51 protein-coding genes (2 of these 51 cut by a window edge) are annotated in these 57,671 nt (G+C 35.3%); 7 read left to right on the top strand and 44 right to left on the bottom strand.

Annotated elements, in window-relative coordinates; translation table 11 throughout:
* From BLQ66_RS02700 to BLQ66_RS02615, 18 genes are all read right to left on the bottom strand, one after another.
* Nucleotides 1–1,903 carry the 5' portion of an HD domain-containing phosphohydrolase gene (locus BLQ66_RS02700; RefSeq protein ID WP_074520804.1) on the bottom strand. The gene continues 107 nt to the left of window position 1, outside the view, so the window shows 1,903 of its 2,010 coding nt (coding positions 1–1,903); the start codon lies at nt 1,901–1,903; the stop codon falls past the left edge of the window.
* 73 nt (nt 1,904–1,976) lie between these two features.
* A complete protein-coding gene (locus tag BLQ66_RS02695; protein WP_074520803.1) occupies nt 1,977–2,939 on the bottom strand; it encodes a calcium/sodium antiporter in 963 nt (320 codons plus the stop codon).
* A 188-nt stretch (nt 2,940–3,127) separates the two neighbouring features.
* The gene (locus BLQ66_RS02690) at nt 3,128–4,864 is read right to left on the bottom strand and encodes a methyl-accepting chemotaxis protein (protein WP_074520802.1); all 1,737 of its coding nucleotides are present in this window, start codon (nt 4,862–4,864) and stop codon (nt 3,128–3,130) included.
* Nucleotides 4,865–5,098: 234 nt separating this feature from the next.
* Nucleotides 5,099–7,738, bottom strand: a complete 2,640-nt coding sequence (locus BLQ66_RS02685) for a heavy metal translocating P-type ATPase (protein ID WP_074520801.1) — start codon at nt 7,736–7,738, stop codon at nt 5,099–5,101.
* Nucleotides 7,739–7,818: 80 nt separating this feature from the next.
* Nucleotides 7,819–8,181: a metal-sensing transcriptional repressor gene (locus tag BLQ66_RS02680; protein ID WP_083330238.1), complete on the bottom strand. Its 363-nt coding sequence runs from the start codon at nt 8,179–8,181 to the stop codon at nt 7,819–7,821.
* 175 nt (nt 8,182–8,356) lie between these two features.
* Nucleotides 8,357–9,085, bottom strand: coding sequence for a hypothetical protein (locus BLQ66_RS02675; RefSeq protein WP_074520800.1), 729 nt, complete (start codon nt 9,083–9,085; stop codon nt 8,357–8,359).
* Between the two features lie 46 nt (nt 9,086–9,131).
* On the bottom strand, nt 9,132–9,995 hold the full coding sequence (locus tag BLQ66_RS02670; RefSeq protein ID WP_074520799.1) for a lysophospholipid acyltransferase family protein: 864 nt from the start codon (nt 9,993–9,995) through the stop codon (nt 9,132–9,134).
* Nucleotides 9,996–10,010: 15 nt separating this feature from the next.
* Nucleotides 10,011–10,970, bottom strand: a complete 960-nt coding sequence (locus tag BLQ66_RS02665; RefSeq protein WP_074520798.1) for a glycosyltransferase family 8 protein — start codon at nt 10,968–10,970, stop codon at nt 10,011–10,013.
* Between the two features lies 1 nt (nt 10,971).
* A complete protein-coding gene (locus BLQ66_RS02660; protein WP_074520797.1) occupies nt 10,972–11,844 on the bottom strand; it encodes a glycosyltransferase in 873 nt (290 codons plus the stop codon).
* Between the two features lie 16 nt (nt 11,845–11,860).
* Nucleotides 11,861–12,640: a lysophospholipid acyltransferase family protein gene (locus tag BLQ66_RS02655; protein ID WP_074520796.1), complete on the bottom strand. Its 780-nt coding sequence runs from the start codon at nt 12,638–12,640 to the stop codon at nt 11,861–11,863.
* A gap of 253 nt (nt 12,641–12,893) precedes the next feature.
* A complete protein-coding gene (locus BLQ66_RS02650; RefSeq protein WP_074520795.1) occupies nt 12,894–14,951 on the bottom strand; it encodes a methyl-accepting chemotaxis protein in 2,058 nt (685 codons plus the stop codon).
* 114 nt (nt 14,952–15,065) lie between these two features.
* On the bottom strand, nt 15,066–15,788 hold the full coding sequence (locus tag BLQ66_RS02645) for a tRNA threonylcarbamoyladenosine dehydratase (RefSeq protein ID WP_074520794.1): 723 nt from the start codon (nt 15,786–15,788) through the stop codon (nt 15,066–15,068).
* Nucleotides 15,788–16,624, bottom strand: a complete 837-nt coding sequence (locus BLQ66_RS02640) for a metal ABC transporter permease (RefSeq protein WP_074520793.1) — start codon at nt 16,622–16,624, stop codon at nt 15,788–15,790. Before BLQ66_RS02640 ends, BLQ66_RS02645 begins: the two co-directional genes overlap by 1 nt.
* Nucleotides 16,611–17,360, bottom strand: coding sequence for a metal ABC transporter ATP-binding protein (locus BLQ66_RS02635; RefSeq protein WP_074520792.1), 750 nt, complete (start codon nt 17,358–17,360; stop codon nt 16,611–16,613). Before BLQ66_RS02635 ends, BLQ66_RS02640 begins: the two co-directional genes overlap by 14 nt.
* Nucleotides 17,361–17,395: 35 nt before the next feature.
* Complete coding sequence (locus BLQ66_RS02630; protein ID WP_074520791.1) at nt 17,396–18,403, bottom strand: metal ABC transporter substrate-binding protein; 1,008 nt, start codon at nt 18,401–18,403, stop codon at nt 17,396–17,398.
* 15 nt (nt 18,404–18,418) lie between these two features.
* Nucleotides 18,419–18,916, bottom strand: coding sequence for a Fur family transcriptional regulator (locus BLQ66_RS02625; protein WP_074520790.1), 498 nt, complete (start codon nt 18,914–18,916; stop codon nt 18,419–18,421).
* Between the two features lie 283 nt (nt 18,917–19,199).
* A complete protein-coding gene (locus BLQ66_RS02620; protein WP_074520789.1) occupies nt 19,200–20,234 on the bottom strand; it encodes an aldose epimerase family protein in 1,035 nt (344 codons plus the stop codon).
* Nucleotides 20,235–20,336: 102 nt separating this feature from the next.
* Nucleotides 20,337–20,972, bottom strand: coding sequence for a bifunctional 4-hydroxy-2-oxoglutarate aldolase/2-dehydro-3-deoxy-phosphogluconate aldolase (locus tag BLQ66_RS02615; protein WP_074520788.1), 636 nt, complete (start codon nt 20,970–20,972; stop codon nt 20,337–20,339).
* 300 nt (nt 20,973–21,272) lie between these two features.
* Between BLQ66_RS02615 and BLQ66_RS02610 the strand changes: the two genes are divergently transcribed.
* Nucleotides 21,273–22,787, top strand: coding sequence for a sodium/proline symporter (locus BLQ66_RS02610; protein ID WP_074520787.1), 1,515 nt, complete (start codon nt 21,273–21,275; stop codon nt 22,785–22,787).
* Nucleotides 22,788–23,024: 237 nt separating this feature from the next.
* Here BLQ66_RS02610 and BLQ66_RS11965 read toward each other — a convergent pair whose 3' ends face one another.
* Both BLQ66_RS11965 and pdxR read right to left on the bottom strand, forming a co-directional pair.
* Nucleotides 23,025–23,186, bottom strand: a complete 162-nt coding sequence (locus tag BLQ66_RS11965) for a hypothetical protein (RefSeq protein WP_180364678.1) — start codon at nt 23,184–23,186, stop codon at nt 23,025–23,027.
* 64 nt (nt 23,187–23,250) lie between these two features.
* Nucleotides 23,251–24,378: a MocR-like pyridoxine biosynthesis transcription factor PdxR gene (pdxR, locus tag BLQ66_RS02605; protein ID WP_074520786.1), complete on the bottom strand. Its 1,128-nt coding sequence runs from the start codon at nt 24,376–24,378 to the stop codon at nt 23,251–23,253.
* Between the two features lie 93 nt (nt 24,379–24,471).
* On the opposite strand from pdxR, the gene BLQ66_RS02600 reads away from it, so the two are divergent.
* On the top strand, nt 24,472–25,032 hold the full coding sequence (locus BLQ66_RS02600) for an ECF transporter S component (RefSeq protein ID WP_074520785.1): 561 nt from the start codon (nt 24,472–24,474) through the stop codon (nt 25,030–25,032).
* Nucleotides 25,033–25,121: 89 nt separating this feature from the next.
* On the opposite strand, the gene thiE is transcribed toward BLQ66_RS02600, so the two are convergent.
* From thiE to BLQ66_RS02515, 17 genes are all read right to left on the bottom strand, one after another.
* On the bottom strand, nt 25,122–25,760 hold the full coding sequence (thiE, locus tag BLQ66_RS02595) for a thiamine phosphate synthase (protein ID WP_074520784.1): 639 nt from the start codon (nt 25,758–25,760) through the stop codon (nt 25,122–25,124).
* Nucleotides 25,747–26,568: a hydroxyethylthiazole kinase gene (gene thiM / locus BLQ66_RS02590; RefSeq protein ID WP_074520783.1), complete on the bottom strand. Its 822-nt coding sequence runs from the start codon at nt 26,566–26,568 to the stop codon at nt 25,747–25,749. Before thiM ends, thiE begins: the two co-directional genes overlap by 14 nt.
* Before the next feature lie 27 nt (nt 26,569–26,595).
* Nucleotides 26,596–26,958, bottom strand: a complete 363-nt coding sequence (locus BLQ66_RS02585; RefSeq protein ID WP_074520782.1) for a GNAT family N-acetyltransferase — start codon at nt 26,956–26,958, stop codon at nt 26,596–26,598.
* A gap of 56 nt (nt 26,959–27,014) precedes the next feature.
* Nucleotides 27,015–27,437 carry a DUF1648 domain-containing protein gene (locus tag BLQ66_RS02580; protein ID WP_074520781.1) on the bottom strand — a complete coding sequence of 141 codons (423 nt, stop codon included), beginning with the start codon at nt 27,435–27,437 and terminating at the stop codon, nt 27,015–27,017.
* A 4-nt stretch (nt 27,438–27,441) separates the two neighbouring features.
* Nucleotides 27,442–27,723, bottom strand: a complete 282-nt coding sequence (locus BLQ66_RS02575; RefSeq protein WP_074520780.1) for an autorepressor SdpR family transcription factor — start codon at nt 27,721–27,723, stop codon at nt 27,442–27,444.
* Nucleotides 27,724–27,886: 163 nt separating this feature from the next.
* Nucleotides 27,887–28,402: a hemerythrin domain-containing protein gene (locus BLQ66_RS02570; RefSeq protein WP_074520779.1), complete on the bottom strand. Its 516-nt coding sequence runs from the start codon at nt 28,400–28,402 to the stop codon at nt 27,887–27,889.
* Between the two features lie 122 nt (nt 28,403–28,524).
* A complete protein-coding gene (locus tag BLQ66_RS02565) occupies nt 28,525–29,844 on the bottom strand; it encodes a Na+/H+ antiporter NhaC family protein (RefSeq protein ID WP_074520778.1) in 1,320 nt (439 codons plus the stop codon).
* A gap of 180 nt (nt 29,845–30,024) precedes the next feature.
* The gene (locus tag BLQ66_RS02560) at nt 30,025–31,392 is read right to left on the bottom strand and encodes an HD-GYP domain-containing protein (RefSeq protein WP_074520777.1); all 1,368 of its coding nucleotides are present in this window, start codon (nt 31,390–31,392) and stop codon (nt 30,025–30,027) included.
* A gap of 109 nt (nt 31,393–31,501) precedes the next feature.
* Complete coding sequence (locus BLQ66_RS02555; RefSeq protein WP_074520776.1) at nt 31,502–32,272, bottom strand: heparan-alpha-glucosaminide N-acetyltransferase domain-containing protein; 771 nt, start codon at nt 32,270–32,272, stop codon at nt 31,502–31,504.
* 138 nt (nt 32,273–32,410) lie between these two features.
* Complete coding sequence (locus BLQ66_RS02550; protein ID WP_083330236.1) at nt 32,411–32,815, bottom strand: winged helix-turn-helix transcriptional regulator; 405 nt, start codon at nt 32,813–32,815, stop codon at nt 32,411–32,413.
* Between the two features lie 57 nt (nt 32,816–32,872).
* Nucleotides 32,873–33,364 (bottom strand): GNAT family N-acetyltransferase, encoded by a 492-nt coding sequence (locus BLQ66_RS02545; protein ID WP_207645129.1) that lies wholly within the window; start codon nt 33,362–33,364, stop codon nt 32,873–32,875.
* Nucleotides 33,364–34,872, bottom strand: a complete 1,509-nt coding sequence (locus BLQ66_RS02540; protein ID WP_074520775.1) for an amino acid adenylation domain-containing protein — start codon at nt 34,870–34,872, stop codon at nt 33,364–33,366. The genes BLQ66_RS02545 and BLQ66_RS02540 overlap by 1 nt, the downstream gene beginning before the upstream one ends.
* Nucleotides 34,873–35,105: 233 nt before the next feature.
* A complete protein-coding gene (gene rlmD / locus BLQ66_RS02535; RefSeq protein ID WP_074520774.1) occupies nt 35,106–36,548 on the bottom strand; it encodes a 23S rRNA (uracil(1939)-C(5))-methyltransferase RlmD in 1,443 nt (480 codons plus the stop codon).
* 188 nt (nt 36,549–36,736) lie between these two features.
* Entirely contained in the window at nt 36,737–37,006 is a 270-nt protein-coding gene (locus BLQ66_RS02530) for a DUF4366 domain-containing protein (protein WP_074520773.1), read from the bottom strand.
* A 74-nt stretch (nt 37,007–37,080) separates the two neighbouring features.
* A complete protein-coding gene (locus BLQ66_RS02525; protein ID WP_074520772.1) occupies nt 37,081–39,609 on the bottom strand; it encodes an ATP-dependent helicase in 2,529 nt (842 codons plus the stop codon).
* Nucleotides 39,610–39,781: 172 nt separating this feature from the next.
* Nucleotides 39,782–40,753 carry an SPFH domain-containing protein gene (locus BLQ66_RS02520; RefSeq protein ID WP_074520771.1) on the bottom strand — a complete coding sequence of 324 codons (972 nt, stop codon included), beginning with the start codon at nt 40,751–40,753 and terminating at the stop codon, nt 39,782–39,784.
* A 72-nt stretch (nt 40,754–40,825) separates the two neighbouring features.
* Nucleotides 40,826–41,509, bottom strand: coding sequence for a PspA/IM30 family protein (locus BLQ66_RS02515; protein ID WP_027430267.1), 684 nt, complete (start codon nt 41,507–41,509; stop codon nt 40,826–40,828).
* A gap of 328 nt (nt 41,510–41,837) precedes the next feature.
* Here BLQ66_RS02515 and BLQ66_RS02510 point away from each other — a divergent pair, with 328 nt between their 5' ends.
* Nucleotides 41,838–42,518, top strand: coding sequence for a DUF1836 domain-containing protein (locus BLQ66_RS02510; protein WP_027430266.1), 681 nt, complete (start codon nt 41,838–41,840; stop codon nt 42,516–42,518).
* Between the two features lie 60 nt (nt 42,519–42,578).
* On the opposite strand, the gene BLQ66_RS02505 is transcribed toward BLQ66_RS02510, so the two are convergent.
* The 3 genes from BLQ66_RS02505 to BLQ66_RS02495 form a co-directional block, all read right to left on the bottom strand.
* Nucleotides 42,579–42,881, bottom strand: coding sequence for a YerC/YecD family TrpR-related protein (locus tag BLQ66_RS02505; protein WP_027430265.1), 303 nt, complete (start codon nt 42,879–42,881; stop codon nt 42,579–42,581).
* 222 nt (nt 42,882–43,103) lie between these two features.
* A complete protein-coding gene (locus BLQ66_RS02500) occupies nt 43,104–44,198 on the bottom strand; it encodes a transglutaminase domain-containing protein (protein ID WP_074520770.1) in 1,095 nt (364 codons plus the stop codon).
* An 87-nt stretch (nt 44,199–44,285) separates the two neighbouring features.
* Nucleotides 44,286–47,018: an ABC transporter ATP-binding protein/permease gene (locus tag BLQ66_RS02495; RefSeq protein WP_074520769.1), complete on the bottom strand. Its 2,733-nt coding sequence runs from the start codon at nt 47,016–47,018 to the stop codon at nt 44,286–44,288.
* A gap of 214 nt (nt 47,019–47,232) precedes the next feature.
* Here BLQ66_RS02495 and BLQ66_RS02490 point away from each other — a divergent pair, with 214 nt between their 5' ends.
* Together BLQ66_RS02490 and BLQ66_RS02485 are read left to right on the top strand one after the other, a co-directional pair.
* The gene (locus tag BLQ66_RS02490; RefSeq protein ID WP_074520768.1) at nt 47,233–48,387 is read left to right on the top strand and encodes a cell wall hydrolase; all 1,155 of its coding nucleotides are present in this window, start codon (nt 47,233–47,235) and stop codon (nt 48,385–48,387) included.
* 17 nt (nt 48,388–48,404) lie between these two features.
* Nucleotides 48,405–48,890 (top strand): transcriptional regulator, encoded by a 486-nt coding sequence (locus tag BLQ66_RS02485; protein ID WP_074520767.1) that lies wholly within the window; start codon nt 48,405–48,407, stop codon nt 48,888–48,890.
* 95 nt (nt 48,891–48,985) lie between these two features.
* Here the strand turns inward: BLQ66_RS02485 and BLQ66_RS02480 are convergent, their stop codons facing one another.
* On the bottom strand, nt 48,986–50,662 hold the full coding sequence (locus BLQ66_RS02480; RefSeq protein WP_074520766.1) for a glycoside hydrolase family 43 protein: 1,677 nt from the start codon (nt 50,660–50,662) through the stop codon (nt 48,986–48,988).
* 195 nt (nt 50,663–50,857) lie between these two features.
* On the opposite strand from BLQ66_RS02480, the gene BLQ66_RS02475 reads away from it, so the two are divergent.
* Entirely contained in the window at nt 50,858–52,072 is a 1,215-nt protein-coding gene (locus tag BLQ66_RS02475; protein WP_074520765.1) for an SMP-30/gluconolactonase/LRE family protein, read from the top strand.
* A gap of 68 nt (nt 52,073–52,140) precedes the next feature.
* Here the strand turns inward: BLQ66_RS02475 and BLQ66_RS02470 are convergent, their stop codons facing one another.
* The 3 genes from BLQ66_RS02470 to BLQ66_RS11960 all read right to left on the bottom strand — a co-directional run bounded on the left by BLQ66_RS02470 (nt 52,141) and on the right by BLQ66_RS11960 (nt 56,599).
* Nucleotides 52,141–53,721, bottom strand: coding sequence for a GGDEF domain-containing protein (locus BLQ66_RS02470; protein ID WP_074520764.1), 1,581 nt, complete (start codon nt 53,719–53,721; stop codon nt 52,141–52,143).
* Nucleotides 53,722–53,964: 243 nt separating this feature from the next.
* The gene (gene nrdD / locus BLQ66_RS02465; protein WP_074520763.1) at nt 53,965–56,142 is read right to left on the bottom strand and encodes an anaerobic ribonucleoside-triphosphate reductase; all 2,178 of its coding nucleotides are present in this window, start codon (nt 56,140–56,142) and stop codon (nt 53,965–53,967) included.
* Nucleotides 56,143–56,437: 295 nt separating this feature from the next.
* Entirely contained in the window at nt 56,438–56,599 is a 162-nt protein-coding gene (locus tag BLQ66_RS11960; protein ID WP_155885904.1) for a hypothetical protein, read from the bottom strand.
* 345 nt (nt 56,600–56,944) lie between these two features.
* Between BLQ66_RS11960 and BLQ66_RS02460 the strand changes: the two genes are divergently transcribed.
* Nucleotides 56,945–57,671, top strand: the 5' portion of a protein-coding gene (locus BLQ66_RS02460) for a GGDEF domain-containing protein (RefSeq protein ID WP_074520762.1). The gene runs 1,130 nt beyond the window's last position; the window shows 727 of its 1,857 coding nt (coding positions 1–727); it begins with the start codon at nt 56,945–56,947; the stop codon falls past the right edge of the window.

Here is a 57,671-nt window from a genome sequence, read left to right as displayed (position 1 = left end):
TATATGGTCTGTCGTGGGTCATGGCATCGTAAGCATCTACAATAGAAAAGATTCTTGCAAGGAGGGGAATGTCCTCTCCTTTAAGGCCATCAGGATAGCCGCTACCATCATATCTTTCATGATGTGAACGAATGGCATCGGCGATGCCTTCAAGCTCCTTGGCTGCCTTTGCAATTCTATAACCCTTTTCTGGATGAGTTCTCATAAGCGCCTTCTCATCCTCGTTGAGTGCTCCATTTTTCATAAGCACAGAGTTTGGAATTGAAACCTTACCAATATCATGAAGAGTAGCAAGCATAGCTAGCTGTCCTATCTCTAATTCTGTTAAATCAAGAGCCAATGCAAATTTATTACAAAGAATTCTCTCTCTTTCAATCTGCTTATCAGCATCTGTGTCATACTCGTTAAGTCCCTGCTTTAGAGAGCCCACAAGGGAACTTCTAGCTGAATCCTTCGACAACATTTTCTTATTACGCATAGAAGTTATGGCGATGTTTACATTGGTGTCAACTGGTTCATTTTTATTAAGAGCCACAAGACCAAATTCCGCAGTAACTCTCATCTTCTTTGTAGAAAGTCGCTTCTGAATTGTCTCCATAATCTCTTCCATCTCAAGGTATAATGCCTTATCCCTCTTTCTTGAAAGGATTACGATGTTACCGCCATCAAGACGTGCTATGAAGTCCTTCTTAGAAGTTTTTTCTGTTAAAATGTTGGCGAAACCCATAAGTACTCTATCTCCCACGTCCTGACCGTAATTGTCATTAATACGGCTTAAATTATCTATATCTGTGACGCAGATTGTAAGGTAGTTGTTTAGATTTTTTGCACACTCTCTATAAAAGCTGCGCTTGTTATAAAGTCCTGTTAGGGCATCAAAGGTAACTGATCTTTCCAAGTCATCATAGGCCTTTGTTAAATCCGTTACATCCTGCATTACAAGGATTACCCCTAGTAATCTCTTCGCACCACTATAAAGCTTGTGAACCTTACACTCATAAATTCTTTCATTAACAGTCCAAGTAAATTCAATCTTTGTGGCAAGGTCTTTACATTTTTTATTAAAGATAAACCATTCAATAGTCTGATCCCTGTTATCAAGCTCAATATCTGGGAAAATCTCTGCTAGGGCTGTATTAAAATCCGCAACTACGCCCTCATAATCAAAAAGAATTACCGGCACTCTCATGTGATCTATAATCATGGTATGAGTTATACTAAGCATATTCTTTTTTGAATACCAAAAGGTGTTCCAGTAAAGTAATATACCAAGTAGTGCATAAAAAAGTATAGAAATATCAAATCGAATATCCACATAATCTGAAATAAAAAGATACTTTACTAATAAAACTAATATGCCACCAATTATTAAAGAACTGTATCTTCCCCAGTAAACATAAGGGATTCGAAGACATTTTATAAATAATACAGATATAATAAATGCCAAAATGAAAATGTCATAGATAGCATGAATTGCAAAGCCTGTACTTGCCTCATAGCCTAAAACGTAGCAGTTACCCACCATGTTATAGCTAAATTTTAGTGCTCTTTCATTGAAAATGTTCATAATAAACACGAAGGCATCTGCAAGCCCTACAATAATAAAAATCCACTCAACTACTGTTAAATAACGATTTCTAAGTCTTGTAAAATCCACACAGTAGTGAAGCAAACTAATAAGTAAATAATCTTGGAAAATTAAATTGATACTAACGCCTATGGACATTGCTGTGTAATCGTTAGTCAGAAAATTTACAGAATAACTAAGAATTGATCCAATAGCACAAAATGAAGCCATAAGTAAACTTTTACCTATAGCTTCATGTTCTTTGTATACTTTAATCATGAGTCCGATTAACATTACAGCTGCTGCCCAATATAACACTAGTAAACCAACGTTCATAGACTCCTCCCCTTTACAACAAATGATTTAACTATATTATAACTATTGCAGCTGTTTTAATCAAGTAATTATGCTACTTTACAAGCAAATAAATAAAGTAAGCAAGGTAGGAAATTAGTAACACAAAACCGCCTAGTCTATTAAGTTCCTTCTTTCTTACAACACAAAGGAATAAAAGAACCATAACTACTGCTGCTATGATTGTATCTATAATAAAGGCAGTCTGGAAAGTAACAGGAATAATAAGTGCTGATGTACCTACTACAAAGAGGATATTGAAAATGTTACTACCAACGATATTACCAACAGCAAGGTCTGCGTTACCACGTCTTGCTGCTGTAACAGATGTTACAAGTTCAGGAAGTGAAGTTCCTAGTGCAACGATTGTAAGACCAATAAGTCTATCTGACATACCGCAAATCTTAGCAATTCCCTTAGCACCATCTACTGCTACATTTGAACCAAAGACGATTAATACAACACCAATAACGATTAAGCAAAGTAGCTTCCAGATTGGTAATTTCTTACCTGCTTCAATTTCATCTGATTCCTCTGCTTCGCCATTATCCTTATTCTTCTTAGTCCAGATAAATAAGTAAGCAAGATAGCCTATAAATAATACCCATAAAATAATACCATCTACTCTGCTAACCTGACCATCAAGACCAAGTACTAAAAGTACAAGTGTTACTACAAGTGTAAATGGAATATCAATAAAGATTGTTGTCTTTAAAACGGCAACAGTTGTTATAACCGCTGTTAAACCAAGAATAATAGCAACATTTATAATGTTACTACCAACTACATTACCAATTGTAATATCGGCACTGCCCTTAAAAGCTGATGTAATACTTACAGCGGCTTCTGGAGCTGAAGTACCCATGGCAACAATTGTTAAACCTACAATAATTTCTGGAATACCAAGCTTTACTGCTACACCTGCAGCACCCTCAACAAACCAGTCAGCGCCCTTAACTAAGAGAGCAAATCCCACAACAAGAAATAGGATAAACTTTAAAAGACTTAAAAAATCCATATTCTAACCTCCGACTTAATTTCTTTAATTTCCTTTTTTAGTTACATAATTTTGCAACAATAATATAATACTATAGAAATTCAATAATTCGGTCAATTTTTTATATTGAACTTTAAAAATCGGAATCGTGCATATTTTGCACGATTCCGATTTCATAAGGAATGTATTTATATTTATGGTATAATTCTCTAATTATTCTCATGTCCCTTAATCTTAAAGTGTTTAACCTCATCTGCAAGTAAATCTGCTTCCTTATCGATTTCCTTTGATACCTCGTATACATTTCCAACACTAGATTTAATCATATCTGTAGTTGCTGCAATCTCTTCACTGCTTGCTGCATTTTCCTCAGCCGCAGCTGAAAGAGAAGTTACAAGGTCATTAACCTGCGAGAAGTTTGTATTAATAACGTCATTGACATCTGTGATTCTTCTAATGGCTTCATTAACCTTATTAATAGAATCTACAATATCCACAAACTTGCCTCTTGTTGCCTCAACAGAAGCACTCTGTGTATTAACATTATCCTTAACAACCTTACTTTGTCTATCCGCTAAATCACTAGCCTTCTTTAAGGCATCTAACATTTCATTGATTGTGCTTGCTGACTCTGCTGACTGCTCAGCTAACTGTCTAATCTGTTCAGCTACAACTGCGAATCCACGTCCTGCCTCGCCTGCACGAGCTGCCTCAATAGAAGCATTTAAAGAAAGAAGATTTGTCTGGGAAGCAATATCTGTAATAAGGGAGCTTGCCTCGCCAATCTTTGTAGCACTATCTGTAATTCCAGTAAGTAGTGAGAAAATCTGATTGAAGGACTCTAGAGATTCCTTTGTAACCTCCATAAGTCTCTCAACTTCCTTCATACCTTCTGAAGTTACGTTATCAATTTCACCAGAGGCATCTGCCAAGTTCTGGGATGCCTGTCCATTTTCATCAATAAGACCCTGGATATCATTCATGTTATTAGATAACTGAGTAATATCTCCTGCCTGTGTTGTAGCTGTTTGAGCCATATCATTAACAGCGGAAGCAACAGATTCAATCTGCTCATTACAAAGTGATGCAAGCTGTGAAATATTTCTACTTGAATTAGAAACGCTATCTGATGAGTCATAAATCTGACCAACAATATCTGATAGGCCTTCCTGCAGCTTATCTGCTGACTTTGAAAGAGAACCAATCTCATCATTATTATCAAGGATAAATGGATCAAAGGCCAAATCGTTGTTAGCCAAAGTATTAATATCATCATCTACCTTAATAAGGTTGATTCTAATGTATCTAATAATCATTGTATCAAGAATGATTATGATTATGTAAAGAATTGTTGCAATAATGCTTACAGTAATAACTGAACTAGAGATTCCTGATTCATGCTCTGTCTTTGATTCTGTAGCAAAATCTGTAATGATATCCTGAATAATCTCAAGTTCGTCTCTAGCAGAAATCATGCTATTCATCTGCACCGAAATATCTCCGGTATTAGTATTAAAATCGTATGCCGAAGAACCTTTATTATAGTAGCTCCAGAAGGATTCAATCGCGCTATTAATTGTTGTATTTTCATAGCTGTGACTTCCAATTTCTGGATACTTCTCAATTAAGCTCTCCACATTTCCAATATGTTCTTCGCAAAGCGCTAAATAGCTATTGAAGTTCTCAATTAGCTGTGCACCCTTATCTGAACTTGAGGATGCATAAATCACATAATATAGCTCTGCTGTAGCAGCTCTACAAATGTCCCTATCTGCCGATAGGATCTCTGAACTAACGGTATAAAGCTGCTCATAATAAATCTTTTCACTCTCTTTAGTAGAACTTTTTACTAAACTGCCTAAATAGACAGTCAAAAAAATGCCAAGTATGCCTAATGGGAAAACCATTACCATGAGCTTGGTTCTGATGTTAAGATGCTTAAACATAGCTTTTTCCTCCTAGATATAAACAAAGATTGGCTTTGTTATTTGTTAATAAAATGTATCTCTACATTTAATAGTTCACGAATTTACTAGGACTATTATAACACTTTTAATGTATTTTATCAATCAAAAGAATACATATCTAAAGCTTTCTATAAAGCATGAAAAAAGGATGTGGACAGTACATTTTCATATACTCCACATCCTTTATGCTTGTAATCTACACCTGTGTTAGGATTAGCCAATAATGTCTGTTACTGTGTAATCCTTAGCTTCTACTGCTGCCTTTAATGTGTCATTAGCAACATCAGCTGATAACTCAACTACTGCTTCTCCTGCCTCATGGCTAGCTGTTGCAGAGCTTACACCATCAAGAGCCTCAAGAGCCTTAACAACCGAAGCCTCGCAATGTCCACACATCATACCTGTAATCTTAATTGTCTTTTTCATAGTTTGTTCTCCTTTAATTAATTCTTTATTTTGCAAATCTTCAAGATCAACTTCTATACTCTCTAGATTAACTTGAAGATTATTAGCACTATTTTCATTAACTGCCAGCCTCTCTTCTTTCCTTTGCATCTTAAAGAAGTTAAGTCTAAGGGCGTTAGTTACTACACAAAAGCTTGATAAACTCATGGCTGCTGCGCCAAACATAGGATTTAGGCTCCAACCAAAGAGATGTATATAAACTCCTGCTGCAAGAGGAATTCCAATAATGTTATAAATGAAAGCCCAGAATAAGTTCTCATGAATATTCTTTAGAGCCTTCTTTGAAAGCTTAATAGCTCCAACAACGTCTGATAAGTTGCTCTTCATAAGTACCACATCTGCTGACTCAATAGCCACGTCAGTACCTGCACCAATGGCAAAGCCCATATCTGCTGACACAAGGGCTGGGGCATCGTTAATACCATCTCCTACCATAAGGACCTTGCCCTTAGCCTTTAGCTCATTAATTGCCTTGGCCTTACCCTCTGGAAGGACACCAGCAATAACCTCATCAACCCCCGCTTCCTTACCAATTGCCTTGGCTGTAAGCTCGTTATCGCCTGTTATCATTACTACTCTAAGGCCTGCTTCACGCATCTCCTTAATAGCTCTTGCAGAATCTTCCTTAATTGTATCTGCCACCCCAAGGATTGCTAAAAGATTATTATCCTTAGCTAAGAAAATGGCTGTCTTTCCACTAATTGATAGCTTCTTAGCCATATCGCTAAATTCCTTAAAGATTGGAGCCTTGCCCTTTATAAAGCTTTCATTACCCGCATAAATTAAACTGCCATCAGCTAATTTACCCTTAAGACCGTTACCTGAAACCGCCTCAAAATCAGTGATTTCAACTTCTACAACACCCTTATCCTTCGCGTAATCTACAATAGCTTTAGCAAGGGGATGTTCTGATTTAATTTCAAGGGAATAGATATATTTTAATACATCTTCAATTCTTTCCTTGCTATCAATAATCACATCTGTAAGGCTTGGCTCGCCCTTAGTGATTGTTCCTGTCTTATCAAGGGCTACAATCTGCATCTTTCCTGTCTCTTCAATAGAAACTGCTGTCTTAAACATAACACCGTTTCTAGCCCCAACACCACTGGCAACCATAATGGCTACTGGAGTTGCAAGGCCAAGAGCACAAGGACAGCTAATTACTAGCACCGAAATTGCTCTTGCTAATGAAAATGCTAAATCTTCTCCAAGTATCATCCAAACAATAAAGGTAATCACTGCAATAGCAATTACTGTTGGAACAAATATAGCAGAAACCTTATCTGCCACCTTAGCTATAGGGGCTTTAGTGGCTGCTGCATCAGATACCATCTGAATAATCTTAGATAGAGAAGTGTCTCTACCTACTCTTGTGGCCTTAACCTTAATAAAGCCTGATCTATTAGTTGTAGCTGCAAATACTGTGTCATTCACTTCCTTATCCACAGGAATACTCTCACCTGTAAGGGCTGACTCATCGATACTTGTGCTACCCTCTAGTACAAATCCGTCAATTGGTACATTTTCACCAGGTCTAACAGCTACTATATCGCCTACCATAACCTCTTCGATTGGGACTTCTACTTCCACCCCATCACGAATTACGTTGGCCTTCTTAGCTGCAAGCTTTAAAAGTGCCTTAAGAGCGTCTGTTGTTCTGCCCTTTGAAATAGACTCAAGTAGCTTACCTACTGTAATAAGTGTGACAATCATAGCTGCTGACTCAAAATAGAGATTGTGAGCATATGAGTGTAATCTCTCCATATCTCCTGCAGTTAGAGCATCTGTCATGGCAAAGACAAGTACTAACGACCATGCAAAGGAAACGCCAGAACCTAGGGCTACAAGGGTATCCATATTAGGAGCCCCGTGAATTACTGACTTAAAGCCGCTAACAAAGAACTTCTTGTTAATATACATAACAATAATTGCAAGAAGCATCTGAACTAGGGCTATTGCCATTAGATTGCCTTCAAAAAAGCTAGGCAATGGCCAGTTAAACATCATATGGCCCATGCTAAAGTACATAAGCACTAGTAAAAATACGATAGAGCTTACTAATCTCTTAATAAGTACTGGAGTTTCTCTATCTACTAAACTTTCTTCAATTCCTCTAGTCTGACTTGATGTGCGATGAGTGCTAGCTCCTGCCTTGTCGCTTCCATTAGCTTCTGAATCTGCGCTTCCATCATCTCTTTTACTAGCTCCATAACCTGCATTAGTTATAGCCTTAATTATATCCTCTTCCTTGGCATTACCTGTAACGCCCATGGAATTAGTAAGTAAGCTAACTGCACAAGACTCAACGCCTTCTACCTTGCTAACAGCCTTCTCGACTCTAGCCTGGCATGCAGCACAGCTCATACCTGTAACATTATACTGTTCCATAATCTTCCTTCCTGATCTTTTCTAATTTAGTCCTTAAACTAACTTCTTTTATCTAGTCCGTTTAATCACTAAGTAAAGATCTACTTAATAAACTTCTGAATGGTCTTTACAAGTTCATCAACAGAAGCATCATCGCCTTCTCTTATGTCATTTACAACACAAGACTTAATGTGATTTGCAAGTAATAACTTACTAAAGCTATTAAGGGCTGAACTTGCGGCACTTACCTGATTAAGTACATCGATACAATAAGCATCTGACTCTATCATCTTCTTAACGCCTCTAATCTGACCCTCAATTCTACTTAGTCTGTTGATTAAATCCTTGTATTCCTTATCAGTCCTTTCCTTCTTTCTGTCACCACAATGGCAACAGACCTCATCGGCTGCAATCTCTACAAGCTCATCAGCCTCTTTATTTATCTTATCTGCATTATCTGGCATATAATCACTCCTTTACATACCCCATAGGGGTATCTTTATTACTCTCTCATCATATACCCCCACAGGGTATAAGTCAACGACTTTATTTTTTCTTAATAAAGATTATCAATAAGGATTTTACGCACTAAAAAAGCTAGGCTTCGCAATGCAAAACCTAGCCTATTTCTTTTATTTCTTATCTTCTCTCACTATAGCCCCTATCTGCAAACCACTTATGCATGTAATTTGTTATGTATAGGGTATCTAGTGTATAAATGTGAGGACCAAAGCCCGTCTCATCATATCCAAAATTCATGTTAAACTTTCTGCCCCTAAAACGACCACATTTAAAACTCTTAGATAGGTTAACGCCTCTTCTATTTAAATCTCCATTAATACTAGTATATAAATCAAGTTCATTATAAGTATGGTCATTATTAATTCGATACATTTTAGTAAAAACATCATTACAACTAGAAGCACCAAGACCTCTAAAATACTTAGTATTCATCCAGTTAAAACTAACATCCATCCAGTTACCATAAACCCTAACAATAAATCTATCATCAATAAATCTAGCGTCATTATATAAGTCATTAATAGAATATATAACATTATTTACAGGATATTGATACTCGCCTTTATGAACACCTTTCTCAACAACAGGGAAGAAGACAAGACCAACCATTAAATATAAAAGACCAAAGGGCAATAAAAAACAACTAATATAAAAGGAACCATTAACACTAGTAGCAACTCCATTAATGTATGCGTTAGTGTAAAAAGGATCATTAAAAGACATAGTCAATAAAACAATTCCAGCAATAATACAAATAAAACCAACAGCACTAAAAGCAATCCTTGGAATCTTTAAATTACTGCCCCATTTAACATAAAAATTTCTTTTTTTCTCATTTGGAAACATATAACACCTCAACTAGTAAAAAAATTTAAGCCACTTTCCTTAGCTTTTACAACCTCCAACCCGCTATATCTGTTTTCTCAAATTCATACTCCAACTTCTTCCCATAAGCTGCCTCATAGGCCGCCTTCTTTTGCTCATAATCCTTTTGCATCATAATGACACTATTCTCCCTTTCAGGAAGATTAGGATCTGGATAAATTGGTGGTAAGATATGAAGTCTATATCTTACATTATCAAATTCTGCCCCTGGCTTTCCTGAGCCTGGCTCATCAATCATCTCTGTAAAGAAGGAAAGAATTGGCACATTAAACTTAGCTGCATAAAAGTATGCTCCACGCTTTGGTGGACGTGGCTTTCTATAATTGTACCACATCTCCTGTTCAGGATAGATTAAAACAATTTCCTTCTTCTTTGTAAGTAGATGATTAAGGGTTCTATGAAAATGTCTATTCATATAGTCTTTATCTGGACTTATAGGAATAGTATCTGCATAGTTAGTTAGGAATCTAAGAATACCCTTCATTAAAAGGTTTGTATCCTGACTAACAATAAACATCTTATGTCTACCAGCCTTTTTAAGGCCGTATCTTACAATTGTTGTATCTACTGGGTTAAAGTGGTTACTTGTTGCAATAGCACCACCCTTGTAGTTCTTAATATTTTCAATGCCAACTAACTCAGTTTTTGCATTTACTAGATCAGTAGCTATATCTACAACTCTTCTTGCAATAAAGTTTCTGTAAATATATGAAATGCTACATCTATGTTTAACAAACTTGCCTAAGATGTACTTTCTCTCTTCTCTTGAAAGAATTGCATCATCAATTTCCACTTTATCGTTAAAACGGCCTTCGCTAGCCGCCTTTGCAATATTCTCAATTACAATCTTCTTGCTATCTCCAACTGCCATAAAGCTCCCTCTCTTTTAAGCTAATAATCTTACTTTATCTCCTGAATCGTAAACCTTCTTAAAGGTTGCCTTATCAGAATTTGCAATCTTTATAGATGCCTCAAGCATTTCATTAGTCTCCCTAGCATCTATATCCTTCTTTGCCTGATCATAGGCAGCTTTATAGTTAAGAATATCCTGATAGTATTCGCTCTTCTTAGCATATTCCCAAAAATAGCTTTCATACTGAACTTCATCGTACTGCCATGGCTTATCTGTTAAGTTGTAGTGGATGAGCTTAGGATTTTCTAAAACTGCCTTGTCTTCAGTTGGCATAGCATCCCAAACATCGCTTAAATACTTAATCTTACCGTGGCACATAGCATTTATGTAATCCTGGTCTGGTGCAATTGTATCAAAGTGGTACTTATTGTAGAGTCTTAGGAAATTAGAACCCATCTCTACTTCTCTTAACTGCTTAAAGTCCATTAAAAGAACGCCAGAGTTAATATACTTTTCTGCTGGCTTAATACCAATTGCCTCTTCCATATATGTTCTAAAAGGAGGAATATTGCATGTGGATGTATCTGCAATAGCTCCAATTAAATTACCTTCAAGGTCGATATTGAAAAGTTCTGAAATGTCGCCAGGCACAATAATATCGCTATCAATATAAATACCCTTGTCATATTCTGGGAACATGTCAGGTAAGAATAATCTAAAGTAAATAGTAATTGTCTGATAGATTTCTCTAAGGCCCATATTTACCTGTAAATCTTCGATTGTATCCTTCATCTTACAAAATTCGATTTCAAAGTTTTCTCTTGCAAGAGATGCAATCTTTCTTCTATTCACTTCGCTTAAATCCTGATGAATTACATGAATCTTGTAGCTGTTCTCCTTTGATGCATTTTCAATTAAAGAATAAAGCGCAACGCTTAAAAATGGCGCATAATTATCGTCTATAGCAAAAAATATAGGTACTGTCTGTCTCATCTTATAAACCCTTTCCTTTTATACAGTTATCATTAATCTTTCTTGATTGATATTCACTAAGCAAACTATTGTAATTTTCAAAAAGCTCATCATAATCGTGTAGCTTTAAGACCTCATGTACCTTATCGATATCCCAAGGCTTAACCGTTACCTGTCTAAACTTAGGGAAGAATCTAAAGGTTGTTGTAAAATGTCTAAAGACCGTATCGCTGTGATCTCTTCTCTGGTCATTATACTTTCTTTCACACTTCTTCTTTGCAATAGCTAGCTTATTTAGCGAACTTTGGTCTGGCATTAGCATCTGCTTAGAAATGCAACGCATACGGCTCTTCTTAAATAGACCAGTCTCTCTAATCTTGGTCATATTAAGAAGTAGAACTCCCGAATTAAAGTAGTCAAACTTTAAAATCTTTGGTTTTCTTCTAAAAAAATGTTTGCCGTAATAATCTAGTACGCCAGCAAATTCATAATTATCTATATTCTGATGATAGAATTCGCTAAAGTCCTTCTTTGCTAGTACGTCTGTGTCTAAATAGAGTATTCTATCTGGTATCTCCTCAATCTCATCTGCATAAAGTCTTAGCATGCAGCATGGTGTAAATCTTGTACCTAAATTGGCTTCGGGTTTCTCTTTCTCAAAGAACTTAGATACATCAATCTTCTTTATTGTTGAGCCTTCTCGTCTTTGGTGGATGTATTCAGACAAGAAGTCAATAAATGCATTAGAGACCGCCTTGTATTGCTTTCCCGCCATGGTTAGTTCAAGTGTTAGCACGTAGATGTTAAGCGGCTCTGTACTATTATCTAATAGTGAGATGGTGGACATTAAAAGTCCTCGCTCCATCTTGCGGTCACCACAGTATAATATGTTCATAAGTCTCTCCCTTATATTATTCTTTTTCCCCTTTATCCTTTTGTACATAATTGTAGTAATCGTAATTACTATTCTCTGCCCTAGAAAGCATTGTATTGTAAATCTCATCGTGTAGTTTCTTTTGAGCTTCTTTACTTGATAGTGTCATGTCAGGATAAAACGGACCATCATAATAAATTGTTATCTTCGCCTTATCAGAAAATCTTCTCTTCTGATATGTAACTGTCTGGCAAAATGCAGCTGTATTAAGTTCTACTGGGAATCTAAAGGAAGTGTCCTTAAATGGTCTAATCTTAGAATAATAAGGCCATAAATGGGCTTCCGGATAGATTGTCACAGGGTGTCCCGTTCTAATTCGTCTTGTATAGGCAGCTCTAAACTTCTTAAACCCCTTAATGGAATCTGGTGTTGGAAGGGCGCCTATCATTGTTAGGATGTGGCCAATAACTGGCAGTGCGAAATTCGCAGGACTTACCACTGTATAGATTCTTTTTGGCAATGCTGCAATTGCAGGCATGACTACATCTCCAAAGGCTTGTGTATGATTGCTATACAAAAAATATCCCTTAAGCTTGGACTTTCTTAAAACCTTGCGATTCTTATAACTAACTCTAAGAATCAACTTAGTATATATAAGTCCAACTGGGATTGTTAAGAAAATGTATAAAAGCCAGGCAAAAAATACATAAAAAGGATTCTTATGTACCCATTTATAATTATCCTTAAGCTTATAATCTTGGTTAGTACTGTCTACTAAGTCGTCTTCAAAGCTTGTATAATACATGGTTTTTCTCATTTTCCTTCTTATCCTCCCTCTTTCCTTTATTTTTATCGTCAAAGATAATTGTAATCTAGATATATGCAAATGTCAACGAAAACAGCATTAATGTTACGACTTCTAGTTTGATAAATCTTATCATCTAGTTTTAAAAACTACGTATATATAAACAATAAGGGCATCATAGATAATCGGACCTGACTTATCTATGACGCCCTTACCTTTTGTAAGCTGGCTTACATTTATTAGAAGTCTAAAAGACAACTAACCTTTATTCAAGTGTAAATCCACTAACAACCTGACTAAGGTCATTTGCGATTACCTCTTCCTTAGTAGACATCTCAACTACTTCAGCAACTACATCAGCAACATCACCTACTGCCTTAACACTATCTACTGAACTAGCGGCTGTAACCTGTGTAGACTCAGCAATGTTATTAATTGCAAAGCTAACCTCACCCATAGTTCTTTCAATAGTTGAAGACATTTCAGAAATACTTGCTGAAATATCATCGATGTTATGAGCATCTTCACCATACTGCTTACCAACCTTAACGAACTGGTCGTAATCTGGTGTTACTGTTTCATTTACAAAGGCAAGAATCTTTTGAGCATCTGATGTTAATTCTTCAAAAGCTCTTTGAACATCTTCTACTGTGTTTTGAATCTTACCTACTGCTTCTGTTGTATCTCCTGCTAACTTACCAATTTCTGTTGCAACTACTGCAAAGCCCTTACCTTGCTCACCTGCTCTAGCAGCCTCAATTGAAGCATTAAGAGAAAGTAGGTTAATCTGTTCTGCAATATCTGAAATAGTGCCTGCAAGAGTACCAATTGATTCTACTATACCTGCATTATCTATACTCTTCTTAAGTGATACGTCGTATTCTTTTGATAGGCTAATAGCGTTATCGTAAGCATTTTTACTTCTAGTCTCAACATCGCTTGCACGTAACATAATCTCCTTAGCCATATCCTTTGACTTAGCTGCCTGTTCAGAAAGGATTGATACTGATGAATTAACTTCTTCAGTAGATGCATTTACTTCCTGAGTTGCTGCTGATGAAGACATAACTGCTTCATTTATTTCAGACATATTATTTTTAATCATGTCAAACTTTCTTGTAAGTTCTGTTGTAGCATCATGTAACATTTGCGAAGAGTTATCAAGGGAATCTGAATGCTCTGTAATAGAACCTATAATATCTTTATAAGCATCATACATAGCATTAAGAGAATTTCCCAAATCTCCTACTTCATCTTTAGATGTTACCTCAAGTGGAGGAATTGTATAATCACCATCAGATAAGCCTACTGCAAATTTCTTTACCTTTGCAATTGAATTAGTAATCTGCTTTACAACTAAGTAAATAACTACTGCTACTACAATTACTGCAACAACGCAAATAAGCATAATCTTTACAAGTAAGGCTTTAATTGGCTGCTCTAATTCTGACTGATTAATCATTACTGCCAATTTCCAATTCGTCTTATCAATTGTCTTCCAATAAAGATCAACTGCTTCACCATCATCATCGGTGAATTCCGACTTACCTGTAGCAGAAGCAAGAATTTCTTCACCGGCTTTTGCCATAGAGGAATTTGTTACATTAGTGATATTTGTAGCTTTTGAAATATAATCATCATTTTTATAGCCAACGAATATACCTGATGATGTAAGAAGCATTGCATATCCAGACTCTCCTATCTGAATGCTTGTTGCTATTTCCTTAATCTCAGAGATTTCAACATCGACTGTAACACAACCAATAAAGTTGTTGTTAGTATCAAACATAGGTGCCACACAAGTCATCATAATCATGCCACTTGTAGCATCGTAATATGGATCTGTAAAGACTGCCGATGTGTTAGCCTTTGCAAGAGTATAATACTCCTGACTAAAATAGTCATACTCTGTTGTAGAGTAGTCATAGGTAATTACTATACTTTTACCTTCTCTATAAGCGTAAGGTCCCCAAATTGCATTGCCATTATAAACATTAGGCTCGAACCAATAACCAGATCCCAAAATGCCATCATAGGTACTTACAATAGATACTAAGGACTGCTCTAATTCTTCTACTGTAGCTGTTGAATATAATTGCTGTCCCATAGCTGCTTCAGCATTAGCCGTTGAAGAGATTTCCATAAGGATAGTATTAATATTATCAGCTTCTCCATTTAAGGACGTTTCCATTAATTCCTCATTACTTTCAATCAATTCCGCTCTTGCTAAATTAGCACTTACCATTGTAAGAATAATCATAGCTAGGATAATTGTTGGTAGGAGAAAACACAACAATTTGGTACTAATGTGTTTAAACTTCATAGAAAAAACCCCCTATTTCGCTTATATATTTTATTGTCATCACGTTTAATACAGTAAAAGTATTATACCATTAATAGACAAAATATACAACGAAATAGGGGTGTCTAATTAAACTTATACAAGTATATCTTTAACCACTTCAGAGGCAATTATAAGCCCTGCAACAGATGGTACAAATGCGATACTTCCTGCCACTGGTCTCTTCTTTGTCTCTTCATATTCCTTTTGTAAAAGAGCCTCATCTACTTCAGGCTTTATTGCCTCCTCTTTAGAATAAACCACCTTTAAATTCTTTATGCCTCGCTTCTTTAATTCACGTCTCATGACTTTAGCTAGAGGACATACGGATGTTTTAAAAATATCTGCAACCTCAAACTTAGTAGGATCTAATTTATTACCAGCGCCCATGGCACTAATTACAGGTACATCTACTCTCTTAGCTTCCTCAATAATTGATAGCTTAGCAGTTACAGTATCCACTGCATCCACCACGTAATCATACTTGCTAAAATCAAATTCATCTTTATTATCAGGTAGGTAAAAACACTGTCTTGCAACCACTGTGCAATCAGGATTAATATCCTTAATTCTTTCCTTAAAGGCTTCTACCTTGCTTTGACCCACTGTCTTAGTTGTGGCAATAATCTGTCTGTTAATATTAGATTCACTAACCACGTCTTTATCAACGATTTCAATATAGCCTACTCCTGAACGAGCTAGGGCTTCTACAACATAGCCACCAACACCGCCAACGCCAAAGATAATTACCTTAGCCTTAGTTAACTTTTCAAAGCCTGTGGCTCCAACTAAATTCTTAGTTCTTTCAAATCTTCCCATTACTGCGCTCTCCCTACAAGCATCGCTAATAGGTAAACCACTAAATCAGTAGCAACGATTGTTGCACCTACTGGAGTTGATAGAAGGATTGATGCAAATATACCTACTAAGGCACAGATTACCGAAATAATAGCTGATGCAATTACAACTCCCTTAAACTGGTTAATTACTCTCATAGCTGAAAGCGCTGGGAAAATAATTAATGCTGAAATAAGAAGTGAACCTACTAAATTCATACCTATTACAATAACTACTGCAATTAAAACTGCAATTAAGAGATTGTAGAGGTCTGTTTTAGTGCCTGTTGCCTTTGCAAAATTTTCATCAAAAGTAACAGCAAAAATCTTATTATAAAAAACAATAAAGGTAAGTATTACAACGATTGAAAGCACAATACACATTACAACTTCTGACAACTCTAATGTAAGAATTGATGTTGAACCAAAAAGTGTTGTACAAACATCCCCTGAAATATTAGCAGAAGTTGAAAATACGTTCATTAGTAAGTAACCAATAGCAAGTGCTGATACTGAAAGCATAGCAATTGCTGCATCACCCTTTAACTTAGCATTCTGACCAGTTCTAAGTAAGAGAATAGCTGCAATAACAGTTACTGGTAAAATGAGTATATTGTTGTTAGATAGCTTCATAACTGACGCCACTGCCATAGCTCCGAAAGCTACATGAGAAAGGCCATCACCAATGAAGGAATATCTCTTTAATACAAGTGTTACACCAAGAAGTGATGAACAAAGGGCAATTAAAACTCCTACGATAATTGCATATCTAACAAAGGAGAAATTTAGATAATAAATGAGTGTATTAATTAATTCCATTATCTTTCTCCTTTCCTTCATTCTCTATTCCGAAAGCGCAAAGTTCGCCATCGAATTCTTTTCTTGCTGTACTAGCCATATAATCTTTTGTCTTACCAAAGAACTTCTGTGTCTGGTTTACTAGTAGAATCTTGCTAGAATAACGAATAGCCGATGGCATATCATGGCTTACCATAATAATTGTAAGACCTTCGTCATTAAGTTGCTTAATAAGCTTATAGAAATCTTCTGTAACCTTAGGATCTAGACCTGTTACAGGTTCATCAAGTACAAGTAATTTTGAAGTTGCACATAAAGCTCTAGCAAGTAAAACTCTCTGCTTTTGTCCGCCTGAGAGGTTACGATAACATTTTTTCTTTAAATCTAAAATGTCCATTTTTTCCATAGCTCTTTGGGCAATCTTCTTTTCTGTTTTTGTATAAAATGGACGTAGTCCACTCTTTGATAAAAGTCCAGAAAGGACTATCTCCTCTACTGAAGCAGGAAAGTCCTTCTGAACGATAGTATGCTGTGGTAAATAGCCTATTTCATAAGGCATGAGGCCATCCATATAAGATAGTTCACCTGAAACTGGCTTTATAAGATGAAGCAAAGTCTTCATAAGAGTACTTTTACCTGCTCCATTCTCCCCAATAATACATAGATAATCTCCCTCATCCACAGTAAAATTAAGGTCTGTCGCTACTGCTTTACCTTCATATCCTACTGCTAAATTTTCAACCTTAATAATAGACATATTTAACTTCCTTTCATGTCATATTATACAAGTTATTAATTTAAAGCGTTCTTCAATACTTCTAAATTGTCTTGCATAATAGAATAGTATGTAACACCACTCTTAACATCATCTGCTGTTACAGACTGCATTGAATTAAGAACTGCTGTTGTTGCAGATGTTCCTGACTGCTCAATTACAGTATTAGCAATCTTTCCATCAGAGTTCTCAATTGTAAGAACTGTACTAAGTCCTAATTCCTTAACTTTTTCTGCTAAGAATGCTATTGTTTCAAAGCTTGCTTCTGTTTCTGCTGAGCAACCAACAAAAGCAGCGTAATAATCTAAGTTATAGTCATCCACCATATATCTAAATGGGAATCTATCACCAAATAATAGTGTCTTCTGACTAGCGCTGTCAACTACTGCCTGATATGCTGCATCTAGGCTTGCTAATTTAGCCTGATATTCTGCACCATTTTCAGCATAAGTTGCTATATTATCTTCATCCATTTCAGAAATCTTAGTAGTTAATTCAGATACGATTGTGATGGCATTCTTTAAAGATAACCAAACGTGCTCATCGTATTCAACTTCTTCCTCTTCTCCGCTTTCTGCTTCTTCCTCTTCTTCAGCCTGCATACCTTCCTTAACTTCCTCTTCAACGATTACATCATCTAAGACTTCCATTAAGTTTACTGATATCTGGCTCTTATTCTTTGCTTCAGATGCTGCATCTTCTGCCCATTCATCTGACTCACCACCAACATAGATAAACATATCAGCACTTGAAATTAAAGCGATATCTGCTGTAGTTGGCTGGAAACTATGAAGATCAGTTCCCTGGTCTAAAAGAAGTGTTACATTTACATTATCATTATCACCTACGATATTCTTAACCCAGTCATAAATTGGGAAAATTGTACAAACAATTTCGTACTTAGCATCATCATTTGAAGATGACTGTAAATGTGAATTCTTCGCACTGCCGCAAGCTACTAACGAACTAACTGCAAGTGTTAAGACTAAAGCTAATGTTACTATATTCTTTAAAATGGATTTCATGTCCTAACTCCTTTTCTATGAGTGACTAGCATGAACATGATGGTCACAGGTACAAATACCTGCTTTATGTTCTTGTTCATTATGGCAAGCATAGACGCCTTCTTTCTCAGCCTCTAACCTGCAATTTGAACAAATTCCCATTAAAACCGATTCTTTACAATCAAGGCTAAATCCCATCTTATCGCTAACATAGCTATATAAGACATTCATTAAATCTTCCTCTAAATGTATAACATGACCACAAATCTTACATTGTAAGTGGAGATGTTTACAACAAGAATCCCCCTTCTCAGTGTATGAATAAAAGGCACATCCATCTGAGACATTCTTAGATTTTAATAGTTCTCCCTTTTCACTCATCTTGTCTAAGTTTCTATAAATTGTTGCTAGATTAACGTTATTGCCGTTATCCTTTAAAAATTGGTAAACTTCTGCAGCTGTTACCCTTTCATCACAATGATTCTTAAAATAATCCAAGATACAATCTCTTGCTTTTGTTTTATATTCTTTCATATTCTATTCCTCATTAAAACCAAGCCTAAGCTTGTGATCTTTTATGTTCTAAATTTATTCTACGATTAACTCGCTACAAAATAATATTATAGTACATAAAAAATAATTTGCAAACCTTTTGCATTTTAACACCAGCTATTTTTATTGTCAATAAGTTTTGCGAATTATTTGCATATTGTTGCAATTTTATATTGCAACCCAACGCCCGCCCATTGGCAAAGCCAATTTTAATGCGGGCTTTCCACACTTGTAGCGATTTTACATTGCAACAAATAAAAAGATACTACTTTACTTCAACCTCGTATACAGTCTCTTCTCTATACTCTTCCCCGGCCCTTAAAACCACTGATGGGAAGTTCTCATGATTAATAGCATCTGGATAGCCCTGACATTCTAGGGCCACGCCTGCTCTATCTATATAGTTAACATTTTCCTTAGCAGGACGACTACCAGAGAGATAGTTTCCTGTGTAGACCTGAAGTCCCGGCTGTGTTGTTGAAATAGTTAGCTTTATTCCGCTTTCCTTGCTTTCTAACACACAAGCTTTATTAAGTTCATGCAAATTGCCATTTATGCACCAGTTTCTATCTAAACCTTTAGCCCACTTAATCTGATCGTAATCTGAGTTGACATTCTTTCCTATTTCAGTAGCTTCTCTGAAATCCATAGGAGTGTTAGCTACTGGAAGGATTCTTCCATCTGGGATTGTCTTTTCATTTGCCCAAACAAAATTATCGGCATTGATTGTTAGTAAATGTTTCTCAATAGTGCCTGCGGCATGACCATTTAAATTAAAATAGGCATGATTAGTTAAATTCACAATTGTGTCCTTAGATGTATGTCCTAAATATTCAAGCTTAAGGCCTGTGCTTGTAAGAGAATATTTCACATCTAAGCTTAATTCACCGGGATAGTTTTCCTCCATGTCAGGACTTGTAATATGAAATGTTACGCTATCCTCAGTGTGTTCCTTAATATCCCAAGCCTTCTTTCCAAAGCCCACCTTTCCACCGTGGCTAGAATTTCCAGCATTGTTCTTATATAAATGATAAGTTTCACCGTTAAGCTTAAAGCTGGCGTTAGAAATTCTGTTAGTACATCTACCAACGATACAGCCAAAGCACTTATCCTGTAAAATGTAGTCTTCTAATGTATCAAAACCTAAGACAATATCTAATAAATTCCCCTTATTATCTACTGTCTCGAAACTATTTAATATTGCGCCGTAGCTTATAAGCTTGGCCTTAAAATGTTCATTCTTAATCTCTACTAAAAATACTTCTTTGCCATCTGGCATAAATCCAAAATTAGAAATCATAACAAAACCTCCAAAATAAAAAACCAATCGCAAGTGTAATTATACACTAGCGACTGGTTTAATTTATACATATTTAATGTTCTATTACGACAAAAATACTAATTAACGTACGCTTGCAGCGATTGACTTAGCTTCAGCTGTCATTTCCTTAATCTTATCGAATTCGCCAGCCTTGATTAAGTCGCCCTTAACCATCCAAGAACCACCACAGCAGAAGATCTTATCGCATTCAAGATATTCTGTAATGTTCTTAGCGTTGATACCACCTGTAGGCATGATTCTTACGTTAGTGTAAGCTGCTGTCATAGCCTTGATCATCTTAAGTCCACCTGCTGCTTCAGCTGGGAAGAACTTAACTCTTGTAAGACCTCTCTTAACTGCCTGAGCAAGCTCAGAAGGAGTAACGATACCTGGGCAAACAGGGATCTTCTTCTCTAAACAGTAATCAACGATTTCTGGATCAAAACCTGGAGCAACGATCATTTCTGCACCTGCTGCTACAGCTCTATCTACCTGCTCTGTTGTAAGAACAGTACCAGCGATAAGTAACATCTCTGGGTAAGCCTTCTTGATTTCTCTGATTGATTCTTCAGCTGCTGCTGTACGGAATGTAACTTCAGCACATGGGATACCACCTTCAACTAATGCCTTAGCAAGAGGTACTGCATCCTTTACATCATTTAATACTACGACTGGAATAACACCAAGTTCTTCCATCTTTTCACAAATATCTGCCATTATTATATTATCCTCCTTTAATTATAATTATAGGCTTTAGGTATTATAGCATACTTTCATCCAAGGTAAAACGTATTTTTTTCAATACTTTAGTTAAATACTATATTAATTTATTGACTTTGACTTGTTAGCACGTTACTATGACATAGTGAAACTTTACTCATTTGGCATAATTTATCTTTTGTGATAACATAATTACTCTGTAGATTATGCACTTGCTTTTGATATAAATTTTAATATCAATAAGTAAAGTTACATTATATATACATTATTTAAATTTAAGAAGGGAGACTTATACTTATGACAGCACAAGTATGTTTGATAATTACAATTGCCCTCTATCTTGTAATGATGATTGTAGTTGGAATTATTTTCTCAAAAGGTAACGAAGACACTGGCGATTTCTACTTAGGTGGTAGAAAGTTAGGCCCCTTTGTAACTGCCATGAGCGCCGAGGCCTCTGATATGAGTAGCTGGTTACTAATGGGTATCCCAGGACTTGCATATATTTCAGGTCTTGCAGATCCATTTTGGACAATCCTTGGTTTAGCCCTAGGTACTTATCTTAACTGGCTCTTTGTAGCAAAGAAGGTACGAAAGCAAACTGAAATTCTTGGAGCAATTACAGTTCCCGAGTATTTCTCAAAGCGTTTTGGAGATAAGAAAAATATCTTAACTTGTATTTCAGCTTTAATTATTGTTGTTTTCTTTATTCCATATACAGCATCAGGTTTTGCCGCATGCGGTAAGCTTTTTAACACATTATTTGGCGTAAATTATTTACTCGCCATGGTTGTTAGTGCAATTATTATTGCGCTTTATTGTACAATGGGCGGCTTTAAGGCCGTTTGTACTACAGACCTTATTCAGAGTATCTGTATGACAATTGCCCTATTTATTGTTATTTTATTTGGTATTAATCAGGCCGGTGGTCTTGATGCAGTTATTGATAATGCTAAGGACTTACCAGGTTTCTTTAGTATTACATCTGTTCATGATGCTACTACTAACAGCGCCTCACCTTATTCAGCAATCACTGCAATTTCAATGCTTGCTTGGGGACTTGGTTATTTTGGTATGCCACATATCCTTATTAGATTTATGGCTATTGGAGATGTTAATAAGATTAAAACTTCAAGAAGAGTTGCTAGCGTTTGGGTAGTTATTTCCATGGCAGTAGCACTTCTTATTGGTATTGTAGGTCTTGGAATGAGTGCAACTGGCGTTATTCCTACATTTACTAACACAGCTGATTCAGAAAGAGTTATTATTCACATTGCTAATTTAATGAGTAGCTACGGATTATTCCCAGCAATTATTGCAGGACTTATTCTTGCTGGTATCCTTGCTGCTACAATGTCCACTGCAGATTCACAGCTACTTGCCTCTGCTTCTGCTATTTCTTCAGATTTAATCCAGACTTTCTTTGGAAAGAAGTTATCTGACGAAGTCTCAGTAAAGGTTGCTAAGATTACTGTTGTTTTAATTTCTGTAGTTGCTATCTTTATTGCAAGAGACCCTAACAGCTCAGTATTCTCAATCGTTTCCTTTGCATGGGCAGGTTTTGGTGCCGCTTTTGGACCAGTAGTTTTACTTGCACTTTTCTGGAAGCGTTCAACAATGGCCGGTGCCCTTTCAGGTATGATTACAGGCGCAGTTGTGGTATTCCTTTGGAAGTACGTTATTAGCGGCCTTGGCGGTGCATTTGCAATATATGAATTATTACCAGCATTCTTACTTGCTTTAATTGTAAATGTAATCGTAAGCCTTTGCACTAAGGCTCCAACTGAAGTTGTTGAAAAACTTTCAGAGTAGTTTTGAATAAATACGACATTTTTCTTTAAAAGAAATAAAAAGGACTTAGAAAATGTATCTAGCTTTGAGAGTTATCTCAAGCCCACATCTTCTAAGTCCTTTAATTTAACTCAGTCGGGGTACAAGCTCCGACTGAGTTAAACGCTCCGCGAGGATGCGCACGGATTCGGACAGGAATTTGTCTGCTGAAGCAGACCCGAATCCGGCGCGCAAGACTCGCGAGCGAGTCTTGACTAATTAATCCTCTACATCATCATCTAAATGACTAAAAGGATTATAGCTCTTATCGTTTCTATCCTCATCTGGAGCATCATCTAATTTAGCATACTTAAAGAGTTTCTCGATTTCATCAAGATCCTCATCCTTCTTATTCTTAAAAATCTCATCCATTGGATTCATAAATTTTACCGCCTTTCTTATAATAAAATTGCATAAAAATTGCGTACAGTTAATATAACAGATTTTAAAAGTTATGTAAATTATTCCTTCTTTGTCTTCTAACCCTGTTAATGTGTCTTTCATAATCTCCTGATTCAAGTAATCTAGCAATTACATACTGATCAAAAGTAGGTACGGTACATGAATAAAAGCCTAGTTTCTCATTAAATTCTTCTACTAGATTTAAAGGCAATATCATATAGCCTAATCGAAGGGAAGGAGCAATGGTTCTTGAAAATGTATTGATATAGATTACATTTACATCTGCTGCCATAGAAAAAAGCGGCTCCTCTAGTTTTCTTGAGACTGTGAGTTCAGAATCAAAATTATCTTCTATAATTATTCCATCTCTTTTTCTTGCCCAATTTAGATATTCATTTTTCTTAGAAATATCCGCAGTGATACCAGTTGGAAAACTATTAAAAGGAGTTACATGAAGTACCTTAGCCTTAGTTTTTTCTAATTGCTTACTATCAATTCCAGAATCCGTCATATCTAGAGGGTCACAAGCATGTCCCATAGCTTCATAAACCTGCCTGATTTTATTATAGGAAGGATTCTCAATTGCTATTGTGCTTTTATTATCTAGTAGCTGGGCAATAAGGCCATATAAATACTCGGCACCTGAACCGATTATTACTTGCTTTGCACTAATATTAATTCCTCTACTTCTTGCAAGATAAAAGCATATCTCATTACGAAGCTTAATAGCCCCATGATTAGGGGATTTAACAAGTAATTTATCCCCGTAATCAAGTATTACCCTTCGCATGGTTTTTGTAAGAATTGAAAGAGAGAATTCACCTTTTTTCTCCTCCTCTTCTTCTGTGTAATCTTCCCTTGATTTTTCCTCAAAGCTTTCTTTTTGTCCAGGGTCAAGGTCTTTATTTAATTGCTTTTGATTAAAGTCCTCACCTTTATATATAACAAATACTCCACTTCTTTCCTTTGACCTTGTATAACCCTCTTCATTAAGAAGAGTAATGGCATGTTCCACAGTAATTACGCTAGTTTCTGTATCTGCAGCAATAACTCTTTTAGAGGGTAATTTACTACCATAGGGGTAGATTCCTGAGACTATATCAGAAACTAAAGCCTCGTAAATTTGTATATATGCGGCCTTGCCTACATTTTCATCTATATTAATATTCATCTGGTTATATTAACCACTCCTTTTTTGGTTATTTTTATATGTTCAGTTTAATGGTAATCTTTCAGAAACAAAAAGTAAAGGAGTTAAAGGAAAATGACTACAAATACTAGAAATACAACTAAGATAACAACTATTAGAATTACAATGACCGCACTTTTTATGGCTCTAAATATTATTATGTCTTCCTTTGGTCTACCAGTACCTGGAGGACATGTTTATCTATGTGATGCTGTAATTTGCCTTGCTGCTTTAATACTAAATCCTGTTGAGGCTTTTATTGTTGGTGGTGTAGGTTCCTTCTTTGGAGATATGATTTTCTATCCCCTAACAATGTTTGTTTCTTTAGTAACTCACGGTTTACAGGCATTCGTTATTTCATTAATTGCACACCACACAGTTAAAAATAAGCCTAAGCTTGCTTCAGCTATTGCTGTTATTGTTGGTGGCCTTATTATGGTTCTTGGCTACACTCTTGGTAAAGCCTTTGTTTATAGCACTAAGGAATATGCAATTATTACTATGCCTTATGAAATTACACAGACATATCTTGGTGCAATTCTTTCAATGCTACTTGCTTACAAATATAAGATTAAGGGCCTTTGCCTAAAGCTTATGAATGGAAACACTAAAAATCATGTGGAAATTACAAATTAAGAAAAAGCTTGTTAGAGCAGGAAAAACCTATTCCTAATCTAGCAAGCTTTTTAATTTATAATCATGTAAAGCGGTAAAAAGACTATTATTTACTTTATCATATCAGCTGAGAGCTTTCTTAACTCCTCACATTCAGCCTTTATATCATCAGCTGCAAATATTGCACTTACTAAAGCTACGCCATCAACTCCTGTACCCTTTAGCTTAGATATATTATCCTTTTTTATACCACCAATTGCTACAACAGGCACATCCACAGCCTTACAGATATCAGCAACTACCTTTAAGTCTAGTACACTAGCATCTTTTTTAGTTGATGTTGAAAATATAGCGCCTACCCCTAAACAATCTGCGCCATTTTTAACAGCTTCAACCGCTTCTTTAACAGAATGAGCAGAAACTCCTATCATCATCTTATCTCCAACAAGTTCTCTTACCCTTCCTGCTGCCATGTCATCCTGTCCAACATGAATGCCATCTGCTCCAGATTTAATTGCAACTTCCACATTATCATTTATAAAGAAAGGAACCTTGTATTTATTACATAAAGCTTTAATCTGAATAGCTTCCTTTAAAAATTCCTCATCTGATAAATTCTTTTCTCTTAACTGAAGACAAGTAATTCCTCCTTTAAGAGCTTCCTCCACCTGTTCATAAAGGCTTTGTTTGCCTGTCCAGGCTCTGTCTGTAACTGCATAGAGCAGCATATTTTCCTTATCGCACTTCATATCTAGCACCTTCTTCTAAAATTTCCGGAGTCATGTTATAGACTGCATCTATAATGTAGTTTCTAAAGCTAGCATTGCCATCCATATTAGAAAGTCTTTTAAATGCTATTTCTCCTGCAAGTCCCATAGTCATTACAGAAACAGCCACAGCCTCTAATTGGTTATCTTTATTAGCCGCAAGAAAGGCAGTAGTCATAGCAGATAACTGACAACCTGTTCCAGTTATTCTAGACATTTCCTTAACTCCATTATATATACAATAAGCCTTTTTATCACTTGCTACAATATCTATCTGGCCTGTAATTGCAATTATTGCCTTAGTTTTTCTAGCGCATTCTTTAGCAAATGCAACTCTTTCCTCTAGGTTATCATAATTAATTACATCCTCTATATCTGCATCTACACCTCTTGTATTAGACTCAGATTCCATTATTGCTCTAATTTCAGATAAGTTACCCCTTATAACGCTAATTTTTCTTTTACTAATTAAGTCTTTGGCTGTATTAGTTCTTAGCTTTGAAGCCCCTGCACCTACTGGATCTAAAAGCACTGGCTTATCTAATTCGTTAGCCTTTTTAGCGGCCAAAAACATAGACTCTATAGTGTTTTTATTTAAGGTACCAATATTGATATTTAGGCCACTAGCAATTGATGTTATTTCACAAACTTCTTCCTTTTCATCTGCCATAACAGGGGATGCGCCTATTGCTAGTATTATGTTGGCACAATCATTAACTGTAACATAATTTGTAATGTTATGTACAAGAATTCCCTTTGTTTTTACATTTTCAAAAATCTCTTTAAACATAGTTTCCTTCCTCTTTTTCTAGTTCCTTTACTTTCTATGTTTAGGTATTCCACAAGCCTCATTTCCCGCCATGTCTAAAGCCTTCTTTTCTTCAGCCTCTGGATCTATTAAACAATCACTAAATTCTTTATGCTTATTAAACCACTTTACTGCATATGAACAAGTAAGCTCTGCCTTAGCATTTCTTTTCTTTAATTCCTTTGCTAGTAGTTCCATTAAAATACCAGCCACTCCTTGTCCTCTTAAAGAAGGATCAACAACTGTATGTGTAACTTCAACCTTTCCTTCTTCAAACTCAGGAAAATCTACATATGCGATTATATTATCATCCTCGCCCTTTAAGTATATTTTCTCCTTATGAATTGTAAAATCATTAACATTAACTGACATAAAAACCTCCTTTATATTATTTTACATTTATTGTTCTTTCTTCATCATATACTTTTTTAGAATATATCATAGTTGCTATAACTGCCACTAATATATAAGCAAGCATTAGAAAAATTCCAACAATTGATTGCTTTATAAAGGCCAAAAGCTTCCATGAAAATAAAAAAGATTGTTTGACATAATCCCACAATATCTAGCACCTTAGCATTAGCCTCTAGGGATTTAATTTCCTTATCTTCTGTGCTTCTAGTTGCTTTCCTCTCAAAATACATTGAAAATGCTATCCAAAAAATCGCCATTACAATAATTATAATTGGGAAAATGAAATTCTCATATTTACTTCCCCATCTATCCACAACTCCATTTAAATCATAATGCATAGGCATCTTTTCAGGTAAAAAGCTCATTAACACAGCCATAACAACTAAATTAACAACTGCTAATACACACATGATTTTTCTAATTACATTATTCTTCATAATATTATTCTCCTTTAAACTGACTAATCCACATAACTAACTCTTGAAAAACTGTTGTATTAATTTCGTAATAAATAAAATTCTTTTCTTTATATTCCATCACTAAATCTGCTTCCTTTAGAAGTTTCAAATGATACGAAAGAGCTGCAGGGCTAATGCCCAACTTTTCTGCAATCTCTCCTGCATTAAGTCTTTCATCCTTAAGCATAACTAATATGTCTCTTCTTTGCTTATCAGATAATACTTTAAAAATATTTGCCTTAGCCGTATAATCACCTTCCTTCATAATTGCTTAAACTTTATAAATAGCTATTTAAAATTTATTTTAATTACATCTTAAGATTAACACTTTAATAATTTAATGTCAAAGCTATTTAAAAAATATTTTAAATTGGAAATATAAAAAAGCCCTAAAGACTAGAATTTTCTAATCTTTAGGGCTAATAGTTTTATTCGAATCTAGGGAATAGGACTCCATTTTCCTTAGACTCATGCTCTGAAATATCCGCAAATAACTCCTGCATCTTTCTATAAATAAAGGATAGGTTACTATCTTCTTTTTTATAAGTAAAATTATCTGATAGCTTAGTCATTTCAACAATTCTCTCTTCTGCTTTTCCGTGTTCATCTTCTAAATTACTAATCTTTAATAAAAGCTCATTCTTATCAGTATTTGTCATAATCATCATTGGGAAAACTTCCAATTCTTCCTTTTCAAAATGTCCTTTTAATTCAAAAGACATTCTTTTAAATTCTCCAAAAATCTCCCATAATTTATCATCTAGATCTGTATTTATTTTCTCATAATTCTTTATATCTGAACTTATAAAGTCCATTAACTCTAACTCTTTTTTATGATGCTTAGTTCTAATATCATATATTAATTCTGACACTGACATATTAGCTGCTAAGGCCTCTTTATCTACTCTTTGTTTTAAATCTTCTATCATTTCCTTGCTAATCATAAGTTACTCCTTTAATCTTATTCTTAGTAGAATATTTTATAACTTTGCTTCATACTTTTCTGTGGCTAGAACCACTAAATTAAAAAAACAGAGGCAAATTCTTGCCTCTGCTTTCTAATAAACTAATTATTCTTCTTTCTATCAAACACTATTGAAATTATGACAAATAAACATAATACAAAAGGATAAATCAAGTATGGTATAAAGTTAAAACTTGGAATACCTGCAATGCTTGATGCCACAAGTAACTGTGCACCATAAGGAATAATTCCCTGCATAATACATGAACTTACATCAAGTAATGAAGCCACCTTCTTTGGCTCAACCCCATACTCATCGCCAATTTCCTTTGCAATAGGAGCTGCAACTACAATAGCTACGGTATTGTTAGCTGTTGCAATATCCATAAATGCTGTAAGGGAGAATATACCAAACATTCCACCCACCTTACTTTTAGCTCTCTTTCTAATAAAGGATAAAATAGCCTCAAAGCCACCATTATTACGAATAAGAGATGTGATTGAAGCCACTAGGATTGTAACAATCATAGTCTCAAACATTCCTGAAATACCAGTTCCAATTGAAGAAAGGGCTGTTGCATAAACTAGGCTTCCTGTTACCACACCTGCAAGCACAAAGCTTAAAATACCAATAGTTAACACAATAAATACATTTATACCAACAATTGATAATACTAATACAAGGAAATAAGGAAGTGCCTGCCAAATATTAAAATCAAAGTTTCCAATTGTCTCGCCCTTATTCATAAAGGAATAGATAACTAAAATCACAAATGTAATAACTGCTGCCGGAAGGGATACCTTAATATTAGTTCTAAACTTATCCTTCATAGCAACACCCTGAGTCTTTGTTGCAGCAATAGTTGTATCTGAAATAAAAGATAAATTATCACCAAACATTGAACCGCCAACAACAGCTCCCACACAAAGAGCAAGAGATAATGCACCGTTTGCTGAGATTTCCACTGCAATAGGCACAAGTACTGTAATTGAACCTACGCTAGTTCCCATGGCCATTGAAATCAAACAAGCAATAAGAAATAGTCCCGGAACCTCAAAGCCCTTTGGAATTATGTTAAGTAACATATTAGCTGTACTTGTTGCACCACCCGCTGCAGATGCGATTCCGCTAAAGGCGCCTGCTAATATGAAAATGAATAACATAGTCACTATGTTATCATCACCAATTCCAGTAGCACATAGATGTATCTTTTCTTCAAAAGTTACTTTTCTATTTTGTAGAAAGGCAAAAATTAAAGAGATACTAAATGCTAAAACCACTGATACCACATAAAAACCCATTTGACCCTCAACTGGGCTAATATATTCAAAAAAGATACCATTGCCTAAATATAAAACTAAAAATATAGCTATGGGAATTAAAGCCCATCCATTAGCCTTTACTTTACCATCATTTTCCATTTTACTTTCTCCTTAAATGTGTTTTGTCCTAAAAAAATGCCTTTCTATTTTACAAAAAATGTAACATTTTCTCAAGGGTAAAAAAACCTGACCGACAAAGATAGACTAATGCGGTCAGGTTATATAATAGCTATTATTTTGTAAAAAAGTTACCTAATTATTTTGCCCCCTATAACTGTTCTAGTAATATTCTTTATCTAATTTGTCATTTCTTATTAAGTCAAGAACCACATCTGCAATCTTTGGATCAAATTGCTTGCCCTTGTTGTTCTCAATCTGTCTAATTATCTCTTCTTTGTCTAATCGCTTTCTATAAACTCTGTTGGAATTCATGGCGTCATAAGCATCAGCAAGACATATAATTCTTGCGATGTATGGAATTTCCTCACCTACTAAACCTACTGGATAGCCCCCACCATCGTAGCGTTCGTGATGAAATAGTGCGCCTAATTCAACATTTTCCAAACTCTTAAACTCTCTTAGTATCTCCCCACCCATAATTGTATGAGCCTTTATTATTTCAAACTCCTCATCTGTTAACTTACTTGGCTTATCTAAAATGTTATCTGGAACACCGATTTTACCACAGTCATGTAGCAGACCTATATAGTAAATGTGTTCTAGCTCTTCACCTTCAAAGCCTAGCTCTTTAGCTATAGTCTTGGTATAGCTTGCCACTCGCTTTGAATGACCGTTGGTATACGGATCCTTAGCATCAATAAATCTTGTAAAGGTCTCAATCGATTCCACGATAATCTTGTTATCGCGCTCGTGCTGAGCCTGATATTTCCTAATCTGTAAATAGGTAATTATATATATAGCCAAAATGATTATCCACATTAAAAAGCCTATAAAGGATACCCAAAACATTGTATCTGCAATTATTATTCTATGAAATTTATATTGTATTTCAAAACTAGAATCAATAATCTTATCATCCATAGGAACATACATTATAATTCCCGGAGTTGTTGCTTCATGACTTCCTATTGGCATCTCCATAGCATTAAGAGATGTACTTGGATAGTAGATTAAATAATCTCCTGCCTCTAATCTTATTAAATCCTCACCATCTACCGTAACTGTATCAAATTCATATTCCTCTTTATTAAATTCACGCATATCTGGAACCGTGGCTTGGTATTCGTTAGAATTCACGTATTGATGTACTTCAAGAGAGCCATTCCAAGCCGAAGATAAAAATACCTCCTGATCAAAGGTCAACACAAAGTAAAACTCTGAGACCTTATCCTTGGTATTATTCATAATTGTAAAGTCATAGGTATAAGCCTTATAGTTATTCTCTGTGATGCCCTCATTGTTAAAATCAAAAATCTTACCCCAAGTACTTGCTCTTGGTAAAGACTGAATCACCAAATAATCTCCTACAACCTTTGTATTTAAATATTCACTTGAATCATATATTTCGCAATGCTGCTTTTTATTATAAAGCTTGGTCCTAATAATACTTGCAAATAGCATAGCCACTAATAATGCAAGTGCCAAGGCAAAAAACACAATTGCTCTTTTCTTATAAATCTTTTTCACTGCTTTACCCCAATAAAAAATTTTACCTGTTACAGCTTAAATATAACAGAAATCTTTTACATTTCCCATAGTCATTAATAACATTATATAAATACACAAATTAATTTTACTAAGCTCTTCCCCAAAATACAAGCGTTAATATTCCCATGCAAATTGGCTGATGAATAAGGTAAATAAACAAACTATGCTTTCCTAAAAAATCCAAAATCGGAATCTTAATAGAAGCTATCTTCATAAATTTTTCTCTACTAAAGACTCCCCCATCCTTTAGAACTCTATTAAAGGCATAGCCTGCAATAAAGAGGAAAAACCATGGCATAATTGGGAAATAATCCGCTGAAACAAAGCCTTCCTTTAAAAAGCCAAAGGGCACTAAGGCCTGATGCTGGTATAGATAGTCTGGCAAACTAATAAGCTTTAATTTATGTATTCCAAGATGTCTTGCTGGTATTGAAAATGTAAACAAATACAGAAAGAAAGACAACAAAAATACTGCTATTGAAGGCAGCTTATCTAGCCATTTAGACAGTGGTATTAATATAAGCATAGAAGCACCAATTAAAAATAGCACCCCATAATAAATAGCAATATCCGGGCCAAGTCCCGCTGTAACAAGAGTTAATAAAACGCCAAACAAACTTACAATAAGGCCCCTCTTTAGCTTACTTCTTGTATTAAAGTTCCAGACAAAGCCAGAGAGAAAGATAAAGGATATGCAAATGTACTGCTCCCATATATATACATTTTTATTAAAAATCCAATTACCCTCTCCACTAAATAACACAAAATAGTCGTAGCAAAAATGATAGGCTATCATATTAAGAACTACAAAGCCTCTATAGGCATCTAGTAGATGTAATCTTTTATTAGTCTTTTCCATAAAATCCTCTTTTTTCTAATATTATGTTTATAATTAATCTACTTGATTATAAATACTAAGAGTTATGACCGTCAATTGGTTAGCAAATAAGTTATGTAAAAAAGCGACACAAATTACTGTGTCGCTTTCTTTGCATATTTATTTATCCTCTTTAGATTCGTAAATTTCCTTTTCGTGTTTAAAGCCCCAGTTCATAATAGAATAAAAGACCGGTAACAAGTCCTTTCCCATATCTGAAAGGGAATATTCCACATGCGGTGGCACCTCATTAAACTGAACTCTATTAACTAGGCCATCCTCTTCAAGCTCTCTTAAGCTCTTTGTTAGCATAGTATTTGTAATCCCTTCAAGGTCCTTTTTTAGCTGACCAAATCTCACGCTGTCATATATGCAAAGCTCATACATTAACTGAGACTTCCATCTTCCTGAAAGCATCTCAAGTAGTGGAGTAACAGGACAATGACCATCCTTTGTTAAAATGCCTTTCTTAACCTCCACCAAATATTCCTCGTAGGGCATATAATCTTCGTTCTTTACTGACATATAAACCTCCAATTATAGTATTTTACATCTATTTTAGTATTTAATTTACCGAATTTGTTAATTACATTTTAGCATATTTAGCTTAAAGTAACCATTCATTTCCTCAAAGCCTAAGGACTTATATAAATTAACAGCCATCTCTGAGCTTTCAAGATAAATCTTTTTTATTCCTTCTCTTTTAGCTTTGTCTATAAGCTTATTGCAAATTTTTGCTGCAATTCCACGCCTTCTATATTCTTTTCTAACATAAATGTTCATAAGATAGGCGCATTTTCCACTCATATTATCAGGGGAGGGTAACTCCTTATAAAGGCACAATCCCCCTGATCCTACAAAGTTTTCTCCGTCATAGATAGCTATAGCAAAATGTCCATTTTTTTCTAATTCTTCTCTATAATAGATTTCATTTTCTCTTCTAATTGCTTCCCAATCTTCCTTTGACATGTCCTTTTTTTCCAAAGCAAATACATTAGATAAAACTTCCATCCTAATCTTTAAAAGCTCTTCTAAGTCATTAATTCCAAGGCTTTTTATAAATAAATTTTCCACTAAGCTGCCACCTTTCTATACACCTTAGGAAGGGCCTTTTTATCTACCTTACCATTAGGGTTAAGGGGCAGACTCTTTAACTCCACAAAATACTCAGGAATCATAAAATCAGTCAAATAATCCTTCAAATAGTTAGTAATTTCTGAAAGGTCTACATTTTCATCTTCAACAACAATATAAGCAACCATATAATACAAATTGCTCTTATCTATATTAGGCGATACATAAACCTGCTTAATAAGACTAGATTTAGCCATTACATTTTCCACTTCACTAACTTCAACCCTCTTACCCTTAATCATAATCTGGCTGTCTTTTCTGTGTAAAAATGCAATGTTGCCGTCAGCTAACACATAACCCAAATCGCCACTTCTATACATTCTGCCCTGGCTTGTTTCTACAAAGCTTTCGTTTTCCTTGGCTCTATCACCAATATAGCCATTAGAAACTCCATCCCCAAAGATACAAAGTTCACCAATTTCGCCTTGTGCTAATTCATTGCCCTTCTCATCCATTATCTTAATGTCTGTGTTTAGTACAGGCTTACCCACTGGAAATGTTCCGTCTGGCAATACATTTTCCTTACTACATCTAAGATAAGAGGCACAAACTGTGGTCTCAGAAGGACCATAAGTATTATAAACTTCCACCTTGCCTAAAAGATTAGTTACATAAGATTCTCTAATTACATCGCCACCGCTAATTAGGAGTCGAATGCTAGCTGGAATTTCATCAAGTTCATTAATCTCTTGTAAAAGATAAGGGAATCCACTAAGCATTGTCACCTTATTACGTCTTATAAATTCTATTAATTTTTTAACGTCTTTTCTTTCCTCATCTGATGGAATTGCAAGACAAGCCCCTGATAAAAGTGTTGTAAATACCTCTTCCACAAAAATATCAAAAGAGCATACCGAATGCTGAAGCATTATATCACCCTTGCCAGGATTAAATTCATTAGAAAAAGCTCTCACATAATGACATACATTGGCATTCGTAACTGCCACACCCTTTGGCTTACCTGTGGTTCCTGATGTGTATAAAATGTATGCCAAATCCTCAGGATTATAATCTATATTATTAAGACTTTCTCTTCTTTTACTAACTTCATTTACCTTAGCTGCTTCTCTAAAATCATATCCTTTATTTACAATAATCTTTTTAATATCAGCTAAAATGTGTGCGTGCTTCTCATTTGTAATAACAACATCTACCTCAGCTTCTTCCATCATAAATTTAATTCTCTCTTTTGGAAAAAATGGTTCAACTGGAATATAGGCTGCTCCCACTCTTAAAGCTGCAAAAATTGCCGCAATCATTTCAACTGAATGATCCATTATAATTCCTACTCTCTTTGACCCTTTTGGAATCTGTGTAGCAATAGAATCAACCATCTCCATTAATTCTCCCCTTGATAGACTTCTATTATTATCAAATACCACACATGCATCCTTATCCTTCTTTAGGACTTCCATAAACTTCTCAATAATTGTGTTCTTCTTATTCATCTTAAAACTCCTATGTCAATACCGTTTCCCTGTTACGCATTTATAATAAGGGATAAACTTTAGTCTTAACAAGTACGCAGTTTCTTGATACATAGTATCATCCATGATACTTTTGCATGGATAGGGACTTAGGAGAGTATAAAATTTTGGATTAATTGCTAATTTAGAGGAAATTATTATGAAAAAGAGGGTAAAAAAAGAGCGGCAAGCATAAACTTGCCACTCCACATTTATTAAAGCTTAGATACTAAACAAACAGTCTCCACATGCACAGTTCCAGGGAACATATCCACAAGACAGACCTTCTTTATCTCGTAGCCTCTCTCCTGTAACATCACTAAATCTCTTTGAAGTGATGTTGGCTTACATGAAATATAAACCATGGAATCTACACCATAATCAATAATCTTTTCTAGAGCCTTAGGATTAATGCCATCTCTTGGTGGATCAAGAACGATAAAGTCTGGTTTATCCTCGATCTTATCAAGAGCTGTTAAGACATCTTCAGCCATAAATTCGCAGTTATGAAGTTCATTTAGCTTAGCATTTTCCTTAGCAGACTTAACTGCATCTTCAACGATTTCAACGCCAATGACCTTTTTTGCAACTGGAGCTAAAATCTGGGCAATTGTACCTGTTCCTGAATATAGGTCAAAAATAACCTTATCCTTAGTTTCTCCCACATATTCTCTTGCCTTAGAATAAAGTACTTCGGCACCTAAAGAATTAGTCTGAAAGAAAGCAAAGGCTGCAATCTTAAAGTTAAGACCTAGAAGTTCCTCTGTAATAAAGTCCTGACCATAGATAATATCTGTGCCCTCGTTAATTACAACATCGGCAATAGAATCATTAAGTGTATGTAATACACCAACAATCTTTCCTTCTAAATCAAGCTTTAATAAGGCATCAGATAATTCACTAATCTTAGAATCATGATTTTCCTGACTTGTTGTTATTAAATCTATAAGAATTTCACCTGTTTTAACAGCCTTACGTACAAGTAAATGTCTTAAATAACCTTCATGGCTGTTCTTGCCTAAAAACTTAAGTTCATGTTTGCTAGCCCAGTCCTTAACGCAGTCAAGAATCTTACTGTAATCCTTATCTACAATCTTACAGCCTGAAACATTAACAATGTCATACATGCTGTTTCTTTTGTGAAGGCCAAGGGCTAATGGACCATCTTTATATTCATCTCCAAAGGAGAATTCCATCTTATTTCTATATTCTTCAAACTTAGGACTGCCTAGGATTCCTTCAAATTCATAATCAGTTTTAGCTACTGCATCAATAAGCTTTTTAACCTGTTCTTTCTTCATTTCAAGCTGTGTCTTATAATCCACTGTCTGATACACACAGCCACCACAATTACCAAAATGTGGACAGGCCTCATTAATTTCACTAGGAGCTTTCTTTATAACCTCTAATAATCTACCTTCGCACTTACCATGCTTCTTTTTATTAACCATAAAGCTTACTTCCTGACCTGGAATAGAGTTCTTAACAATAACTCTAGCTGGCTCTTCTTCACCCATAGGAAGGAAACTTGCATTGGCAATAACAACTTCCATCGCAGATAAATCACCCTTATCAACCTTAGCTATAGGCTCTACTACTGCCTTGTTTGGAAAATCTGCATATATAACTTTACCTGTATAAACTTCACCTTTTTTCAAATTCTTACTCCAATCTTTATCCAATAAATAGCTTAACCATATTAACATATAAAAACTATTTCTATCAACAAAAAGAAGGCCTTTAAAAACACAAAAAAGCTCTTCCTATCCGCAGATAGAAAGAGCTTAAATTCTTTATCTAATAGACCAGCAAATAAGTCAATGTATGACTTTAGTCAGCATTCTGACTAGTTCTCAAGTTCAAAATCATCATCATCAAAATCATCATCGAAGTCATCGTCATCGAAATCATCATCAAAATCATCTAAATAATCTGGTGTGAAATATCTATAAATTGCATATGCTACAGCTGCAATTGCTGCAACTGCTGCTAATACAGCAAGTACGATAACAACAACATTAACTTTCTTAGTCTTCTTAACTTCTACATCCTTCTTATGTAGAATATCATTAAGCTTAGTAGCAGCAATGATTTCATCAATTTTGTCCTTACTCATATGCCCTCTCCTTTCAATCACGGTCAATCTTTAATATGAATTATATCATAGTAAATTTAATGTTGCAATAAACTTTACTTTTTCTTAAGATTTGCAAATTGACTAAGCATTCGCTTAATTCCAAACTCATCAAAATCTACTGTAACCATGAAATCTCTTGGTGATTCCTCAATCTTCTTTACAATTCCTTCACCAAACTTTGCATGTAAAACAGTATCACCTTCTCTATATCCAAGACTTTCAATTCCGCCAAGACCTGTGCTTGGGCCTTCCTTACTTGTCTTAAAGGCACTTACATTACTGCTTCTTTTATAAGCTGAATCCTTCTTTGTATCTTTCTTTAAATCAAAAAGATCCATTGGGAATTCCTTACCAAAGCCCACCTTAGTATTATTAGTCTTAAAGCCTGAATTACTCTGGCTAGGCTTAGTTGTATATGCACTTGCAGAAGATGAATAACTTGATTTATAAGCATTGCCACCGTAACTTGAAGAATAGCTCTTACCTATTGGAACTCTCTTGCTTTCATATTCCTTAGTTTTACCTGAACCATAAGCTGATAAAATACTCTTTCCAACTGCTCTAAAATTAGTCTTATGACCTGAAGAATAATCCTCATCCCCACCGTAACTAATATTCTTGTTATTACTATAACCTGTGCAGTTATTCTCTATATTAAGATACTCATCAGGTATCTCCTTAATAAATCTAGAAACCTTACAACTCTGAGTCTCTCCTCTAATCATTCTCATCTTAGCTGCAGATAAATAAAGTTCCTTCTTAGCTCTTGTAATACCTACATAGCAAAGACGTCTCTCTTCTTCAATCTCAGTTGGGTCATCACTTGTAATAGTCATATAACTTGGGAAAAGGCCATCCTCCATACCAGTCATAAATACTATAGGGAATTCAAGACCCTTAGCTGAATGAAGTGTCATAAGCATTACCTGCTTTTCTGACTCATCTAAATTATCAATATCTGCAATTAAGGCAACTTCTTCAAGGAAGCCTGAAAGAGTAGGCTCAATTTCCTCTTCCTTACAAGTCTGCTCATAACTTACTATCTTAGAAATTAATTCGTTAATATTGTCCTTACGAGCATCAACTTCTTCTCTTTCTTCCTTTTCAAGTAAGCTATCAATATATCTTGTTTCCTCTAAGATTTCTTCAATTAATTCATGAAGAGATATATCATCAAGTCTTTCTCTAAACTTCTCAATTAAATCTACGAAAGGCTTAACCTTACCTGCACCACGCTTGATAGAATCTATGCTATCAATTTCAGTTAAGGCATCCCAGAAAGTAATCTCATTATTATCAGCGTATTCCTGAATGTTGTTAATTGTAGTATCTCCAATTCCTCGCTTAGGAATATTAATGATTCTTTTAACTGCCTGACCGTCATTAGCATTATCAATAGTCTTTAAATAAGCAAGTAAATCCTTAATTTCCTTTCTCTGATAGAAACTTACACCACCATAGATTCTGTAAGGAATATTACGCATAAGTAGCTTTTCTTCTAGGGCACGGGACTGGGCATTAGTTCTATAAAGAATGGCAATGTCATTATAATCCCATCCATCTCTAACCTTCTCGGCAATCATAGAAACAACGCCTTCAGCCTCTGTAAAGCCTGAATCATACTGAGCAAAATTTACCAAATCCCCTTCTCCATTCTCTGTCCAAAGGGCCTTATCCTTTCTGCCTCTATTGTTCTTAATTACTGCATTAGCCACATTAAGAATTGTCTGAGTTGAACGGTAATTCTGCTCTAACTTAATAACCTTGGCACCGTCAAATGTAGTCTCAAAACTTAAGATATTAGTGATATTAGCACCTCTAAACTTATAAATTGACTGATCATCATCACCAACTACGCAAAGGTTTCTATACTTATCAGCAAGTAAACTAATAAGCTTAAACTGAGATGTATTAGTATCCTGATACTCATCTACCATTATGTACTGGAACTTCTCCTGATAGTAATTAAGAACTTCATCATCTTTTTCAAAAAGTTCTACAGTCTTAAAAATAATATCATCAAAATCAAGGGCATTATTAAGACGAAGTTGCTTTTGGTATTCTCTATAAACTTGAGCAATTCTTCTTCCGTTATAGTCTCCACCTACTGAAAGTTCATAATCTGCAGGAGCCTGTAACTCATCCTTAGCCTTAGAAATTGCGCTCATAATTGAACGTTCCTTAAGCATCTTAGTATCTATATTAAATCTCTTACAAATCTCTTTAATGACACTTTTCTGATCTTCTGTATCATAGATTGTAAAGTTGTTATCATATCCAATTCTATCTATATATCTTCTCAAAATACGCACGCAAGTTGAGTGGAAAGTTGAAACCCAAACCTTACCTGCATTCTCTCCAACAGCTAAATCCACTCTTTCCTTCATTTCCTTAGCTGCCTTATTAGTAAAGGTAATGGCTAAAATATTGTAAGGGGCTACCTTACAGTCATCTATTAAATATGCAATTCTGCTTGTTAAAACCTTAGTTTTACCAGAACCCGCTCCGGCAATAATAAGCAATGGGCCCTCAGTTGTCTCAACAGCCTTCTTCTGCATTCTATTAAGTCCACTTAAATTCATATTTACCTCTCAATAATCTTCTTAAATCTCAAACAAAAAATATTATAGCATAAATGAATTTTAAAAAGAACATTTTTTCGAAAAAAGAAATCCTAGCATTATGCCAATAGGCTCTAACACTAGGATTTCTTTAAAACAAATATTTTTATATTGGTTTTATTATCACATTTAACTAAATTAACTTTGTTCCGCAATTTCCACAAAACTTAGTTCCTGTTGTTGGTGTGCCACAATTAGGACAAAACTTTGGAATCTGACCATTTAATGTAGGATTTGTAAGACCTGCATTCGCTCCCTGATTAGCATTATTCATTGAATTTACCATCTGTGAGCCAAGAGCCATTCCCATACTTGCACCAACCATATCACCAGCAAGGCTTGAACCGCCCTTTGACATTCCATCAGCCATAGAAATATTAGTGTACTTATTCATATCTCCAACCATGGCCTGAGCTGCTGCCTTGTTCTGCATTCTAGTAACTTCTTCTGGATATGAAACGCTAGCAATGTTAAAATCTGTAACATTAAAACCTAACTTGCATAATTCCATATCAAGATCTGACTTAATACCTGCTGAAATCTGTAAGCTGTAAGCTTGAAGATTGAAAATGTCTTTACCTTCCGTAGCAATCCATTTCATAAGTAATTGATCAACCACGGCAGACACTCTAAGCTTAACATCCTCTACTCTATACTCTGTTCTAACGCCAGCTAACTTATCAATAAGAGTGATGTAATCATCTACCTTAAAAGAATAATTACCAAAGGCTCTTATTGGAAGACCTCCTGGTAAATTAAGCTGTGGTGCGGCAAGAACTACTGGGTTTTTAGTGCCCCACTTTTCAGTAAACTCTTTAGTGTTAACAAATAAAACCTCAGCTCTTAAACCACTGTTAAAACCGAACTTAAAACCCTTTAGAGTAGAAAGGAAAGGAATAATATCAGTTTCAATATTGTATTCACCTTCATCCTTAAAGATACCCTCTATCTTTCCGTTATACATAAAGATAGCGTCCTGTCCTGCTCTAAGAATAAGTTTAGAACCTTTTTTTATTTCATTGTTTGACCACTTGTGGAAAATGACATCATCTTTAAACTCATTCCATTCCACAACATTGGCAAATTGACCACCAAAAATACCCATTTTGTCTCCTTAGAATTTCTTTAAAATTTATTTCCTACGCCTTTGTAGTAATAAAAGACTAATAGCTCTTTATTATAGACCCATCTGAGCCTTAAGAGCAGCTAATTCATCATCTACTGCCTGATTTGTAGGATTTGCATCATACTTAGCTGTTAAACTATCGATGTTATTGTCTTCTTCAAGCTTGTTAAGCTCAGACATTGCATTAGCTTCATCAAGCATCTTGTCAGCCTTAGCTTCCATCTTCTCAAATGCAGCCATATTAGAGCTTGCGCCCATGCCCTTGCTTGCTACCTTATTAATCTTTTCCTGAGCCTTTGCAGCCTTAACCTTAGCCTTAATTGTATCTCTCTTAGCTTCAAGTTCAGCAGCATCCTTAACTAACTTATCATGCATCTGACGCATCTTTGTAGCATTTGCCTCAGCTGTCTGTGCAAGCTGTGTAAGTGAAGCCTGATTTGAAACTAATACCTGCTTCTTTTCAAGGAATGTTCTAGCATCAGCTTCGTTACCTGCAAGTAATGCCTTCTCAGCATATGACTGCATCTTAGCGATCTGCTCGTTACATTCGTTTAATTCTCTCTTAGTTCTAGCCTCTTCTGCCATAACTGAAGCAGTTTCAGCCTTAACCTCTGCTAAATCCTTCTCAAGATTTCTTAAATACTGATCAATCATCTTCTCTGGATCTTCAGCCTTATCAAGTAATGCATTAATATTAGCACTCATAATATCCTTAAATCTTGTTAAAATTCCCATGTTTTCCTCCAAATCTCCCTTACAAGGGTAAAACAAATTTAATTTGTTTCATTATAATATAAATTTAATTTCTTGTCACCTATCTCTATTTCCTTAGGCAATTTAAATTTATCACAAGACTGATATTTTACAAAGGTAAAAGACTGCACTTTAAGACTTATTTTATGCATTTTCAAACACTTTTTATGACTTCTAAAAAATATTATTAATAATGTCATCTAGTTTTCAATACTACTTGCTATATAAAATTTTTTTCTATATAATAAACTTTGAACGCATTTTAAGCTATTCAATACTAAATACTGAAAAGAGGTTCATAAATATAACTATGAATGATGATAATAAAGCGTTTATTAACGCACTTTTAAAGAAATTAGTAAAACTTAATTATATAAAGCCAAATGATGTTCCTAACATCAATCTATATATGGATCAGGTGACAACTTTCATGGACGAACATTTAAGCGATGTGAAGCGCCATGAGGATGATAAGATTCTTACAAAGACTATGATTAACAACTACACTAAGAATAACTTATTACCTGCCCCTGTTAAGAAGAAGTATTCAAAGGAGCACATTTACATCCTTACTTTCATTTATTATTTCAAGAACATCTTGTTTATAAGTGATATTCAAAAGATACTTAATCCTTTGACAGATAAGTTCTTTGATACTGATTCAAAGCCAGATCTTGAGACTATTTACAATGAGATTTACTTACTTGAGAAGACTCAGATTGACTACTTATCAAAGGATGTTATTAAGAAGTCAGAAATTGCCAATGATTCTTTTAAGGATGTTGAGGACGAGGATGAAAGAGAATTCTTACAGCTCTTCTCTTTAGTATGCCTTTTAAGCTTTGATGTTTATATGAAGAAGAACATCATTGAGAACTTAATCGATGATTTTAATGCTAAGCAGGAATCAAAGAAGAAGAAGGCTGTTAAAGCTGAGAAAAAGGAAGCTAAAAAAGAAGCCAAGAAGGAATCTAAGAAAGAAAGTAAATAATTAATAAATTAAAAAAGTCCCTATAATAGATTATCTATTATAGGGCTTTATTATTAACTATTATTCTTCGTCATTTAATAGGTGTAATCTATCAAAGACCATATCATAGCCATCGTTACCGTAATTAAGGGAACGATTCACACGGCTAATTGTTGCTGTTGATGCACCAGTCTTCTCGGCGATATCTAAATATGTCTTATGTTCTCTTAACATCTTAGCTACCTCGAATCTCTGCGATAATGAAAGTAATTCATTAATTGTGCAGATATCTTCAAAGAATTCGTAACATTCTGACATATCCTTAAGGCTTAATATTGCGTTAAATAATTGCTCAACCTCTGGTGTTTTTAACTTATTGTTCATCAGATAGTCTCCTTTATAGTTAATTCATACAAGTCAATTACTACAATAAAACAGACATTTCATTATTATAAATTCCTCTAAACTAAATGTCTTTTACTTTACAATTTTACCACTCTAAAGTTTTACAGTAAAGAGTTTTTCCTAAAATTAATACTTCTTTATAGAAAATTCCCGACATGAATTCTAAACCATCTAATTAAAATTTTCAAGCGTTAAAGTATACTATTCTAACTTTAGGCTAGTCTTGCATTCTGGCAATTTAACAGATAAGTCTCTTCGTGAATGATCAAGGCCAATGGCTGTGTCTGAAATATTAAAGTAAGTGTATGAATAAGCCCCTGTTGCCTCTCCTAGGGCATCATCCCAAGAAAGGTCCACATTATAATATTCTCCATTTATATAGACAATATTCCAAGCGTGATTTCCAGTGCCAACGTAACCTGAGCAAAAGTAGCAAGGTATATTTAGCTGCATTAAAATGTATTGAAAAGCCCTAGCATAACCTGCGCAAACACTTTCTTTATTTACCAGTGCAGAATAAGCACTTTGATTCATCTCAGAATCATTTACATAACTACAATTCTTTTGAAGCTGCTCGTAAACATACTGTTCCTTTTCAAGGTCTGTCTTTAAGGCAGAGGCTTCATTTATAATTTCTGCAGCCGCCTTTAAAAACTTAGTCCTACTAGTTTGTAGCGAGCTTGCTGTGGTGTTATATTCTAGCTCCACAGATAAAACCTTACCGGAGCTTGTATAACAATAGGTGTAATTAGTGTTAATGTAGAATAACTCCGGATGGTCTGAAAATATAGCAATCATTATATTTTTAATGCTAGAAATGGTAACGCTATTAACTAATGTAACACTAGTTTCAAGCTTAGTTATGGCCTCATAAATTTGGTCATAATCAAGGGCCTCATCCTCTGATAGCATGGCCCTATACGGATAAGTTGCTGCACTAAATTCATAACTACTTTCATAATCGTTATCGCTATCACTATCTGCTGCAACCTCACTTACCTGCTTACCAGTACCATTGGCTATATCTAAATCTGCCCTTTGATTATCACTAGAAATAAGCTTACTTGGATCATAAGTCTCTTCTTCTTTAACCTTTGCTAAAATGTTGTCGAGATTTTCTATGTTTTCTCCTGTAAGCTTATCTGGATTATCTAGTTTTGATGCAACAGTTTCAGCGGGCTGTGTTTCATTTTCATAAGAATTAGTCTCCCCTAGTTTTGTAAAGACATAAATCACCAAAACTGCTGCAAATAAAAGAATCGAGGCCTGTATTATTTTCAAATACCTATTATTCATAAATCCCCCACTCCCAAATTGTTCACCTTCTAAAAAAGCTTTAGGCCCATAATGAACCTAAAGCTTATCATTACTATATTTATTATACTACTCTGTTCTTAAAGCTACAACTGGATCTTTCTTAGCTGCGATTCTAGCTGGAACTAAACCTGCAATTAATGTAAGAATCATACTGATTATGATAAGTACGATTGCGCCAGTAACTGGGAGCTGAGCAACATTTTTTATAGATGTTAAATTGTAAATAATGGCGTTGGCCGGTATGCAAAGGATAAGTGTAATAATTATACCTAGTGCGCCGGATACGAAGCCTTCAATAAGTGTCTCTGCATTAAAGATATGTGAGACATCCTTCTTTGAGGCACCAATTGATCTAAGTACACCGATTTCCTTAGTTCTTTCAAGAACTGAAATGTATGTAATAATTCCAATCATGATTGAAGATACCACAAGGGAAATGGCAACAAAGGCAATTAATACGTAAGAAATGGCATTAATAATAGTTGTTACGCTACTCATAATGATTCCTACATAGTCTGTGTAGCTAATTGTGTTGTCTTCATTTCCAGCATCTGTCTGCATCTGATTATAATCTGCAATTATATCTTCGATTTTTTCCTTAGCATCAAAACCTGTTGCGTAAATATCAATTCCCGATGGGCTTGATAGGTCGCATATACCAAGGATTGACTTGTTTCCTTCAAATGTAGCATCTGTTGTCTGGCTTAAAACTGACTTAAAGCTTTCTAATACCTGCTCTTCTGTCATCTGCGAAATCATGGCATTTGTTGCTGCTGCCTCTGATTCTGAAAGAGTTGCAATATAGGCATAAACGTCTTCCATTGTAATCTCTTCGTCTTCACCTGCATTAAATTCAATTCCTGTAAATACATCTACATCCTGATTTGCAAGCTGCTGCTTAACGATTTCGCTATCATTTACCTGATTAATAACGTATTCCACTAATTCCTTAGTGTAACCAATATTGTTAGTCATAGATGTGCTTACTGCATCTTCTGATGGACGAACCACACCAACTACCTTAATATCCGCTGCGTTATTGACTACATTTGTCATATAAACATCATCTTCAGACATATCTTTCCATGTGCCTGTTTCAGAATCGTAATTATAATAATCTGTTGGAAGTACTAACTTATATGAAAGACCAAGTAAGTCATCATAGCTATAACTTGTATTCTCAGTTGTGTACTCCTCGCCTGACATTACTGCCTTATAGAGTTCATCAAACTCATCCATATCCTTTAAACCAAGGGCATATAATGTATAATCATCGATTTCGTTGTTCTCATTAACTGCTAAAACAACCTCGTTATAGGCTGTTGGCCAGTTACCTGCAAGCATTTCATACTGGGAATCAAGTACATCCTGGTCTTCAAGTAACTGCACCCAAGTCTCTGAAGATACGCTAAACATACTTGTGCTTGAGTTCAAGCTTGACTGACTTGTAGTTGTGCTTGCTCCACCATAGAAGCTAGATAACATTGTGTTAGGGTTTAACTGTGTAACCCCCTTTGAAGTATCTGATGAGTAAATGTTTAAAGGCACGCTGTACTTATACTGAATATCCTGTACATAGTCATTAATATTTGACTCGCCACTTTCAACATATTCCTTAAATTCCTTAAGGTTATTCTTTGTAACCTCAGAAACCATAGTATTAAGAAGGTCTGACATGATATTGTAGCTATATACTCTGTTCTCATCTTTTTCTTCTCCTGATGAATCTCCATCAGATGAATTTGAGGATTCACCCATAAAGGAACTAATAAGACTACTTACATCCACTGTTTCTGCCTGTAGCTGAATTGGGTAACTTGCAAGAGTCTCTCTTTGCACTCTATCTATGTATAACTGAATACCATTTGAAATAGATAAGATTAGGGCAATACCAATAATACCAATACTTCCTGCAAAAGCTGTTAAAAGAGTTCTAGTCTTCTTTGTCATAAGGTTATTAAAACTTAGAGAAAGAGCTGTCATTAAAGACATGTGAGTCTTTGTAGCCTTCTTTCTTTGTTTTTCAGCCTTCTTCTCAGCTTTATTGGCTTTCTTAGCCTTTTCCTTAGCTTCCTTTATAGCCTGTCTCTTCTTTTCAGCATCGGCATGGGCCTCTTCATAAGTATATGGATTAGAGTCGTCTGTAATATCACCATCAAGAAGCTTTACAATTCTTGTGGAATACTTCATGGCAAGCTCAGGATTGTGAGTAACCATAATGATTAATCTATCCTTTGAGATTTCCTTTAAAAGCTCCATAATCTGTACACTAGTTTCTGTATCAAGGGCACCTGTTGGCTCATCTGCAAGTAAAATATCTGGGTTGTTTACCAAAGCTCTTGCAATGGCAACCCTCTGCATCTGACCACCCGATAGCTGATTTGGTTTTTTATGCAAATGTTTCTTTAAACCTACTTTTTCAAGAGCCTCGCTAGCTCTAAGTCTTCGCTCAGACTTTGAAACGCCTGATAAAGTTAAGGCCAACTCTACATTTGCCAAAATAGTCTGATGAGGAATAAGATTGTAACTCTGGAATACGAAACCAATGGAATTGTTTCTGTATGCATCCCAGTCTCTATCCTTATAGTCCTTTGTTGAAATACCATTGATTTTTAAGTCACCTTCTGTGTACTTATCAAGACCGCCAATGATATTAAGCATTGTTGTCTTACCACAACCCGACTGACCAAGAATAGAGACAAACTCTGAATCTCTAAATCTTAGGTTAATGTCCTTTAGGGCTGTAACAGTCATGTCTCCGCTGACATAATCCTTACGAATATGATTGAGCTCTAACATAATCATCCTCCTAATTAATTTCACGCTATTAATTTGTGTGCAATGTGTGTTTATAATATAAAAGTTTTATATTCCTTTAATATATTTTCCTCATTTTCTCACTGCTATATGTGATTGTAGCACTAATAAAGCCTACTTGCAATTTAGCTTTAAACAATTTATACTTATTTTGTTTTTTCATATATTTTTTAGATTTATGATAATGGGAGGTTCCATGAAGAGGTTTAATATCTTTTTAACATTAGATAAAACGTCTTCTCTTAAAGTATTATCAAAAGCTAGCGCAATAATCTGTTTAATTGCTGTAATTGCTACAAGTGGACTTATTGTGACATTTTTGCCATATAGTACTTATGCAGATACGCAATCTGATTTAGATGAAGCTAATGAAGAACTAGAAGAATTAAAGAACGCTCAGTCAAGTCTATCTTCACAGTACAGTGACCTTAATGATAGTTTGACAGCAACAGCAGAAAAGATCACTGCTGTTGACGAGCAGATTAAAACTAAACAAGATGAAATCGATAGCTTAAACTCAGAAATCGATGCTCTCAATTCATCCATTGATGAACAATATGAGGCTATGAAATTACGTATAAGATATATGTATGAAAACGGTACAGAGAATCTTTTACTTCAATCTATGATGGAGTCAGGCTCAATGGCAGATTTCCTTGTGAAATCTGAATACATTGTTGAGCTTTCAAACTATGATAGAGAACAGTTGGATTTGCTTAATGAAGAGATAACAAACCGTAATGATGCTATGGCTAATCTTCAAACAGATTTAACAGAACTTGAGACTTTAAAGACTAGTCTTAATTCAGAGACCGCTAATCTTAAGCAGTCCATTTATGATATTCAATCTGAACTTGATACAACCTCAGATTCCATTGCACAAACTGAGGCCCTTTGTTTAGAGTATGAGAAGAAGATTCAGGAAGAGAACATCCAAAGGCAGCTTGCTGCTATTGCAGCTATGCAGGCAGGGGATGAGGTAAGTTACTCAGGCACTAAGCTTGATTATACAGCTACAGACCTTGCAATGCTTGCAGCTATTATTGAATGTGAGGCGGGTAATCAGTCTTACGAAGGTAAATTAGCTGTAGGAAGTGTTATTGTTAATAGAGTTTTAAATCCTAGATTTGGAGATTCTATTACATCAGTTATTTATGCATCAGGCCAGTTTAGTCCTGTTGCTAGTGGTCGATTTGCCATTGTTTTAGCAAGAGGCGCATCCCAGGAGTGTGTTTCTGCAGCCTATGAGGTTTTAAATGGCAACCTTACAACTACTGCCCTATATTTCCATGTTTACAGACCTTCTGTAGATACTGGTGGAACAGTAATTGGTGATCATGTATTTTACTAATCCTTGGAGGAAATTAAATGAAGAAGGCAACTAAAGCATCAGACAACAAATATTATATCGCTAGATATAATGCAGCAAAGACAAACTCAGACTTTGAAAGTAGAGAGACTACTTCTGAAGTTCTTGGAATTGATAGAACAAGACTTGCAAGAATCGAGCTTGGAAATGTTGAGCCATATCCAGAGGAAGTATTACTTATGGCTAAGCACTATAATGCTCCAGAGCTTACTTATAATTTCTGTTCAAATGATTGTCCAATCGGAAGACTTACAATGAAATCCGTAGAGATTAGCTCTTTTGACAGACTTTCATTAAAGATTCTTGGTTCTCTTAATGATATAGAACAATTACGTGGATCTATTATTAACATTTCCGCAGATGGAAAGGTTGATATTGAAGAGCTTGAAGAATTTCAGGCAATTCTTAATTCTTTAGAGGATATTTCTAATAATGCTAAGGCTCTACAGCTTTGGGCAATGAAGAATATCCAACAGCAAAATTAATTTGACTTACAATGATAATACTTAAAAGAGATAAAGGGAAGGAGTTAATTTAAAACTCCTTCCCTTTTCGTATATAAACAATTTATTCTTATATGCTAGTTATATCTAATATAATCTACTAAAATGCTACCTCTCTTCTCATTCTTAATTAAACTATTATGAGAAACAAAGACACCATTCTTAACACCTACCCAGCGTCCTGCCTTAGCTTCACAAGCTAGTGCATAAGAGTAGTTTTTAGAATCAAAGCTAATCTCAAGGCACTGTAATTCACGAGGTGCATTATTTACCTTAAGGCCACCTTCAATGTGGTCCTGATAGCCAATTCTCTTAACGCTATATTTAATATAAACTTCCTTCTCCTCTGACTTAAAGGAATGGAAATCCTTAACATCTTTACTAAGTGCTGTATCTGTTACATTTTCACTAGCATAAGAAACATCACAATCAAAGTTTTGATTACCTGTAACCTTTCTAATGTAGTAACCGTCTGAATCCTTGTAAATTCCAAGAGCGATATAGTTCTGGCCTAGTGCTACACAGCCGGCAAAGTCTCCATTTTCAAGATCCTTAAGACTCATCTTAGTAACACAGCTAAATTCAGGCTCTGCCCACTTACAAAGAAGAAGATTTCTGTAATCACAAACTGGTCTTTGATTAGCACTATCAACGGCATTAAGCTTAATCACTGACTTCTCTGGCATAAACTCTGCCCAGTCTGTTTCAGGATTAGCATTCCACTGCCACTGCATACCAAGACTGTCCTTATCAAACTCATCATCAAGGTCTGGGGCACAAACTGGGAACTTATTACTATCAGCTAAGTCCTTATCTGAGACACCCATATCTGGCTTCTTATATTCAAGAACTGGTGTGCCATATTCCTTTAATGGCCTGCCATTCTCATCCTTTTCATACTCACCGATAATTGGCCAATCCTCATACCAAGTCATTGGCTGCAAATGTGTAATTCTACCTGCAGCATAAACATCCTGGAAGTGAATAAACCAATCCTGGCCTGTTGGAGTATCTATCCAAGCCCCTTGATGAGGTCCATTTACAACTGTGTCCCCTTGTCTTAAAACCATCTTGTACTCATAAGGGCCATAGACATTCTTAGATCTAAGCACTGTCTGCCAACCAGTCTTTACGCCACCTGCTGGTGCAAAAATGTAGTAATAACCGTTTCTTTTATACATCTTTGGGCCTTCAATTGTAACTTGGTCGTTTAAATTACCATCAAAGACGACTTTTTCCTCTCCAATGAGGCTAAGTCCGTCTGCTGCCATCTCAACCATATGTAAAACGCTCTTATAGCCAATTCTACTCTTAGCAACCCCTGCTACTAAATAAGCCTTGCCATCTTCATCCCAGAATGGGCATGGGTCAATCCAGCCTGCTCCTGGTCTAATATTAACGGGCTCAGTCCATTTTCCAAATGGATCCTTAGCAGTTGTCATATAGATTCCCTCATCTGGCATTGGGAAGCATACATAGTAAGTTCCCTCATGATATCTAATTGCTGGCGCCCACACACCGCAACCATGAATAGGGTTTCTGTATCTAAACTCAGGAATCTTAGGAAGAATGTAATTTACCACCTTCCAGTTAACTAAATCCTTAGAATGAAGTAGAGGGAGTCCTGGAGCGTTAGAAAAACTTGACGCTATCATAAAGAAATCCTCTCCTACTCTTATTGCATCAGGATCTGAATAATCTGCATATAGAATGGGATTCTTATAGTTCCCATTGCCTAAATCAGCCATCCACATAAAACACTACCTCCAATTTTTACCATTATTACCTACTTATATTACAATACCTTGGGAGTTTTTACCACATCTTTTATAAATATATTTTCTTAAAGTACAGATTTTTTTAAGTAAATATTAGGTCAAAATAGCCGATATATATTAGGTAAGACGAGTTTGTGTTCATTGCAATTCTCTTACGAAAGGTGGATACAAATGATAATTTCCCAGAGCAACATTTCTATGGCATCCAACAGGAATTATCTAGACCAGAAGGGCTATTCAAAGACTCACAAGACAACTGTTGAAATGGCTACAAAGACAACTTGTTTTAGCGAAAGCTATGATTACTTTTTAAGAAATGAAGCTGAGTCGGCTTACTGTGGTAACGGTCTAGATCAATATGCTAGTTACACAAAGAATGAGCTAAATAACCTACACAATTACTCTGAAGAAACTGTGGAAGAAAATGTAGAATCAGACACAAAAGTTAAAAACACTAACAGGCTAAATGCCCAAACAAAGTTAAATGAGAGTTACTTAATTTCAGAGCAGAAAATCTATCAAAGCCTACTAGCCTACCTTCACGAATTTATGCTAAGAAGTCTTTTTTACAGGGACTTTGATTCAATTACTAGCGAGGGCTTTACAGAAGATAGCTTTTCCTCAAACCAAACTACAGGAAATGACAGTAATTTAAACAGCAAGAGTACAAGCCAACTAGATACGAATTACCTAAATCTTTCATTTAATCAGGGCTATCAGGTTTGGACCCTTGAAACTAACCAAAGCTACAGCTACTACGAAAAAGAGGCTGTAAGCTTTTCAACAACGGGAAGTGCAGTTACAAAGGACGGGCGTAACATTTCCTTTAATCTAGATGTTAGTTTCAGCAGAGAATTTCAGCAAATTAGCCAGTTTAGTAGCTTACAAACCTTTGACAAAATACTTACAGACCCCCTTGTAATAAGTCTAGATGACAATCCTGACATGATTAGCGACAAACATTTTTACTTTGATCTAGATGGGGACGGAGTAGCAGAAGAACACAACAGATTAAATTCAAATCAGGGCTTTTTAGCACTTGATTTAAATGAAGATGGAGAAGTTACAGACGCTAGTGAGCTTTTTGGCACTAGCAGCGGCGACGGCTTTGCAGACCTTGCAAAATATGACTCAGACGGAAATGCATGGATTGACGAGGCCGACGAAATTTACCAGAAATTAAGAGTCTGGGTTATGGATGAGGATGGACAATCACGTTTGCTTAGTTTAAAGGAGGCAGACGTTGGTGCTATATATTTGGGAAGAACAAACAACGATTTTAGATTTACTAACGAAGCTAATGAAAGCCAGGCAAGACTTCGACAGAGCGGCTTTTATCTTCATGAAAATGGAGGCGCTTCCCTAGTTTCACAAATCGACCTTTAATCATTGCTGGATACTTTAAGATAAAAGAAAAACCTTTCAAGGCCCTTAGGGGCTTTGAAAGGTCATTTTTATTCTGTGCAATTTACTAATTTAATATGCTTGCCAAGGCCTCTTTTAGCTGAATACATGGCTGTATCTGCCTTTGAAGAGTAATCCCAAACCTTGGATTTCTTCTCTGGGATTCCACTGCATATGCCTTGAGAAATATAGACATAAGGCAAATCTCTTAATTCTGACATCTCTAGGATCGAATCTCTTAAATTATTGGCCATCTCAAGAATCTTCTCATCGGAATATCCTAAATAGAATATTAAAAATTCATCTCCCCCGTATCTAAAGCAATAAATATCATTTGATTCGATTGCTTTTAGGGCTGTTGCAACAATTATAAGACATAGGTCTCCAACGTGATGTCCATTTTCATCATTAATCTGCTTAAAATGGTCGATATCTAACATCTCAACAGCGTAATTCTTCTTCTCCGTTACTGCTCTAGTAAGCAATGCCTCCACCTTTGAGCTTAGTCTCCATCTATTAGAAAGACCTGTTAACTCATCAATTCCTACTTGCTCCTTTAAAAGCTCATTAGCCCTCTTTGAATCCTCAAGAGAGTTCTGAATGCTAATGTACTTTCTAATAGAATTAGTAGTAAGCATCTTGTAGCTGTTATTATATCTTCTATATCTAATTAATTCCTTATAGAGCTTATCCTTGTCCTTCTCCTCATCGTAAAGGGAAATCTTAAAATCCAAGATTCTAGTCTGAATATATGGGAAATCCATGCCCTTAACAGACTCATCAAAATCCTCCACTAAAGCTAGTAGGATGTCCTTTCTATCCGTCCTTTTTAGAAAATGTAAAAAGTCGAAAATGTACAAAAAGTAATCTACCTTATACTCTGTATCATAGTAGGCCTTAACCGCCTCTTTAAGACAGACCTCCTTCTCCTCTTTAGAAGAAGATACCTTATTAGTATAAATTAACTTTGTAATATAAAAATCCACGCAAAGCTTCTCATCAGGATGTTTCCTTACAATATCCTCAATCTGGTCAATCTTCTTTTTGGTATCATCAAAGAGACCAAATCTATAATAAAGCTTAGCTAGTGTGGTTAGAATAATTATCTCAATAGTCTTTTGTCGTGGGTTTTGATTACATTTTAAAATATGCTTATAAGCCTTCATAGCATATTCCATTGATATGTTAGAATCCTTGATATTATCACTAATTTCGGCATAATTCTCATAGGCAAGGGCTGCAACGAAATCATCCTTTGATTTCTCTGCAAGACTTGCTGCTTCTTTAAAGTTATCTAGAGAATAAACAATCTCGCCTCTTGTGGCATAGAGAATCCCTAGGCTATTAAGACAGCCACCTCTCTTATAGATATTATCTACTGCATCAAACTCTCTTGCCGCCTTATTAAAATAGTTAATGGCATTATCAAACTCACCAAGAGTTAAATAGGCATCGGCTATATAAAAGTCAGCATAACCCATAAGATTAATATCAGAATTCTTCTCTGCTATCTTCTTAAATTCGCACGCTAATTCAATTGTCTTTAAGGGATTCTCAAATCTAATCTTATCCATAAGCTCGATCTGATCTATAATCCCCTGCTCATAGTTATAATCTTGTAATTCTTTCATATCAAACCTTCATAATTTATTGCTAAACCCAATATATATAATAAACGAAATATATAGGTGAAACAAGGCAATTTTGCAAAACTATTGTAAAAATAGTCCCTGTAAAATATTAAAAGCTCCTAGCCTTTTATATGCTTATCAAATATATGATTACATATCTTCTGACTAGGAGCTTTTTAGTTTATTGCGTTATCTATTGATTTAGGATTCTAGTCTGGTTTGCAGACTCTTCCAACACTAATCTTATAAGTGTAAAACTCTTTCCTTAATTTCCTGAGTTCTACCCTGATTCCAGAACTGTGTACCGATGTAACCGCAAGTTCTTCTTGCTACATTCATCTTGTCCTGGTCTCTATTCTTACAGTTAGGGCATTCCCAAACAAGCTTACCATCATCATCAGTGATAATCTGAATCTGACCTGTGTAACCACAAACCTGACAGTAGTCAGACTTAGTATTAAGCTCTGCGTACATAATGTTATCGTAAATGTACTGCATAACTGAAAGAACAGCTGGAATATTATTATTCATATCAGGAACTTCTACGTATGAAATAGCTCCACCTGGAGATAACTTCTGGAATTCTGATTCGAACTTTAACTTATCGAATGCGTTGATTTCCTCAGTTACATGTACATGATATGAGTTAGTAATATAATTTCTATCTGTTACACCTGGAATCTTACCAAATCTCTTCTGTAAGCACTTAGCAAACTTATAAGTTGTTGATTCAAGTGGTGTTCCATATAATGAGAAGTCGATGTTAGTTTCCTTAGCCCACTTCTTACATGTATCATTAAGATAGTTCATAAGCTTAAGGGCAAATTCCTTACCGCCTTCCTGTGTATGGCTAGTACCCTTCATGTAGTATGTACACTCATAAAGACCTGCATATCCAAGAGAAATTGTTGAATAGCCACCGTAAAGAAGCTTATCAATTGTTTCACCCTTCTTAAGTCTTGCAAGTGCACCATTCTGCCAAAGAATTGGAGCTACATCTGATGGTGTACCCTTTAATCTATAATGTCTGCACATAAGTGCTCTTCTACATAAATCAAGTCTTTCGTCTAAGATCTTCCAGAACTTCTCTTCATCCTTGTTAGATGAGCAAGCAACATCAACTAAGTTAACTGTTACAACACCCTGGTTAAATCTACCGTAGTACTTAGGCTTGTTATCTTCATCTAAGTATGTTGTAAGGAATGATCTACAACCCATACATGGATAGCACTGACCATCGCCATTAGCATCAACCTTTAACTGCTTCATGATCTTCTCTGAAATATAATCAGGAACCATTCTCTTAGCTGTACATTCAGCTGCAAGCTTTGTTAAATCCCAATACTTAGAACCTTCATGGATATTATCTTCCTCTAATACATAAATAAGCTTAGGGAAAGCTGGTGTAATCCATACACCCTGTTCGTTCTTAACGCCCTGAATTCTCTGGCGAAGAACTTCCTTAGTTACAAGAGCTAAATCATCTCTTGTCTGGCCTTCTGGAACTTCATCAAGGTACATAAATACTGTTACGAAAGGAGCCTGACCGTTAGTAGTCATAAGAGTGATTACCTGATACTGAATCATCTGAACACCCTTCTTAACTTCTTCATGAACTCTGATTTCAGCTATCTCACGAATCTTCTCTTCTGAAGCTTCAACCCCTGTATCTGCGAGTTCCTTTCTTACCTGCTTAATAAACTTTTCACGGCTAACCTGTACAAATGGTGCAAGGTGAGCAAGTGAAATACTCTGTCCACCATACTGTGAACTAGCAATCTGAGCAATTGCCTGAGTTGCAATATTACATGCTGTTGAGAAACTATGTGGCTTCTCAATCATAGTCTCAGAAATTACAGTTCCATTCTGAAGCATATCCTCAAGGTTAACTAAGCAACAGTTATGCATATGCTGAGCAAAGTAATCAGCATCATGGAAATGTATTAAGCCCTGCTCATGAGCTTCTACTATATCTTGTGGGAGAAGTAATCTCTTAGTAATATCCTTACTTACCTCACCTGCCATGTAGTCTCTCTGGACACTGTTAACAGTTGGGTTCTTATTAGAGTTCTCCTGCTTAACTTCTTCGTTGTTACATTCAAGCAAACTTAAAATCTGTTCATCTGTTGAATTAGACTTTCTTACCAATGCTCTCTTATATCTGTATGTGATATACTTTCTTGCAACGGCGAAAGCTCTTAAATTCATAATCTGGTTCTCAACTAAATCCTGAATTTCTTCTACATTAAGAGATCTACCCATTTCATCACATATCTGTTCTACATTCTCTGAAATAGTACGAATCTGTTCTGATGATAATCGTTCGCTATGTACGACTTCATTATTGGCCTTAGTTACAGCATTAACTATCTTCTCAATATCAAATGTAACTTCTGAACCACTACGTTTAATAATCTTCATAATTGCTCTCCCCTTATAATTTTATGTCTCGAAAATTGTCTTTACGACATCTTTTCTATAATATCACATCGTTTATTTTTTAGGTACCATCTTACAAGAATATCTAAATTAAAAACATTCTTGACAAATCTTCGTATTGCTTAAGCTATTATTATAGTACAACATATTGTGCTTTTAGTCAATAATAAAATACAATATGTTGTGTATGCATAAAAATAGCTGCTATAAATGCTAAAGTAATCTAACATTCTTAGCAGCTACTTTTGCTATGAAACATAATCAAAATGAAACTTTCTTACTTATAAATTTCTGACCAACGAGAAACCATCTCTTCTGCCTCTACCTGAGAAGATACCTTAGTTACAATTACTCCATCTAAGTAGATTTCATATACTGGGAAAAGCTTTGGGCTATCACCATGTCTTACTTCTACTTTGTTGTACTTTACTCGTTCCATAATTTACCCCCGATTTTTTATTCTTAGTTTTTTGTCATAAAAGGCGCATAAAACTACATCTTGTGTCTGCAAAATCAAGTAATAGTCTTATTTTATTCACATGCCTTCCCTATATGTTGTATTATATCATGGTTCATGCCAAAGATAAACACTATATTTAGTATTGGTACCAAAGGACTAATACCAGACTATATACCCCCAAGATATTTACCACTTTTTAATATAATTGTCGAACAATTAATGTATTATTGTCTTAATTGCTGCAATATTATATAATTATATTAGGAAAATGTGATTATAGAAATGTGAACAAAATATAATAAAGCTCTATAAAGGAGAAAATCAATGAGTGATAATACTATTTACGTTGATGATTTTGAAAGATCCAACAGATTGAATCGACGTATCGCTACTATTGATGCCTATTATCTGGCTATTGTAGCTAATAAGCCTTTCACAGAATACTTTGGTGATACTAGATTTTCTAACCTGACAGAATTTGTTGCCGAGGAAGAAAAAATTAATCTCATGGATTTTATAGACAGCTATGAAGGAAAAGAATTAAAGGGAATTTTCCACTTTAGAAATCACAAGGGGGAAATGCGCCTAAATCTCATTACTTTATTTGCCCAAAAGACCTCATCTGCTAGAAGCGAGATAAACATTGAAATGGTCGATGTTGAAAGCCTTGCAAATATTAATGAGCTTTTACTTGATGACATTAAGAAGGGGCGAGCTCTCTTTGGCCTAACAAAGGAATATACCTTTACCTATGATATGTCTAATGACATTTTTAAAATGTGCCGCTATGACATATTTTCAAAAGACACCATCTATAAGATGAGCCTGATTCAGTGGCGCGAATTCATGATAAATGAAGGCTTTATAGCAGAATCTGACATTGGCCTATTTAAAAACCTCGTAGGGCAGATTCTATCCTACGAACAGAGTTTTAGCGCAAAGATTACAACTAGTATGCGTACCCAAAAGCAGATCATGGAGAAGCTCATTTTTACAGGCATGGTCTATAACAAGTATAACGGCGACAAGATTGTTATCGGCAGGATTCTTA

Origin of the sequence: Lachnospira pectinoschiza, assembly GCF_900103815.1 — a bacterium.
Classification (GTDB): domain Bacteria; phylum Bacillota; class Clostridia; order Lachnospirales; family Lachnospiraceae; genus Lachnospira; species Lachnospira pectinoschiza_B.
The sequence above is the reverse complement of the archived record's forward strand: the minus strand, read 5'-3'. Positions and strand labels throughout refer to the sequence as shown.

What these genes read in the sequence shown, in the direction of transcription:
- BLQ66_RS02600 (WP_074520785.1), top strand. Translation starts at nt 24,472, where the DNA reads ATGACTACAAATACTAGAAATACAACTAAGATAACAACTATTAGAATT.
- BLQ66_RS02585 (WP_074520782.1), bottom strand. Translation starts at nt 26,958, where the DNA reads ATGTCAGTTAATGTTAATGATTTTACAATTCATAAGGAGAAAATATAC.
- pdxR (WP_074520786.1), bottom strand. Translation starts at nt 24,378, where the DNA reads ATGAATATTAATATAGATGAAAATGTAGGCAAGGCCGCATATATACAA.
- BLQ66_RS02510 (WP_027430266.1), top strand. Translation starts at nt 41,838, where the DNA reads ATGAATGATGATAATAAAGCGTTTATTAACGCACTTTTAAAGAAATTA.
- BLQ66_RS02645 (WP_074520794.1), bottom strand. Translation starts at nt 15,788, where the DNA reads ATGGGAAGATTTGAAAGAACTAAGAATTTAGTTGGAGCCACAGGCTTT.
- BLQ66_RS02575 (WP_074520780.1), bottom strand. Translation starts at nt 27,723, where the DNA reads ATGAAGGAAGGTGATTATACGGCTAAGGCAAATATTTTTAAAGTATTA.
- BLQ66_RS02625 (WP_074520790.1), bottom strand. Translation starts at nt 18,916, where the DNA reads ATGAAAGAATATAAAACAAAAGCAAGAGATTGTATCTTGGATTATTTT.
- BLQ66_RS02505 (WP_027430265.1), bottom strand. Translation starts at nt 42,881, where the DNA reads ATGAACAATAAGTTAAAAACACCAGAGGTTGAGCAATTATTTAACGCA.
- BLQ66_RS02655 (WP_074520796.1), bottom strand. Translation starts at nt 12,640, where the DNA reads ATGAGAAAAACCATGTATTATACAAGCTTTGAAGACGACTTAGTAGAC.
- BLQ66_RS02635 (WP_074520792.1), bottom strand. Translation starts at nt 17,360, where the DNA reads ATGTCTATTATTAAGGTTGAAAATTTAGCAGTAGGATATGAAGGTAAA.
- thiM (WP_074520783.1), bottom strand. Translation starts at nt 26,568, where the DNA reads ATGTTTAAAGAGATTTTTGAAAATGTAAAAACAAAGGGAATTCTTGTA.
- BLQ66_RS02490 (WP_074520768.1), top strand. Translation starts at nt 47,233, where the DNA reads ATGAAGAGGTTTAATATCTTTTTAACATTAGATAAAACGTCTTCTCTT.
- nrdD (WP_074520763.1), bottom strand. Translation starts at nt 56,142, where the DNA reads ATGAAGATTATTAAACGTAGTGGTTCAGAAGTTACATTTGATATTGAG.
- BLQ66_RS02515 (WP_027430267.1), bottom strand. Translation starts at nt 41,509, where the DNA reads ATGGGAATTTTAACAAGATTTAAGGATATTATGAGTGCTAATATTAAT.
- BLQ66_RS02520 (WP_074520771.1), bottom strand. Translation starts at nt 40,753, where the DNA reads ATGGGTATTTTTGGTGGTCAATTTGCCAATGTTGTGGAATGGAATGAG.
- BLQ66_RS02685 (WP_074520801.1), bottom strand. Translation starts at nt 7,738, where the DNA reads ATGGAACAGTATAATGTTACAGGTATGAGCTGTGCTGCATGCCAGGCT.
- BLQ66_RS02555 (WP_074520776.1), bottom strand. Translation starts at nt 32,272, where the DNA reads ATGGAAAAGACTAATAAAAGATTACATCTACTAGATGCCTATAGAGGC.
- BLQ66_RS11965 (WP_180364678.1), bottom strand. Translation starts at nt 23,186, where the DNA reads ATGAATCCAATGGATGAGATTTTTAAGAATAAGAAGGATGAGGATCTT.
- BLQ66_RS02470 (WP_074520764.1), bottom strand. Translation starts at nt 53,721, where the DNA reads ATGAAAGAATTACAAGATTATAACTATGAGCAGGGGATTATAGATCAG.
- BLQ66_RS02660 (WP_074520797.1), bottom strand. Translation starts at nt 11,844, where the DNA reads ATGAACATATTATACTGTGGTGACCGCAAGATGGAGCGAGGACTTTTA.
- BLQ66_RS02540 (WP_074520775.1), bottom strand. Translation starts at nt 34,872, where the DNA reads ATGAATAAGAAGAACACAATTATTGAGAAGTTTATGGAAGTCCTAAAG.
- BLQ66_RS02650 (WP_074520795.1), bottom strand. Translation starts at nt 14,951, where the DNA reads ATGAAGTTTAAACACATTAGTACCAAATTGTTGTGTTTTCTCCTACCA.
- BLQ66_RS02530 (WP_074520773.1), bottom strand. Translation starts at nt 37,006, where the DNA reads ATGAGTAAGGACAAAATTGATGAAATCATTGCTGCTACTAAGCTTAAT.
- BLQ66_RS02485 (WP_074520767.1), top strand. Translation starts at nt 48,405, where the DNA reads ATGAAGAAGGCAACTAAAGCATCAGACAACAAATATTATATCGCTAGA.
- BLQ66_RS02680 (WP_083330238.1), bottom strand. Translation starts at nt 8,181, where the DNA reads ATGCCAGATAATGCAGATAAGATAAATAAAGAGGCTGATGAGCTTGTA.
- BLQ66_RS02695 (WP_074520803.1), bottom strand. Translation starts at nt 2,939, where the DNA reads ATGGATTTTTTAAGTCTTTTAAAGTTTATCCTATTTCTTGTTGTGGGA.
- BLQ66_RS11960 (WP_155885904.1), bottom strand. Translation starts at nt 56,599, where the DNA reads ATGGAACGAGTAAAGTACAACAAAGTAGAAGTAAGACATGGTGATAGC.
- BLQ66_RS02615 (WP_074520788.1), bottom strand. Translation starts at nt 20,972, where the DNA reads ATGGCAGATATTTGTGAAAAGATGGAAGAACTTGGTGTTATTCCAGTC.
- BLQ66_RS02665 (WP_074520798.1), bottom strand. Translation starts at nt 10,970, where the DNA reads ATGAGACAGACAGTACCTATATTTTTTGCTATAGACGATAATTATGCG.
- BLQ66_RS02570 (WP_074520779.1), bottom strand. Translation starts at nt 28,402, where the DNA reads ATGATTAGCAAGGAAATGATAGAAGATTTAAAACAAAGAGTAGATAAA.
- BLQ66_RS02475 (WP_074520765.1), top strand. Translation starts at nt 50,858, where the DNA reads ATGATAATTTCCCAGAGCAACATTTCTATGGCATCCAACAGGAATTAT.
- BLQ66_RS02620 (WP_074520789.1), bottom strand. Translation starts at nt 20,234, where the DNA reads ATGATTTCTAATTTTGGATTTATGCCAGATGGCAAAGAAGTATTTTTA.
- BLQ66_RS02580 (WP_074520781.1), bottom strand. Translation starts at nt 27,437, where the DNA reads ATGAAGAATAATGTAATTAGAAAAATCATGTGTGTATTAGCAGTTGTT.
- BLQ66_RS02670 (WP_074520799.1), bottom strand. Translation starts at nt 9,995, where the DNA reads ATGGCAGTTGGAGATAGCAAGAAGATTGTAATTGAGAATATTGCAAAG.
- BLQ66_RS02525 (WP_074520772.1), bottom strand. Translation starts at nt 39,609, where the DNA reads ATGAATTTAAGTGGACTTAATAGAATGCAGAAGAAGGCTGTTGAGACA.
- BLQ66_RS02640 (WP_074520793.1), bottom strand. Translation starts at nt 16,624, where the DNA reads ATGGAATTAATTAATACACTCATTTATTATCTAAATTTCTCCTTTGTT.
- BLQ66_RS02630 (WP_074520791.1), bottom strand. Translation starts at nt 18,403, where the DNA reads ATGAAATCCATTTTAAAGAATATAGTAACATTAGCTTTAGTCTTAACA.
- BLQ66_RS02565 (WP_074520778.1), bottom strand. Translation starts at nt 29,844, where the DNA reads ATGGAAAATGATGGTAAAGTAAAGGCTAATGGATGGGCTTTAATTCCC.
- BLQ66_RS02610 (WP_074520787.1), top strand. Translation starts at nt 21,273, where the DNA reads ATGACAGCACAAGTATGTTTGATAATTACAATTGCCCTCTATCTTGTA.
- BLQ66_RS02495 (WP_074520769.1), bottom strand. Translation starts at nt 47,018, where the DNA reads ATGTTAGAGCTCAATCATATTCGTAAGGATTATGTCAGCGGAGACATG.
- thiE (WP_074520784.1), bottom strand. Translation starts at nt 25,760, where the DNA reads ATGAAGTGCGATAAGGAAAATATGCTGCTCTATGCAGTTACAGACAGA.
- BLQ66_RS02500 (WP_074520770.1), bottom strand. Translation starts at nt 44,198, where the DNA reads ATGAATAATAGGTATTTGAAAATAATACAGGCCTCGATTCTTTTATTT.
- BLQ66_RS02550 (WP_083330236.1), bottom strand. Translation starts at nt 32,815, where the DNA reads ATGTCAGTAAAGAACGAAGATTATATGCCCTACGAGGAATATTTGGTG.
- BLQ66_RS02690 (WP_074520802.1), bottom strand. Translation starts at nt 4,864, where the DNA reads ATGTTTAAGCATCTTAACATCAGAACCAAGCTCATGGTAATGGTTTTC.
- BLQ66_RS02675 (WP_074520800.1), bottom strand. Translation starts at nt 9,085, where the DNA reads ATGTTTCCAAATGAGAAAAAAAGAAATTTTTATGTTAAATGGGGCAGT.
- BLQ66_RS02480 (WP_074520766.1), bottom strand. Translation starts at nt 50,662, where the DNA reads ATGTGGATGGCTGATTTAGGCAATGGGAACTATAAGAATCCCATTCTA.